The sequence below is a fragment of the Oscillibacter sp. UBA6647 genome (genome assembly GCA_002455655.1).
GTDB lineage: Bacteria > Bacillota > Clostridia > Oscillospirales > Oscillospiraceae > Oscillibacter.
The window spans coordinates 10731-60622 of record DKLF01000018.1 but is presented as its reverse complement, the minus strand read 5'-3'; the positions used below and the strand labels follow the sequence as shown (position 1 = coordinate 60622).

Genomic DNA, 49892 nt, shown 5'->3' with positions numbered 1-49892 from the left:
CCATGTCTTTTACCATCTTGTTGCCTAAGCTGTTAGAATAAGAGGACAATAGGTCTGACGGATGCCTCCAAGGACTTCGCGTCCGTTCGAAAGTCAGTCAGCCATCCTCTTGTTCGCAGCGTTCGATTTGTGCAGGTAGAGCCGCCGTACGGTGCGTTCGTGTCATCAAACAGATAGAATCGGCAATAAGAAAAGGGTGGAACCCTCGCAAGTGAGGGGAGCCAATTGTAAATCTGTGATGGGAGCGTAGGTTATGAACGCAGTCGGAATTGATGTTTCCAAGGGCAAAAGCATGGTTGCCGTTGTCCGTCCATTTGGTGAATTGGTGGTAAAGCCCTATGAGGTACGCCACACCTCCAGCGAACTCAGCGAGTTGGCAAGCACGCTGAAAAGTCTGAAAGGCGAAACGAGAGTGGTGCTGGAGCACACTGGGCGGTACTATGAGCCTGTCGCCCAAATGCTTCACGATGCCGGAATTTTTGTCAGCGCAGTGAATCCGCTGCTCATTAAGGAATATGGGAACAACTCTCTGCGCAAGGTCAAGACCGATAAAGCGGATTCCATGAAAATTGCCCGGTACGGTCTTGACAATTGGTGTGATTTGCGTCAACATACTTCTATGGATACAATTCGTTATCAACTGAAAACCGCAAATCGGCAATACGGTCTGTATACCAAGAACAAAACCGCTTTCAAGAACAACCTCATTGCCTTGCTCGACCAGATCTATCCCGGTGTAAACGCCCTCTTTGACAGCCCCGTCCGTGCGGATGGAAGCCAGAAGTGGGTGGATTTTGCTGCGTCCTTTTGGCATGTGGACTGTGTGCGGAGCATGAGCCATAGCGGCTTTGCCGAGCGTTACCGCAAATGGTGCAAGCGGCATGGGTATAACTTCAGCGCCGCCAAAGCCTTTGAAATTCACAGGGAGGCGAAAGAACTGATCACTATGCTGCCGAAGAATGCGCTCTCAAAGGTGATGGTGCAGGAGGCAATCACGCAGCTCAACACGGTCTCTAAAACAGTCGAGGTGCTTCGCGCAGAAATGAATCACCTTGCTGCGCAGCTGCCGGAATATCCCGTGGTGATGGCTCTGTACGGCGTTGGCAATTCCCTTGGTCCACAGCTCATGGCGGAGATCGGCGATGTGCGGCGTTTCGCTCACAAAGGTTCTTTGACGGCCTTTGCGGGAGTTGACCCCGGTGCCAACCAGTCTGGAACCTATGAAGCCAAAAGCACACGTTCTTCCAAGCGCGGTTCCCCAGAGCTGCGGAAAGCACTCTTTATTCTCATGACGGTGTTGCTTCAAAAAGCGCCGCCGGACGATCCTGTTTTTCAATTTCTGAACAAAAAGCGCTCCGAAGGAAAACCCTACCACGTTTACATGACTGCCGGCTGCAACAAGTTCCTGCGTATTTATTACGGCAAGGTGAAAGAATTCATGAATACGTTGGACATACCGGTCGATATGGATTCAACCGGCCTTTCCCAATAACATTCTGCCCGTTTACTTTTGGCTGGCGCTTCGGCGGCGGCCTTTTTCTGCTACTCATTTTCTGTCGCACCTTTTTCTGAATTTGCTATTGACTTTTTATTTGCAGGCTCTTGAAAACATCCATATGCACTGCCATCTATGGCGGTGGGTTTTTGGCAAACCGCGCCTTGCTTTTCCCGCTCTCCTCTGCTAAGATGAGCAAAACATATCGGAGCGGAAAACTCCGATCCGGAGAACTGCCGCCGGGCGTTCCGGATCGCGTTTGCAGAAAGGGAGCGGTGCCATATGTCTGACATACACGAAAATCAGGACAAGCCCATTTTGATTAACTGGATGCCGGACCGCGCCTCCGGCGTCCCTCTGTACAGTCAGATTGTCAGCTATTTCAGCGGGAAAATTTCACGCGGAGAGTGGGTAAGTGGCCAGAGCATTCCCTCTCAGCGGCGGCTTTCCCAGCTTTTTGGCGTAAACCGCAGCACCATTGTGGAGGCCATGGACGAGCTGGCCGCCATGGGCCTGATCGAGCGGCACTATGGCGGCGGCACCCGGATTGCCAGCGACAGTTGGGCCGCGCTGATGCATGCCAAGTCCCCCAACTGGAAGCGATATATTACGGCGGGGAGCTTTCGCTCCAACATTCCCACTGTCCAGACCATTAACCATCTGGAATTTGAGGAAGGTATCGTCCGCCTGAGCACGGGAGAGCTTTCCCCGGAGCTGGTGCAGATGGATTTGGCGAAAAAGGCGCTGGCCAGCCTGTCGGAGCGCAAGCTCTTTATGAATTACCCGGACCCTTTGGGGATGCCGGGGCTGCGGCTGGCCGTGCAGGCCCATTTGAAGCGCAGCGGCATCAACGTCCCCATCTCCTGCATTTTAATTGTTTCCGGCGCGCTTCAGGCGCTTCAGTTGATTGCCAGCGGGATTGTTCAGCCCCGCTCCGCTGTGTATATGGAGTCTCCCTCTTATCTCAAGTCCCTGAATATTCTCCAGTCTGCCGCGGCCACGCTGACGGGCGTTCCCATGGACAAAGACGGGATTTTACCGTGGATGATACACAATCAGCCCCGGGAGGGGGTGTGCTCTCTCCTGTATACCATTCCCACGTTTCAAAACCCCACGGGAATCGTCATGCCCGAGGAGCGGCGGCTGGAGGTGCTGAAATACTGCGCGGAGCAGCATATGCCCATTATTGAAGACGACGTATTCTGCGATTTGTGGCTGGACGCCCCGCCTCCGCCGCCCCTAAAGGCGCTGGATAAAAGCGGCGGCGTGGTGTATATCGGAAGCCTGTCCAAATGCTTCTCCCCCGGGCTGCGGCTGGGCTGGCTGGTGGGGCCGGAGCCGGTGGTGGACCGGCTGGCGGACATCAAAATGCAGATGGACTATGGCGTCAGCGTTCTCACGCAGCAGGTGACGGAGGAGCTTTTGAACAGCGGCCTTTATTACGAGGGCATCAACGTCACCAGAGCGCAGCTCCGGGAGCGGCGGGACTTTATGCTGCGCCTGCTGGAAGAGTTCTTCGGCGATCTGGCGGAGTGGAACCGGCCCACCGGCGGTTTTTTTGTGTGGGTAAAGCTGAAGCACCAGCTTTCTGCGGAGCGGATTTTTAACCTTGCGCTGAAGGAAAAGCTTCTGGTTCCGCCGGGCAGTATTTACGATCCGCTTTATACCTCTCATCTGCGGCTGACCTACGGATATCTTTCCATGAGCGAGATGGAAAGCGGCATACGCCGCCTGTCGCAGATTGCGCGCGGCCTGCTGTAAACGCCGACCGTGGACGGCTGACCGTAATATTTTTTAGAAACTCTCCGATATTTTGCAGAAAAAATCTCCGGGCCGTGTTTATGGCCCGGAGATTTTGCGCTTTTAGAAGTTTGGTTGCTTTAGTTTATGCCGCTTGGTCGGATACAAGCAGGGAAAGCCCCGATATAATGGGAGCAATTCCGAAACCGTAATATTACACTGCGCTTGGAACGCAGACTTTTTAAGGAGAGATTAACTATGGGAAAGCTGGACAACAGAATTGCCATTGTCACCGGCGCCGCGCAGGGAATTGGCAACGGAAGCGCCAAGGTGCTTGCAAAACACGGCGCTACCGTAATTCTCATGGATTTTGCAGAATCGGTGGAAACAGCCGCAGAGGAGATTCGCAGCATGGGGTATCAGGCCGCGGCAAAGCGCGTGGACGTCAGTAACTTAGAGGACGTGCAGCGGGCGGTGGACGAGGTGGCCGCCGAATACGGCAGAATTGACATTCTTTTTAACAATGCCGGGGTCAACCGCCGCGTCCGGTTTGAGGAACTGGACACGAAGACCCGCGACTTTATTTTCGGCGTAAACATCATCGGCGTTTGGAACATGGCCCGGGCGGTGTATCCCTATATGCTGAAGGCAAAGTACGGCCGCATTATCAACACCTCCTCGGTCACCGGCGTGAAGGTGGTGGACGAGGGCCAGACCACCTATTCCATGACGAAGGGCGCTGTGCTTTCCTTTACCAAGGCGCTGGCTTATGAGGCCGGCCCCTATGGCATCACCGTCAACGCGGTGCTTCCCGGCTGGGTACGCACGCCCAAGGTGGAGCAGGTGGCCGCCGACAGCCGCCCCGAAGACCCGGAGAGCGCGCTGCGGGATATGGCGGGCTTCATTCCTCTCAAGCGGCTGTGCGACATTGAGGAGATCGGCGATCTTGTGGCTTTCCTCGCGTCCGACGAGGCGAAATACATCACCGGCGCGGAAATGGTCATCGACGGCGGCAGCACTCTGCCCGAGACATTTGATATTCTTCACGCCTGAGCCTCGCCGCAAGGTTCAGATACAACGCGGGTATCCCATTCCTTTAAAACGCGGCGATTGGCCGCAGACCGATTAGGAGGCAGACACTATGACGCAGTATCCGTACATCCCCAACAGCAACAACGCTGTGCGCAGGGAGATGCTGGATTTCATCGGCGCAGATTCCGTGGAGGAGCTCTATTCCTTTATTCCGGACGAGGTTCGGATGAAGCAGCCTTTAAACCTGCCGGAGCCGTTTCTTTCCGAAATGGCTCTTAAGAAACATGTAAACGGCATTTTGAACCAAAACAGCTCCTGTGACGAAAATATCAGCTTTTTGGGCGCGGGCTGCTATAACCACCACGTTCCCGCCGTGTGCGACGAGATCAACGGCCGGTCGGAATTTCTCACCGCTTACAGCGGGGATACCTACGCCGACCACGGAAAGCTCCAGACCTTTTTCGAGTTCACCAGCATGATGGGCGAGTTGTTGGACATGGACGTGGTGGGCTTCCCCACCTACGACGGCGGGCAGGCAGCTTCCACCGCCGTCATGATGGCCCGCCGCATCAATGGGCGTGGAACCGCTCTGGTCCCCGCGGTCATGAATCCCAGTTTGTATTCCCAGCTTTCGTGCTACTGCGAGGGGATGACACTGGTGAAAGTGGCTTCCCGCTCCGACGGTCAACTGGATTTGGAGGACCTCAAGAGTAAGCTTCATGACGATGTAGCCTGCGTTTTCATCCAGAACCCGGCCTTTCTGGGCTTCTTTGAAGAGCAGTGCGGGGAAGTCGGTAAGCTTGCCCACTCCGTCGGCGCGGAGTACATTGTCTACGCCGACCCCTCAGCGCTGGGTGTTGCTTCACCCCCGGCGGAATACGGCGCGGATATCGCCTGCGGAGACATCCAGCCCCTTGGCATCCACATGAGCTATGGCGGGGGCTTGGGTGGCTATCTGGCCACCCGACAGGAAGAAAAATACGTCATGAACTATCCCCACCACCTGTACAGCATTTTTCAAAACTCCAAAGGCCAGTTTGGCTATGCCCGCGCCCTGCCGGAGCGCACCAGCTACTACGTCCGGGAAAAAGCCGTGGAATATCTTGGGACGTGCGTGGGACTGTGGGCCGTCACAGCGGCGGTGTATCTGGCGGTGATGGGCCCGGACGGTATGCGGGAGCTAGGAGAAAACATTCTGTGCAAAAGCGATTACGCCCAGAGAACCCTTTTCTCTTTGAAGGGCGTGCGGCTCCCCTATGCCGAAAGCCGCAGCTTTATGGAGCTGGTGGTGAATTTCGACGACTGCGGAAAAACCGTATCTGAAATCAACCGGGCTCTGCTGGGCGCGGGAATTTTCGGCGGCTATGACCTGAGCCGGGAGCTACCGGAGCTGGGGCAGTCCATGCTGGTATGCGTCACGGAGAAAACCGAGCTCTCCGACATTGACGCGCTGGCAGACGCACTCAAAAAAATTCTGTAAGGAGGAACCGACGTGTCTTATTCAAAACTGCGGAATTTCCATGAAGCACAGTGGGATGAGCCCATCATTTTCGAGCAGAGCGTACCCGGCAGCCGGGGCATTCTGTTTCCGGACGTGTCCAAAGAGGCCGGGGTTTCCTCCGGAAAAGAGCTGCTGCCCGCTGGGCTGCGGCGGACGCAAAAGCCCGCCCTGCCGGAAATGGCCCAGCCCCAAGTGCTTCGCCACTATCTGCGCCTATCCCAGGAGACGATTGGTCAGGATATCAACATTGATATCGGCCTTGGCACCTGCACTATGAAATACAGCCCCAAAATCAACGAGCAGTTTGTCCGCTCTCCCAAATTTGCAGAGCTTCATCCCTATCAGGAGGACAGCACCGCTCAGGGCATCTTAAAAATCATCTATGAGTTCGAGCAGATTATGAAAGAGATTTCCGGGCTGGACGCCGTCTCCTTTCAGGCAGGCGGCGGCGGGCAGGGTATTTTCGCCAATGCAGCCATCTTGAAGCAGTATTTTCGTGACCGGGGCGAGGAGACACAGCGCACCCAAATCATCACCACCATCCTCTCCCACCCATTGAACGGCGCCGCACCCGCCACCAAGGGTTTTGAGGTCATCAGCCTTTATCCCGACGACAGCGGCTATCCCAGCCTTGAAAATCTAAAGGCGGTGGTTTCCGAAAAGACGGCGGGTATTTTTATCACGAACCCGGAGGACACAGGCGTATTCAACCCCATTGTCCGCCAGTTTGTGGATGTGGTTCACGAAGCCGGGGGACTGTGCGTGTGCGATATGGCGGATTACAACGGCCTGTTTGGTCTGGTCCGGGCCAAGGAGCTGGGAGCGGATATGTGCCACTTCAACCTCCACAAAGCCTTTTCCTCTCCCCACGGCTGCATGGGACCCGGCTGTGCCGCCCAGTGCGTGAGCGCGGAGCTTGAACAATACCTGCCCCGCCCCCGCGTCCGCTTTGACGGGCAGCGCTATTCTACCGATTACGACGGCCCTGCTTCCATCGGAAAGGTACGCCAGTTTCAAGGCTCTCTTGCGGCCGTGCTGCGAGCCTATTCCTGGGTGATGAGCCTTGGCCGCGACGGACTTAAGGCCGTGGGCGAGGCTGCCATTCTGAATAACAACTACATGATGAAGCGCCTCCTGGGCGAGGTACGGGGCATCACCATGCCTTGGGCGGAGGAGGCCCCCAACCGTCTGGAGCAGGTGCGGTACAGCTTTGAAAAGCTTTTGGAGGAAACCGGTGTGGGCGCCGAGCATGTGAACCGCCACATGCTGGATTTCGGGTTCCAGCGCTTCTTCCCCAGCCACCATCCCCTTGTGGTGCCCGAGCCCTACACGCCGGAGCCCACGGAATCCTATTCCAAGGACGACATCGACGAATATATTTCCGCGCTGAAAAAGATCAGTGACGAAGCGTACGCTACGCCCGAGGTCGTTCTCACCGCCCCACACAACGGCCCTATTTCTCCCTTGGAAAAAGACACCGTGGAATCAGTGGACCAGTTGGCCGTGACGTGGAGAGCATACCAGCGGCAGCATGAATAACGCTAAGGCGCTGGGGCTGATCGTCAATCCCATCGCGGGCATGGGCGGCAAGGTGGCCCTGAAGGGAACCGACGGCGAGCGCGTTCTCGCCGCCGCCCGTGCCAAGGGGGCGGTGCCGGAATCCGGAGAAAAGGCAGAGCGGGCCATGCGGCTTTTGGTACCGTACCGCGAAAACCTGTTAATCCGAACCGCGTCCGGCCCCATGGGCGAGGACCTGTGCCAAAAGTTGAATCTTCCCTGCGAGGTGGTTTACCGGGCGGGAGAGCCCACCTCCCCGGCCGACACAATTGCCGCAGCGGCAGCAATTCGCGCAAAGGGCGCGGCCCTGCTTTTGTTTGCAGGCGGCGACGGAACCGCCCGCAACATCTGTGAAGCCATAGGAAGCGATTTCCCCGTACTGGGCATCCCCGCGGGCGTAAAAATCCAGTCCGCCGTGTTTGCGCTGCACCCGGAATCCGCCGGGGCCATCGCTGCCAAAATCGCGCAGGGCCTTCCCGTGTCCATGCTTTCCCGGGAGGTGGTGGATTTGGATGAGGACGCTTACCGCACAGGCAGCGTACGGGCCGCGCTGTTTGGCTCCATGCTGGTGCCCAACCAGCCGGACGCACTCCAATCCATGAAGCAGGGGGGCTTTTCCTCTGAAGAGGACCAGCTTCGGGGCGCGGCCCTTTACCTCAGGGACCACATGGAACCGGATGCTTTTTACGCCGTGGGTTCCGGCTCCACCGCCAAGTGCATTTCCCGCCTGCTGGGATTGGAGTATGAGCTTTTGGGCGTGGATATGATTCATGGCGGAACGCTGGTGGAAAAAGACTTGACGGAGGAACGCCTTTGGTCTTACGCTCAGACGGGCAGGATGAAAATTATTGTCTCTCCCATCGGCGGGCAGGGCTTCCTCTTCGGGCGGGGAAATCATCAGTTCAGCGCCCGTGTGCTAAGCGCCGTGGGGAGGGAAAACCTGCTGGTCGTTGCGGGGGAGTCCAAGCTGCTTTCCCTTCCACGCCATCGACTTCACGTGGACTGCGACGACCCTGCAATCTGCCGGGAACTGCGGGGGTATTATCAGGTCCTGTGCGGATATGGCAGATTTCATTCGCTCCTTTGTCAAGATTGACTGAAATTTGGATGGGTGAAACCCTGCCGCTTGGTTGTGGTACAATCTACAAAAAAATGCAATAATGTAATCAGCTAAATTGCAACCGTGGATTTTCAGAATTTCTCAGACAAGTGATCACGCTCAACAGCGCAGGCGTGGGCGGCCCGCTTTCGTGTCGCCCGGATGAAGAGGGAGGAGAAGTATGGCCACAGCCTATGTCAACGGAACGATTTACACCATGAGGGCAGAGGACGACCGCTGCGAAGCCTTTGTGGTGGATGACGGAAAATTTTTATACTGCGGCACGGAGGCGGAGGCACGGAGTCTCTCCGGCGAAAACGTGGTGGACTTGGCGGGGGCCACCGTGCTGCCCGGCATGATCGACACCCACCAGCACCTGTTTGCCTACGCAAGAGATCGGCTGAAGCTGAATCTCAAAAAGGCGGAATCCTTTGAGCAGCTTTTGGAGCTGATTCACCAGCGGGCACAGGAAACGCCTGCGGGACAGTGGATTCTGGGCGTGGGCTTTGACCATGAGAAATTTACCGACCGCAAGGCTCTTCCCTCCAAGGAGGAATTGGATCGCGTCTGTCCCAACCATCCCCTGCTGATCACCCGCTACTGTCTCCACGTGAACGTGGCGAACTCCCTTGCGCTGAAGACCGGAGGAATCGGTCCCGGCTTCCGCCCCAAGGTAGAGGGGACTGTGGAGTTTCGACCCGACGGCCAGCCCACCGGCACATTGCTGGATGCGGCGGGTGCAGACCTCGCCGCCCTGATTCCCGACGCGCTATCCACACAAGAGGGCCGCAAGGACGCGGTGGAGGCCGCCTGCCGGGAGCTGAACCGCCACGGCCTGACCGGCGTTCACGCTATTCAGGGCCTTCACTGCAATCTTCCGGAGTTTACCAGCGTCTATCAGGACCTGGCGGACGAAGGCCGCCTGAGTGCGCGGGTCTTTCTGGGCTTTGACCGGCTGCCCGGCTGCTCCATCCGCACGGGGCTTGGGGACAACATGGTGAAATTCGGCTTCTATAAGCTCTATGTGGACGGAAACATGGGCGGACGCACCGCACTGCTGACCCAGCCCTACGAAGACGACCCTTCCACCTGCGGCGTTCTTAACTACACGCAGGAAGAGCTGGACCGCCAGGTAAAGCTGGCTTACGACCAGAACATTCAGGTGGGCGCCCACGTCATCGGGGACAAAGCCGCCGAAATGCTGACTACGGCCATTGAGCACGCCGTGGCAGACCGGCCCGGCAACGACCCCCGGTGCTTCCGCATGATACATATGTCCCTTTTGAATCAGGACGTGGTGGAGCGCATTGCCAAGCTGCCGGTGGTGGTGGACATTCAGCCCATGTTTGTGTCCACCAATGTCCGTTGGTCGGAAACCCGGGTGGGCCGCGAGCGGGCCAGATACCACTATTGCTGGAGAACTCTGCTTGACAGCGGTGTGATTCTGACAGCCGGCTCCGACTCTCCCTGCGAGTCCTTCGCTCCCATGGACGGAATTTATGCGATCACCACCCGCAAGGGAATGGACTGCTGGCCGGCGGACGGCTGGTTTCCCGAGGAGCGGGTCACGGTTTACGAAGCCGTCTCCATGTACACCCGCAACGCAGCTTTTGTCTCCTATGAGGAAGACCGCAAGGGAACCATTGAATCCGGTAAGCTGGCGGACTTCGTGCTGCTGGATGCGGATGTCTTTCGGACAGCCCCTGATAAAATCAAGGATATTGGTATTGTGAAAACCTATCTGGGCGGAAAGCTCGTATACTCCCGTGAATAACCGTGTCTCGGATACGCTTGCATATTTGACAAACATTATGAGTAATGGAATTTGTGAGGAGAATTATGATGAAAAAGGCATTTAGTTTGCTTCTTTCCCTGGCGATGTCCGCCGCTATCCTGTCCGGCTGCGGCGGAACCAACACCTCCGGCGGATCGGGCGCGGGCAGCGGCGCGTCATCTTCCCCTGCCGTTCCCGTGGAGGTAACCACGCAGGTGACTTCCACCGACAAGGTGACCATCCGTGTCGCGTACGATGTGGCCGAATCCCACCCCTCTCATACAGCCACCGTTGAAAAATTCAAGGCGATGGTGGAGCAGGGCTCGGGCGGCAACATCACCGTAGAGCTGTATCCCAACTCCCAACTTGGCTCTCTGTCCGAGAATATGGAATCCATGCGCATCGGCGATTTGGAAATGGCCTATCTGAATGATGGCACCATTTCCGCCTCCGTGCCCGAGTTTAGCGTGGTGGGCCTGCCGTACCTGTGGACCTCTATCGACGCGGCCCACGAGGCGCTGGACGGGGACTTCGGCCAGTATCTGGACCAGAAGCTGCTGGACGGCACCGGTATCATCAACCTGGGCTATGCGGACGTGGGATTCCGCAACATTACGAACAGTAAGCAGGAGATCAAAACTCCCGACGATTTGAAGGGCCTGAAAATCCGCACCATGACCAATCCTCTGCACGTGGAGTATTTCACCGCGCTTGGTGCCATTCCCACGCCCATGTCCTTCAGCGAGTTGTTTACAGCTTTGCAGCAGAAGACCGTGGACGGGCAGGAAAACCCCACCGCTCTGGTTTATAACAACGCGATCTACGAAGTGCAGAAGTACATGACCATTTCCGAGCACGTTTGGACCAGTTGCCCGCTGACCATCGCGGCCAACTTCTTCAACGGCCTGCCCGCCGACTATCAGGCGCTGATTAAAGAAGCAGCAGCAGCCACCATCTCCTATCAGCGGGAGATGATTACAAAGGAAAATGCCGACCTCGCCTCCGAAATCGCCGCAGCGGGTGTGCAGGTCACGACCCTGACCGATGATGAGAAAGCTGCCTTTAAGAAGGTCGCGGAGGACTCCGTTTACAAAACCGCTGCCGCTGATTTTGGTCAGGACCTGATTGAGATGGCCACAGCGCACAACAAATAAAAACCGCCCCAGCAAACAGCGAGGGAGCCATATCGGGGCCGTCGGTCCCGATATGGCCCCAGAGAGAGGAGCGCCAATCTTTCATGAGTGTATTAAGATTCTTAAATACAAAACTGGAGGAAGTTTTCCTGGTAATCCTGATGGCCGCGGCAACCATACTGGTCTTTGCACAGGTTTTTACGCGGTATATTTTGAGAATTCCTCTGCCCTGGAGTGAAGAAATCGCCCGCTACATGTTCCTCTGGCTGACGTGGGTCGGCGCGTCCTTTGCCACAAAGGAGCGCAAGCACGTCAATATCGACGTTGTATATCAGTTGCTTCCTCAGGCAGGAAAGAAAGTCTGCACAGTCCTCTCCACGTTTATCTGGATTGTCTTTGTCTGCATTATGGCCTATCTTTCCATCAAGCTGACCCTCAGCGTGGCAAGCGGTGGGCAGATTGCCATTGGCAGCGGAGTCCCCATGTGGATTCCTTACGCATCTATTCCCACCGGCATGATCCTCATGCTGTTCCGCCTGCTTCAAAACTGCGTTCATGACCTAAGAGGCAGCGCACAAGCAGACCGGGAAGGCGGTGAAAACGCATGATTCTCAAGATTTTGATTCTATTCGGTGTGATGTTTGCCCTGATGATTATCGGCGCGCCGATTGCCGTTTCTCTGGGCATCGCAACGATCACAACGATGATCACCACCACCAATATCGGACTGACGTCCATCGCCACCGCCTGCTTCAGCGGACTGGACTCTTTCCCGCTGATGGCGATTCCCTTCTTCATTCTTGCGGGCAACCTGATGCGATCGGGAGGTATCTCGCGACGAATTTTGGATTTCGCGGACGCACTGGTAGGCTCCATCACGGGCAGCACCGGCATGGTGACGGTGGTTGCGTCCATGTTCTTCGCGGCCCTGTCCGGGTCTTCTCCAGCCACTGTGACCGCCATCGGCGGCATCACGATTCCCGAGATGAAGAAAGAAGGCTATGACCCGGCCTATGCCACCGCACTGGCCGCCGCCGCGGGAACCATCGGCGTAATTATCCCTCCCAGCATTCCCTTTGTTATTTACGGCGTGGCCGCCCAGTGCTCCATTTCCGATTTGTTTTTGGCGGGCATTATTCCCGGAATTATGATCGGCATTGTGCTGATGGGCGTTAATTACTTCACCTCGAAAAAGTACAATTACGGCACCAAGAAAAAATTCCATATAGGAACCCTGATTGCCACCTTGCGCACCTCCATCTGGGCGCTGCTGGTGCCGGTGATTATTCTGGGCGGAATCTACGGCGGCATTTTCACCCCCACCGAATCCGCCGTGGTGGCCATTGTCTACTCCCTGTTCGTGGGCGTGTTTGTGTATAAAGAGCTGGACAAAAAGGCCATTTACGAGGCCCTGCGGGATACCGTTCTGATTAACGGACAAACCACCTTCCTCGTGGGCATTTCCATGGCCTTCGCCCGGTTTTTGACCATGTCGCAGGTCCCCACCAGCATCGCCAGCAGCATTTTGAACATCAGCAACCCCATTTTAATTCTGCTGGTAATTAACGTATTCCTGCTGATTGTGGGCTGCTTCATCGACAATATTTCCTCCTGCGTCATCTTGACGCCCATTCTACTTCCCATTGTCACCGGCATCGGGATGAGTCCCATCCAGTTCGGTATTGTGATGACCGTTAACCTGGCCATCGGATTCATTACTCCGCCATACGGCTGCAACCTGTTTTTTGCCTCGGCCATCTCCGGGGTGCCGGTTACAAAAATTGCCGCCAAAATCTTGCCCATGATTTTAGTAATGATCTGCGTTCTCATGCTGCTGACGTTTGTTCCCGCATTGAGCATTGGCATTTTGGGATGACTCTCCTTTTTCCCGACCATTCTTACAGCAATTCCACAGAGGAATGCGAAAAAAGGAAGCAGCGTAAGATGGTGGGCTGGAAGGAGGAGGACGCCGACGGGCTGACGCCCGTCAAGGACGACAACGCGGCAGACCGCCATTTTACACGCTGAACTTTTTGCAGTTTTTTGTGGAATTGCTGTAAGTGTATACATCCGCGCCGGAGTCTCGTTTTGATGATGTACTCTACGTAAAAGGTCCCGGCGTGTTACAGCACGCCGGGACCTTTCTTTATAAATTCTCATCCTCCGCGCAGATAAACCCATGCAGCGCACGATACAGCGCCTCCGGCTCAATCGGCTTGGCCAGATGGGCGTTCATCCCCGCCGCCAGACTTTTTTCCACGTCGTCCTCAAAGGCGTTGGCGGTCATGGCCAAAATGGGCGTTCGGGCGGCATCCGGCCGGTTCATACCGCGAATCGCACCCGCGGCGGTCAGCCCGTCCATCAGCGGCATGCGAATATCCATCAGCACCGCGTCGTAATATCCCACCGGAGATTTTTTAAACAACTCCAGCGCTCTCAGTCCGTTCACAGCGGTATCCACCTTAAAGCCCACCCGCTCCAGCAGCTTTACGGCAATTTCAATATTCAAAGGATGGTCCTCCGCCAGCAAAATGCGGCGGCCCTCAAAATTGTGGACCTCAGCCGCGGGCAGCGGCTTGGGCTGCGTCTTGCCTGAGGAAGCCCGCGCAAAGGCGGACACCAGCGTGGAGCGAAACAGCGGCTTTTCCAGCAGCACGTCCACACCGGCGGAGCGGGCCTGCTCCTCAATGCTGCCCCAGTCATAGGCAGTCATCAGGAAAATCATCATTTCCCGACCCGCCAAGGCGCGCAGCCGCCGCGCCGTCTCCACCCCGTCCATCTCCGGCATTTTCCAGTCCAGAAAAACGGCGGTAAAGCACTCGCGGCACTCCATCAGTGCCTTTGTCCGGGCGATGGCCCGGGGGCCGCTGTCCACGCCCTCGGCAACAGCGCCCATCTCCCGAAGCATCTGCACCGTGCTTTGACACACAGCGTCGTCGTCGTCCACCACCAGACACCGCATCCCCTTGTATGCAAGGGCCTCCTCCTTTCGAGGGCTCTCTTCCGGGCCTGCGCCCAGCCGCACGTCCACCGTGAACTCAGACCCCACCTCTGGAATGGAGCGGACGGTAATATGTCCGTTCATCATGTCCACAATGTTCTTCGAGATGGCCAGACCCAGCCCAGTACCGCCGTATGCAGTGGTGGAGCCGCCGCTCTCCTGGGCAAACGCATCAAACACTCGGGGCAAAAAGCCCGGATCAATGCCAATTCCGGTGTCCCGGATCACAAAACGAAGCGTGGCGTCGCTCTTCCCGCGGTTCACCTCCTCGGCTGAGAAGGTGACCTTTCCGCCACCCGCGGTAAACTTCACGGCGTTGGTCAGGATATTCACCAGCACCTGCTGGAGCTTCATCTCGTCGCCGGTGTAGCCCTCGTCCAGCCCGGGATACAGAACGCAATCAAATTCCACGCCCTTCTGCCCCGCCTGTGCGCGAATGATATCGGCGGTGTTGCAGATCATGTCCTTGAGAGAAAAGGGTTGATTTTTGAGCAGCAGCTTTCCGCTTTCAATACGGCTCATGTCCAAAATATCGTTGATGAGGGACAGCAAAAATCGGGATGAAACACCGATTTTAGCAAGACAGTCTGAAATCTCCTGCCGGTCATCCACTGCGGAGGCGGCAATGGACGCCATCCCAATAATGGCGTTGAGCGGCGTGCGGATTTCGTGGCTCATGCGGGAGAGAAAGTCGCTCTTGGCAAGATTGGCCTGCTTTGCCGCCTGAAGGGCAGTAAGCAGCGCCTCCTGCTGGCGCTGTTCACTTTCAATGATATCGGTGATATCCACTCTGTTGAGGCAGACATGGCCGGTGATTTTATCGATGTATGAAAGGCTGTATTTTTTATACCGCAGCCCTCTGTTCGTCTGGCTTGGCACCGTGAAGGAATAGGAGGGACTCGTCTCCAGCCGGGCACGGATGTTGTCAAAATCCAACTGCCTGAAATATTCCGCCCGGGACGCCTCCGGAATCGCGGCGGCGGAACCCCTGCGGAACTCCACATGAAATTCTCCCTTGTCGGGCAGGTTCATCACGCCCGCCTCGCCCCGGGCCGCAACGTGATAGCGGTTGTTTTCAATGTCCACGTCCATCAGAAAATCATAATCCATGATGGACGCCTGCTCCAGAAGCCTGCGGGAAAGCCACTCCTCCGTAATGTCAAAGCTGTAAATAAACAACGTCAGGTGGCTGGTTTCCGGGGTGAGATAGGTGCGGCCCACCGTCCGGCACCAAATCATCTTCCCATCCGCGCGGCGGCGGCGGTACTCCACACTGTGGTCCGTCTCTCCAGAGGCATAGGCTTCCATCAGGCGGTCACGGGAAAATCGCTCCAGAAAACGGGCCGCATCCTCTCCGGATGCGGCACTGTCGCCTATGTAGCGCATGGCCTCGTCCACGGTGGCAGCGGCAAAATACGCAGCCGTGGCGGCGCCGCCCACTCCGGAATAGGACTCGAACGCGTCCTCCGTCAAATCCGCCAGGGCCTTTGCAATCAGATTCGGAGCCGCCAGCTCTGTGGCATGGTCTGATTCCCGCTGAAACCGCCTGCGGACCCGTGCCCGTTCCTCCACCTGCTCGGTCACGTCGGTCAGCATACAGAAGAGCACAGGCTCGCCGCCGTCGGTTGCAACCGTGATATGTCCCCGCAAGGCAATCCAGATGGACTCGCCGTTTCGCCGGTTCAGGCGGCACTCGGTGTACACGCTTCCGGCTCCCGCAGCAAGCTGCGCGTGAAAGGCCGGGAGAATCTTTTCCGCGTCCTCCGGCTCCAGCAGGGCTGTCAGGCGGTTCCCCGCCAGAGCCAGCTCCTCCGGTCCATACCCGGTGATGCCGTACAGTACGTCGCTGGTGTCCAGCACCTCCAGACCTTCGGCATAGCGGCAGCGCAGCACCGCGCCGGGAATGGTATTGAGCAGTTGGCGCCGGTCCTCCTGCGCGATGCGCAAGGCCGTGATATCCACGCACACGGAAATAATTGCGGGCTTCCCATTTTCCGCCGTGACGCTGCGGCCAATATCGTGCACCCAGATGTACTCGCCTGTTTTTTTCCTCATCCGGTACTCCACTGTGTATTCGCCGCTTTCGGCAATCTGCCCGGCGATCCGGTGCGCCACCTCGGCCCGCTCCTCCGGATGAATGCCGTTTGATATCAGCCCCGCAATATCCGTCACGAACTCTTGCTCGCTGCCATAGCCCAGATAGTCCAGCATCCGCTGGTTCACAAAGTAGAACGGAAAGCCCGGCTCCTGATAGCCGCCGATCATACCGCCGGGAATGGCCTCGTTTAAAAGGTCGCTGCGCTGGCGGTTCAAGCTTTCCATCACCAGCGTGTGGGGATAGTGCTCTCCACCGCGCTGATTGCCTGTGGCTTCGGAAATGTGGATATGGCAAACGCGCCAAAGTCCCTTTTCCGTACGAAGCAGGAAGGAAAACCGCAGCCGCCAGCTATATTCTTTATTTTGCAGGAGTACCTCCAGCTTCACGCAGGCGCAGCCCTGTGCCACCTGCTGCTCCCATGGGTGGAGAAATACGATGTGAAACTGGCCCGGCTCCTCCCGGCAGTCCTGTGTGAGATAGTCCTTCATGGCGGCGGCGCCCAAAACGTCTTCTCCGCCGCCGGGGCCTATAAAGCCGATCTCGTCAGACAAATACCGGGACGCGGTTTCTGCATCCCGGCGGCAAAACCAAACCCGCAAAAATTCCTGCACCTGCCCCATGGCTCCGGCACACTCTTTCATTGGCAGCACCCCTTTTCCAACAGCAGTTTTCGCCTTCATGACCCCGCCTCTGTCTCAGGCAAAGCACACACCTTTTTGATTGCGCTTTGCCCGGTAAAGCGCCTGATCTGCCCGTGCGAAGGCCGCATCAAAAGATTCTCCCTCCCCCATCAGGGCCATGCCCGCGGAGCAGGAGGGGCAAAAGCCGTCGGGCAGATGGGGACTGCTGTCCCGAAAGGCCTGACAGATCTCCTGCCCTTTTTTCATGGCGGCCTCTGCCGAGCGCATCCGGGGCATCACGGCCACAAACTCGTCCCCGCCAATGCGGGAGAGAATGTCCCCGCCCCGGGTATGAGAGCGAAGCACACTGCTGAACCGCCTGAGCATCTCATCGCCCCCCGCGTGGCCCTTGGAGTCGTTGCAGTCCTTCAGATTGTCCATGTCGAACACAAAGACCGACACGCTGGTCTGTGACTGGTCCAGCCGCGCCATGGCGTCGTCCAGCCCCCGGCGGTTTAAAAGGCCGGTCAGATAGTCCTGATAGGCGGCCATCTCCAAAATATGGGTCTTTTCCAAAATATCCGCATTTTTCAGGGAATTTTCCTCCTGCGAATCATCCACATCCTCGAGAAACTGCTCAAACTCCTTCCGGGGAAGCGGAGGCGCATAATAATATCCCTGGGCATAGTTGCACCCCATGCTCCGCAGCTTTTCCACCTGCTCGGCGGATTCCACGCCCTCGGCAGTGACCTGAAGGTCCAGCCATCGGGCAAGGCTCACCACGAAGCTGAGAATTCCGCGGCGCTTGCTCCGCTCCTGATCTTCCTTCAAAAACTTCATATCCAGCTTCAGAATATCAATCGGCAACTCATTGAGCATATTCAGCGAGGAGTAGCCGCTGCCAAAATCGTCCATTTCAATGGTAAACCCAGCGTTGCGAAGCTTTGTCACCTCGTCGCAAAGCTGACGGCGGTCCTCTGTATAGGCCGTCTCCGTAATCTCCAGATGAAGGAGGGACGGCTTGATGCCGTACCGCTGTCGAATTCTCAGCAGCACAGACTCCAGATTGACGTTATAGATGTCGGCCCTTGAGACGTTGACGGAGACGGGCACCAGCGGCATTCCCCGCAGCTCCCACTCCCGCAGGGCAGAGGCGGCCTCCTCCCAGATATACTGATCCAGACGGGTAATAAAGCCGTTGCGCTCAAAAAGCGGCATAAAGCTTTCGGGCAGCAAAAACCCCAAAGTGGGGTGATTCCAGCGCACAAGCGCCTCCGCGCCGCAGATGCGGCCGCTGCGCAGGCTGAATTTAGGCTGATAAAAAATCTCAAACTGACGGGCGGCCAGAGCGGCTTCCATTCCGTCCTCCAGCGTTTTTTCCCACAGCCGGGTCTGGCGCAGCTCGTCGTTGTAAAAGGCCAACAGTCGGCCGTATTCCCCCCGGATGGAGTTGCAGGCCAAAAGCGCCCGGTCGCACATCTGCTCCACGGGAATGTGCAGATCCGTGATGGAATAGACCCCCCACTTCATGGAAAAGCTCTTCACGCCGGACTCTCCCCGGATGTGCTCCGTGGCCCGGCTTAATGCGGCCTCCAAATCTATGGAGTCACGCCGGACCATACACGCGAAAATGTCCGCCTGCAGCCGTCCGCAAAAGTGCTCGCCCGGCAGCCCGTCCCGCAGTTCCCGGGCAATCAGGCGCAAAATCTGATCTCCCACCGCAAGACCGAACACCTCGTTGATAAACTTAAAATTCTTCACGTTGGAGCACAGCAGGTCATAGGGCTCGTCCGGATTCCGGCGCAACGCTTGACGCACCTGCTGATAGAAAAACGCCTGGCTGTGCAGTCCGGTCAGCCGGTCGTGCTCCATTTGATTCACCAGCGCCGCCGTCTCTCGCAGGGAGATGATGTTGGCGGCTCGGTGCAGCACCACGCCGGGCTTGTACGGCTTTGTAATAAAATCCATGGCCCCGTGGGTCAGCGCCTCCACCTCGTCCTCCTCCCCGCCGCTTTGGGTTACAACAATCACGGGGATGGCGGATAGAAGCTTGTCCGTCTGCACGCTTTTCAAAAACGCGTAGCCGTCCATCACAGGCATCCTGATATCCAGAAAGATCAGAGAAATTCTCAGCGACTCCCGGTTTAGAATCTCCAGCGCCATCTGCCCGTCGGAGGCCTCCAGCGTTTCATATTCCCGGGAGAGAATTTTACAGAGCGTCAGGCGGTTGGCAACACTGTCGTCCACCACCAGAATCTTGCGCCGCGTATTCATCCCGCTTTTTCCCCCGTTCTTTCCCAGCGTGCGCGTCCGCCCTTGCCGAGTCCGCCGCAAACAGTGACGCTAGAGGCGGCGGGGCTTTGGCGCACGGTGAATGAAATAATAATAGGTTATTGTATTATATAATTATAATATTAAAATTACAACGCTTCATCTTATTTTCAGCCCGTTTTTTTTTAAATTTAAAATAAATAACACAAAAACCGCCGCATTTTCCGCTTTTCTAGAAAATGCGGCAGTTTTCGCGCCTGCCTCCGGAATTACACGGGGTGTTCCCTCAAATATTCCAGCCACTTTTTGCACCCTGCGGTGTTGAGATGCACCCCATCGGTGGTCAGTTCCGTGGGGAGGGTTCCGTTTTCATCCATCACGGCTGAGGCCACGTCCAAAAATGTGCAGCCCTCCGCCGCTGCCAGATCTTCAAGAAGCCCGTTAAACAGAACGATGCGCTCGTTTTTTACATAGCTTCGTTTGGCGTCCTGCTTTGCGCTGACAGGCGGCAGGGACTCAATTACAATTGTCGTCCCGGGGTGGTCCTCCCGAATGCGGGCAATCACCTTTGCATACTGCTCCGTAAACTCCTCCGTGCGGTACCAGCCCAGCTCGTTGATGCCCAGCATCACATAAATTTTTCCGTAGCTTCCCCGGGAGAGCGCGTTTAAAATTGTCTCAGCCCCCGAAGGTCCCTCCTGCGTCGCCTTATCCATGACCGTCTGGACGGTGGCACCCACCGCACAAAAATATGTACCTTCCGTCAGGCCGCTGTATAGCTGAAAGCCCTCGGTCCGGGAGTCTCCAACGAAGGCCGCGTCTGCAAAATAGCTTTCTTCCACAGGAATGCTTTCCCCACCTGCTTCAGGTTCCGGCAGAGCGTCCGTTTTTTCGCCCTCTTCGGCGGGTGCTTCCTCGCCGGGAGCGGCAGGGCCGGTGGGGCCGTCCAAAAAATCCGCCCAAGCCTTGGGCGGCTTCTGCGCCTCCGTCTGTGGAACAGCCGGGGTGGCCGCCGCCGCCACGGAGGCCAGTGAGGCGTCCAGCGTGGGCGTCAGCGGCGTGGTCACTGTAAGACCCACCGTCAAAAGCAGCACCAACAAAACACCCTTACGTATTCTTTTCTTTTTCCGCTCTTTTCGTCTTCCCGCCACGCTGCTCGCTCCTTTAACCGGTTTATGTATTCCATTGTATACAAAAAGGACGCGCCAAAGAAGAAAAAAGTGAAGACAATCCAGTTAAAAATAATGACAAATTTCGTCGAAAGAGTTACAGTGCCGCCCCGTAGGTAGCTCTTTACGCTCGGGCGACTTTGTTTTGACGAACGATGAGAAGGTTCTTTTAAAGCCACAGTCAGCATTTTTTTATTTTTGCTGCTTGAATTTTTGAAAAGCTGTTGACAAACTTGTCGTTTTCGTGTATTATTCATTCGTTCGCTTCGGACGATTAGCTCAGCTGGCTAGAGCACCTGCTTGACGTGCAGGGGGTCACAGGTTCGAGTCCTGTATCGTCCACCACAAAATCCTTTAGAGCCTTACGGCTCTAAAGGATTTTTTTTTTGCTTCTCGGAGTGTGTATTGAAAGTCGGTTCACCATAAGCAAAAACGAAAGATGCGTTGCCGCCATCTTCAATTTGCAAAGGACCATAAACACGGGAAATCCGTCTAGGTATCGAGCTATCCGTCAAATAAACTTATAGGTAATTTCAATTATTGGTAATGAAAATTGGTATCTGAATGAAATGCTTGTCAAGCGGCACGGGATTAACTGGCAATTCTATAAAAATCGTGTCAGATGTAAGAAAGATACCGCAATAAGCACGGGGATGCTCTAAGGGTATTTTGCGAGTTTACTCATAACGACACAAAGAAAAGGGAGACGGTTCCCACATTTAAATATGACTCAAAGGTGAGGTCCTCGGTCCGAATCTGGGCAGCAACTCCAACCCCCGCCGTTTTTATAAAAACGGCGGGGGGTTTTCTTGAAAAGTTCTGACCCACACGCAAAAATGACCGAAGACGAATAAAGACCACCGGTAACGGGTTATGGAAAAAGGTAAGACTGCAAAGCCGTTAATAAAAGACCTTTGGCATCCAAAGTGTACCTTCATAATAACTGGCGAGCATATTGAAAAGGACTTGCGTATGCGGGTTGCTGTTTTCTTTCTTATAGATCGCGTAATAACGCCGTGGCCGATAAAGCGGATCGACTCCGCGTGTAACGATGTTTTCATAACGCGAGGTATCCACAAAGGATGGAATAAAACCAACCCCGCGCGCTGCATTGATCAGCATAAGTTTTGCCTCAAAGGAATTAACATAGTCGATCGAACAGAATGGAACCATGCCGCGAAATGCGCTGCGTACTGTGCTGATGCTGCCTTCGTGCATAGTAATAACGTTTTCATTTTCCAACGCCGCAAGATTAATCACATCGTTCGCAGCAAGCTTGTTATCTTTGTTCAATGCTAATACCCAAGGCCGGTCATGCAGCAAGGCAAGAACCAATTTGTCGCGCGGAACTGTGGCGATAAATTGGTCGCTTGAAACAATGATATCAATATGATCGCGCATTAGTTCGTCAAGCAATTCTTTATACTTGTATTGCAAGCAGTTGATTCGCGGCACAGGATACTTCCGAAGGAATTGCTGAATGACGGGCTGAAGCAATACGTGCTCATATACGCCAAAGCCAACCTGAATGGTATCCCGTACACCTTTTTGCACATTCTGCGCTTGGACGACGGAGTTTTGATATTCCTGCAGCATACGAACCGTTTTGTTATAGAATTCCCGGCCAGCATTCGTTAACTCTACCTTGTGGTGGTTGCGCAGAAACAGTGAAACCTGAAGCTCGTTCTCAACGCTGGCAATCTTTCGACTGATTGCTGTCTGGGAAATATTTGCCCGTTCTGCAGCTTTGGTAAAACTTAATTCCTGCGCCAAAGTGACAAAGCATTCAAGATTATCAATTGTCATTGTTCCCTTCTAACCTTTCCGCAGTATTACTTACGTATTCCTTAACATACTTCGATAAAAATGTAAAGAAAAAATATTGAATGCATTATTGACATAATAGAATACGGCATTATATTAAAAAACAAGCTAAAAATATGGGATGGAATATTTGATATGAAAAAAACGCATAACAAAACTCAAATTGCACTGTGTTAAAGCGATAAATATTATAGTATGCTACATACACAGAAAATACAGTCTGCAAGTATTGGTTTTTGTGCCAGTATGTGATATTGCAGCAGTTAAAATTGGGAGGAATCTTAGTATGGAATACTACATCCGCAAGCTCTCCGGCAAGAAGTATCTTGAACGTCTCAAGCAGAATCCAACCGTAATCATTCCGACCGGCGCTTGCGAAGTGTATGGCCCGCAGCTTCCGATGGGGACAGACCTGCTTGCCGCCCAGAAAGTCGCAGAGCAGATTGCTGAGCGCACGGGCGCCTTGATCGCACCGACAATTGAAGCGGGGGAGTCGAGCGCATTGGGCTCGTTCCCGTGTACTTTTGTGATGCCGCGCAAGATCCTGGAGGACTATTTAGACTGGCTTGTGGACAAGCTGATCACAGACGGCGCGAAGAATTTCATTTTTATTACCGGACATGCCGGTAATGTGGATACGGTCGGCTACATTATTAAGAAAAACCTTGACAGAGGCATCAAGGCATTTCAGATCGACTGGTGGCGTTTCACCCAGTCTCATTGTGAAGGCATCTTCGATAACCAAGGCGCCATGGCCCATGGCCATGCGAGCGAATGCGGCACCAGCGTTATGATGTATCTCCATCCTGAGCTTGTTGATCATGCAGAGATTACCTGTACGCAGGCTAAGTCCAACAAGTTCCCGGATATCCTCACCTACTCTAAGTTTATTGACAAGACGGATAACGGCAGCATCGGCGATTCCACAACTGCAACACCGGAAAAGGGCAAGGAGATGGTAGCCCGCTGCGTGGAGCGCATTATGGAGTATATTGCCGAACGGTTCTAAAAAAAGGCCGTATCATAAGGAGGAGACCTATATGAGAAGCGATAAAAAGCCAATCGACTTTGCACTCCCGCTGCGACATTTTGTTGGGATCGTTTTCTTTTTTGTGATTGCGGTGACGTGCGTTCAGGTCATTTCGCGCTACGTGTTTCACTATTCACTGATCTGGAGCGAGGAGTCTGTTCGCTTCATGGTCGTTTGGCTGTGCATGGTCGGATCGGCTGTTTCAAACTTTGATGACGACCACATGATGATTAACATCATTGTTGAAAAATTTCCTCGGCCCATGCAGTTTGCTGTGTATACCCTGCGCCAGCTGCTAATTATTGCGTTCTGCGCCGGGTGTGCCTATGCAAGCATTCCGCTGCTCAAGGCTGCGGGAAGCGATATTCTCGGCGCTATCCCTGTCCCTGCCTACACCTGGCGTCTGGCTGCTACGGTCGGTCTTGCCCTTCAGGCTATTATGACGTTGCTTCGCTGGTGCCGTGATTTGGGCCGTTTCCGCCGCGGAAAATTCTGCCTCAAGGATGCGGATACGGAAACAGCTGAGAGCGTCAATGAGATAGAGATACCAGAACATAAGAACAAAGGAGGCGAAGAGGTATGACATCCGGTGCTATGATCGCACTGTTTTTTGTGGCGCTTTTGGTCTTAATGCTGTCAGGTATGCCGATTGCTTATTCCCTCGGGATCGCGTCCGCCGGATACATGGTCGTGTCCGGAACCTCGCTTGCGATGGTTGCACAGCGCATGGTCAACGGAGCAAATTCGTTTACCATGCTTGCCATTCCGTTTTTCTTTATGGCAGGTGAGCTGATGAATATCAGTGGCGTCACGGATAAGATCATCAATATGGCAAAGGCGTTGGTCGGGCACTTTAAGGGAGGCCTTGCCCAGGTCAACATTGTTGCGAGTGTGTTTTTTGCCGGTGTTTCAGGCTCCGCCACAGCGGATACCGCTGCTCTCGGGTCCACGCTGATTCCGAAAATGGTGGATGAGGGCTATGACATTGATTTTTCCGCGGCGATTACCGTTGCGTCGTCCTGCGTCGGCCCGATCATTCCTCCGAGCATTACGCTGGTCCTTTATGGAATTCTCTCCGGAACAGATGTCGGCAAGCTTCTGATTGCCGGTATTGTTCCGGGCGTTGTGATCGCATTGCTTCAGATGGTCTATACGCACTTCTATGCGGTCAAGATGAACTATCCCAGCTATCCCAAGGCGACGCCCAGGGAAGTCGGGAAAGCTGCCAGAGGCGGATTCAGCGCCTTGATAATGCCCATCATCATCATCGGCGGAACGCTTTCCGGCATATTTACTCCGACGGAATCCGCTGCGATTGCGGTGCTCTACGGCAGTTTAATCGGCTTTTTTGTCTATCGGAATATCAAAGTCCCTCAGTTTTATGAATCACTTAAACGCGTGGGCGTTCAGAGCATGAATAATTTGTTTATTCTTGCAGCTGCTGCGTGTTTCAGCTGGGTACTCACGATCACCAAGGCGGCAGATGTACTTGTCAATCTGATGCTCGGAATCAGCACAAACAAATATGTGGTGCTGCTGATGATTCTTGCGCTTTTGATATTCATTGGATTTTTCATGCAGGCCTCACAGGCGCTTGTCGTACTTACGCCGATGCTGATGCCGGTGGTTGAGGCCATTGGTGTGAATCCGATTCATTTCGGACTGATTATGGTCGTGACATTGACCTTCAGCGGCTGCACACCGCCTGTCGGCAGTATGCTGTTCGTTGTTAACAGCATTACAAAGATTGGCTTTGCCAGACTCAGCAAAGCAATGTTGCCTTTGTACTTGCCGCTGGTTGGCGCGATCTTGCTCATCACATTTTTTCCACAGCTAAGCTTGTTTCTACCCAGCCTGATGGGGTGAAATTGGTTTGAAAGGCGTTGCATCCTTTGAAATAACTTAAAATAAGGAAGGAAGACTCCCATGAAAATGAAGCGTATTTTTTCTCTTGCTATGTCCCTTGTTATGATTGCATCTGTGCTGGCGGGCTGCTCAAATGGCAATGGCGATGCTGCCTCGGCCTCTGCCGCCTCCGGCGGCAGTAAAAGTTCTGCACAGCCGACCAAGGCCAGCATCCAAATCAAGTATTCGACCTGGGCCAGTGACGGCGAGGCTGCCTATGAGGGCATGAAGATGTTTAAGCAGTACGTCGAAGAAGGCTCCAACGGTGACATTGAAGTTCTGCTGTATCCTGCTAATCAGGCTGGCAGTACCAATGAACAGGTTGAGCAGGTCAGTATGAACCAATTACAGATGATGTCGAGCGGCGATCCCGGTATCAAGGAACTCGAGTATCTGTGTCTGCTGTATCTTTTCGATAGCCTCGACAAGTACATGGAATTCATGGAAAGCGAAATCGGCCAAACATACATTCAGAAGGGCATTGATTCCCGCAACACCCGTACCCTCGACATTCTGCCCCGTTCCCCGCGAATCATCTCAAGTAATGTTGCCATCAACTCCCTTGCCGACATGAAGAACCTCAAGCTGCGCGTTCCGGAAAAGGATTACTATGTTGACACGTTTAAGGCGTTCGGCACCAATCCTACACCGATGGACATGGGAGAAGTCTACTCCGCCATGCAGACCGGCGTTGTGGAAGGTCAGGAAAACCCGATCGAGACCATCGTCTCTTACGGTTTCCAGAATGTCAACAAGTACTTGGTCATGTCCGACCACATTATCAAGCCTGCGTTTGTTATGATCAACAACGATTTCTTCACTGGCCTTTCTCAGGAATATCAGGATTTGATTGTTGAATCTTGTCAGCGTGCACGCGAGTTTGCCAACGAGTATATGGAAGAGGCCATGCAGCGTGATCTGCAAACCTGCATTGATGCCGGTATGACCGTTTGCAAACCTGACCTTGCCGAATGGAAGTCCGCCACGCAGGAAGTCCGCGATAACCTTGGCGTCAAGGTTTGGGGCGAGGGCGATTATGCTGCCGTTAAGCAGATCGCTGAGGGCTGAATTAATTCCGCGAATACCAAAAGGGTGGTCTGAACAGGCCACCCTTTTTTAAAGGAGTATGTTATGAACGTTCAGGAAATCGTCAATCAATCTGCTGAATATGGCATCAATCTGCGCAGAGAGCTCCACCGGCATCCGGAGCTAAGCCTTAAGGAGTACAGGACCTCGGAACTGATTCGTACAGAACTCAAGAAGATGCGTGTGGAGCCGCTTGAATTTGGCCTTGAGACCGGCGTCATTGCCGATATTCACGGAAAGAAACCCGGCACGGGGAAGACGGTTGCCATTCGGGCCGATATTGATGCGCTGCCGGTGCAGGAAGATACCGGAGAGGCTTTCGCCTCGGAAAATAAAGGTGTCAGTCACGCCTGCGGACATGATATGCATACAGCGGCGCTGCTGCTTGCAGCCCGTGTGCTGAAAGAGCATGAGAGTGAGTTCAGTGGAACGGTACGACTGATGTTCCAGCCTGCAGAAGAAAATGGGTGCGGAGCGCGCATCCTTTTGGAGCACGGCGTACTGCGGGATCCGCATCCGGATTTTGTGCTTGGCTTCCATACATGGCCGGACACTCAGGCGGGAAAGGTGGGCGTCCGCTTTGGCGCATCCCATGCTTCGTCGGACACGGTCAAGATTAAGGTTAAGGGCAAGGGAGGCCACGGCGCGCATCCTTACCGGTGCGTAGACCCGATCGTCGCCGCGTGCTATCTTGTCACGCAGATGCAGTCGATCATTTCCAGGGAATTGTCCATCAATGACGGCGCCGTTCTCACATTCGGCGTGATTCGCGGCGGAACAGCGCCCAATGTGATTCCTGGGGAAGTGGAGCTGGAGGGCACGCTGCGGGCGCTTGATCCGCAAAAGCGGCTGCAGGTCCTCGACTCTATCCACCGCGTGGCAAAGCATGGCTGCGAGACGATGCGGGCCGAGGCCGAAGTCACTATAGAAGAGGGTATGCCGCCGCTTGTCAATGATCTTAAAGAACTGCTTTGACGAACGCGGTATTCCGACGGCTGCCGCGGTGCTCGTTCAGTTCGTCCTCGACGAGCTGATGTGACCAAACTAATTTCCAGTCGATTCGGTATATTGCGCATCTATTTAAACATCATCTGCATCCGTTCCAGCTTGTATAAATCATTTATAATAGCGTCTGATTTTATCACAGGCTGTGTTTTACTGCATTTTTTGTAAAATGCCGCCTTAAAGTTCCAAATCTAACCATACAAAAAAATTTAGGCAAATTTTACATTATCCAGGATACGGAAGACTTATAAAATATTAAAAACGTCAAAAATAAAAAAGTAGGATTGACAAACCATCTGCAATCCTGTACAGTGACGCTCAATAGCAAAACGAACAGATACGATGACAGGGAAAAAATCTCCCCAGGACGCTTCAGAGAGTTGCCGGACGCTGCGAGGCAATGCAGAGCGGAGAGATGTTACTGGCCCTTGAGTACTTCTGCTGAAACGGCTCAGGCCGTTTAGGCGGGAACGGGTTTCCTCACCGTTACCAGAGAGGCGGGATTCGCTCAAGATAACTGAGCCGATACCGAAAGCGGGCATTTTATGCCAATCGGAGTGGTACCGCGGAAGTTTAGGCTTTCGTCTCTATAATTATAGAGACGAAAGCCTTTTTTTGTCGTCTGTTCGGATATAGAAAGAACGATTCAAACCAGATCAGGAGGATGACGCATGAGATACATTAAAATTTTTGATACGACTTTGAGAGATGGTGAGCAGTCTCCCGGCTGCAGCATGAACCTAAGTGAAAAGATCGAGATGGCCAAACAGCTTGAAAAACTGGGGGTAAACATTATTGAGGCTGGATTCGCCATTGCTTCCCCGATGGACTTCAAGAGTGTTCAGGCGATTGCCGCAGCGGTGAACGCCTGCACAGTAGCCAGTTTGGCCCGCTGTACCAAAGGTGACATTGACGCCGCCTGGGATGCCGTCAAAGAGGCAAATCATCCCCGAATCCATGTTTTTTTGGCTACCAGCGATATCCACATGGAGTATAAGCTGCGGATGACGCGGGAAGAGGTACTGGCCTCCATCAGCGAGATGGTAGGCTATGCAAAATCCAAGTGTCCGGACATCGAATTTTCGGCCGAGGATGCGTCACGCTCCGACCCGGCATTTCTTGCAAAGTGCTATACCGCTGCAGTGGCCGCCGGCGCCACAACACTGAATGTCCCGGATACCGTTGGGTATTCCACACCGCAGGAGATGGCTGATCTGATTACTTATCTCCGCGCCAACGTGATCGATATCGACCAGGTGGATATCTCCGTCCACTGTCACGATGATTTGGGCCTGGCGGTAGCCAATTCGCTGGCTTGTATCCAGGCAGGAGCGGTGCAGGTGGAGTGCACCGTCAACGGAATTGGCGAGCGTGCCGGAAACGCCAGCTTGGAAGAAGTTGTTATGGCGTTAAAGACCCGCGGAGACTTTTATGGTGCGCAAACGCAGATCAATACCCGCCAGATATATAAAAGCAGCAAGTTGCTCAGCAATATCACCGGCGCTCTCATTTCGCCCAGTAAGGCCATCGTGGGAGCCAATGCCTTTGCTCATGAATCCGGAATCCATCAGCATGGCGTGATCGCCAACGCCCAGACTTATGAAATTATAAAATCCACGGATGTGGGAATCCCGCAGAACACCATGGTTTTGGGCAAACACTCCGGCAAGCATGCCCTACGGGAGAAGCTGGTTTCCATGGGTTATGAACTGGTCGATGGAGAGCTGGATGATGTATTTGCCCGGTTTAAGGCGTTGGCGGATAAGAAAAAGACAATCACCGGCTCTGACATCGAGGCTTTGATTTTAAACCGCCGCCACACCGGAATTGATTCCTGCCAACTGATCAGTCATGTAATTAACGCCGGTGACGGCATGCCGAACACCTCCTGCGTCAAAATCAAGCGGGATAATAAGATATTGCAGGAAGTGGCAATCGGCTCCGGCCCACTGGACGCTTCCTTTAAGGCGATCAATCAAATGCTGGGAATCCGCGTGAGTCTTGACAGCTTCAGCCTCAATGCTGTTACGGACGGGGAAGACGCCATCGGCGAGGCAGTCGTCAAAATCTCCGATGGTACAGGCAATAGCTATACCGGGACCGGATTATCCACGGACATTATAGAATCTTCTATCCGCGCTTATGTCAACGGTATCAATAAAATGATCGAAGCAACCGCATAAAAAGGAGAACGCACAATGGGAATGACGATGACACAAAAGATTCTGGCCTGTCACGCAGGACTTCCGGAAGTTCATGCAGGGCAATTGATTCAGGCAAAACTGGATCTGGTTCTGGGAAACGATATCACTTCGCCTGTGGCGATCAATGAATTCGAGGCCAACGGCTTTACGAAGATTTTTGACAAAAGCCGCATTGCCATGGTGATGGATCATTTTACTCCCAACAAGGATATTAAGGCGGCTACCCAGTGCCAGCAGTGTCGAACCTTTGCCCGCCGGTTTGATATCGACCATTATTACGACGTAGGCGAGATGGGGATTGAGCACGCCCTGCTGCCGGAAAAGGGACTGGTTGGTCCCGGCGAAGCCGTGATCGGCGCCGATTCCCACACCTGTACCTATGGTGCGCTTGGCGCTTTTTCCACCGGCGTTGGCTCCACGGATATGGGAGCAGCTATGGCCGTTGGCGAGACCTGGTTCAAGGTACCCTCCGCCATCCGGGTTAATCTCACCGGTGAGCTGCGGCCTTATGTTTCGGGCAAAGACGTGATCCTGACGCTGATTGGGATGATCGGGGTGGATGGCGCTCGGTATCAATCCCTGGAGTTTTCCGGTGACGGCGTCAAGAATCTGACGATTTATGACCGGCTGACCATTGCCAATATGGCCATTGAAGCCGGTGCGAAAAACGGTATTTTCCCAGTGGACGAAGTGACCCGGGCCTATGTGGACGGCCGGGTGGACCGTCCGTGGACAGCCTATGAAGCAGATCCCGACGCGGAATATGAACGGACCATTGACCTGAATCTTGGAGCCATCGACTGCGTGGTGGCGTGGCCCCATCTGCCGGAGAACGCCCACAGTGCACGGGAGGGGGCGAATATTGCCATCGATCAGGTGGTGATCGGTTCCTGCACCAACGGCCAGCTGCCGGATTTGGCAGCGGCAGCGGAAATTTTGAAAGGCCGCCATCTTGCGTATGGTGTTCGGGGAATCGTGATCCCCGCCACGCAGGCGATTTACCGGGAGTGCATTCGCTGCGGTTATACAGAGATCTTTCTTGATGCCGGGTGCATTGTCTCCACGCCTACCTGCGGGCCCTGCCTGGGCGGTCACATGGGTTGCCTGGCTCCAGGAGAGCGTGCCGTCTCCACCACCAACCGTAATTTTGTAGGCCGCATGGGTCACGTTACCAGCGAGGTCTATCTGGCTTCTCCGGCGGTTGCCGCCGCATCCGGCATTGCCGGGCATCTCTGCCATCCTGAGGAGGTTATGAAAAAGTGAATGCACACGGAATAGCACATAAATACGGCGATCACATTGATACTGACGTCATTATTCCAGCTCGCTATTTGGCAACGCAAAATCCCAACGAGTTGGCGGTCCACTGCATGGAGGATATCGACAAATCTTTCCGGCAGAAGAGCCAATCAGGGGATATTCTGGTGGCTGGCTTGAATTTCGGCTGTGGTTCTTCCCGGGAGCACGCCCCCATTGCCATTAAAGCCAGCGGCATTTCCTGCGTCATTGCCAAGAACTTTGCCCGGATTTTTTACCGCAACTCCATCAATATTGGCCTGCCCATTCTGGAGTGTCCGGCCGCCAGCGAGGGAATTGACGACGGCGATGAGGTGACGGTGGACTATAATACCGGCGTCATCACCGATGTAACCAAGGGCGAAACCTATCAGGCAGAGCCTTTTCCGCCCTTTATTAAGGATATCATTTCCAAAGGTGGCCTGATGGCATCCTTTCGGGCGAAAGGAGCTGCGAAATGAACAAGACGATTGCTGTGATTCGTGGCGATGGCATTGGCCCGGAGATTGTAGGGGAGGCGATCGGCATTTTGGATGCCGTCGCCTGTAAGTTCGGCCATACCTTTACCTATCGAGACGCGCCCATGGGCGGCAGCACCATCGATGCCTTCGGCATACCACTGCCGGATTCCAGTCTGGATACCTGCCTTTCCTCCGACAGTGTACTGTTGGGTGCGGTGGGTGGTCCCAAGTGGGACGCCGTCCCGTCGGAGAAGCGGCCGGAGCGCGGCCTTTTGAAGCTGCGAAGCGCCATGGGGCTTTATACCAATATCCGACCCGCCCGCATGTTTGCCGATCTCTCCGCCGCCTGTCCGCTTCGAGCGGATATTGCGGCGGCGGGCATTGACTTTGTAGTGGTCCGGGAACTGATTGGCGGAGTTTATTTTGGAAAACACACCACCGAGGAACGAAACGGTGAGCAGGTAGCAACGGATATCATGGCTTACAGCGAGCATGAGATCCGGCGCATCGCCCATGTGGCGTTCCAGATGGCGCAAAAACGCCGGAAGCAAGTGACCTCTGTTGACAAAGCCAACGTACTGGATACCTCCCGGCTCTGGCGCAAGACGGTCTGCGCAGTGGCGAAGGAGTATCCAAACGTGGAGCTGCGGCATATGTACGTGGATAACGCCGCCATGCAGATTGTCCGCGATCCCAGCCAGTTTGATGTCATTGTTACCGAAAACCTCTTTGGTGATATTCTCTCCGATGAAGCCAGCCAGATTACCGGTTCCATCGGAATGATCCCATCCTCCAGTATGGGAGACGGTAGCCGTGGTTTGTATGAGCCTATTCATGGCTCGGCCCCGGATATTGCCGGTCAGGACAAAGCAAATCCCATCGGTACGATCTTGTCCGCCGCCATGATGCTGCGGTACAGCTTTGGCATGGCGGAAGAGGCAGACGCCCTGGAGGCAGCGGTAGAGACGGTACTGCACACTGGTTATCGCTGCGGCGACATTATGGATCAGGGTGGAACTTTAGTGGGCTGCCGGGAAATGGGCCAACGGATTCGGGAGCTTATTTAGGACTTACTAGATGACCTTAATTTCAAGACTACATGGGAAAATGTTGACAACTGTAACGCTTATTCACTGCTTGTAAAGCTGGTCTACTCCGGCTTTGGCAGCGCCCTGCTATTCGGTATTCTCTTCGCAGCTCAGGGAGAAATCCGTCTGCCCGGAACATGGCGTGCGAGTCTTGTGATGCTGCTTGTCTCCGGTATAGGCAATCTGGGGGCATTCTATTTCATAACCGCCGGCATCAGGCGAATCGGCGCGTCCGCCGCCTCCTTTGTCAATATGCTGGAGCCGATTACCAGTGTGGTGGTCAGCACCGTCATCTACCAAGACCATCAGGGTTTCAAGACAATCTGCGGGATGGCACTGATCCTCTCCTCTGTTCTGCTGGTGGCGATGGACGGGCGCAAGGGGATTTCCGGGAAATCGGACATATCCGGGGAATCGCGCATATGCTGAATCCGACCGCAGTTTCCCGGGATGGCCTTCCCCTGTGTAAAAACTCGGATGTTTTTTCTGCTGGGTGAAACGGGGGAAGAGACCGACCGATATGTACGAATGGCATCAGCGCCCCTTTCCAAACGGCAGAAAAGCCGAACGGGAAAGGGCGCTTTTGCATCTGCGATTCCGGCCACAAACCCGAAACCGCAAGTTTTTGTTTTTGACCCAGCGTGTTCCGGCCTGTATCACACAGATGGATTATCAGGTCGGTACCGGAGCCAAAGGGCACGCTTGGCGTGGCGTCCAACTGCACACAGCCGATGATGGTGAGGGCGTTGAAGTCCACGGCGGAGGCTCTAATGAGGTTGTTGGTCTTGGCCGTCTCGCCGGTAATCAAGGCGCCGGGTCGTATTCCTTGAGAATTTTCCGCATTTCATTCAGTTGCTTGAATACCGCTTGAAATACGCTGCCGTTTTTGGAGTTTGAGATTTCGCAGGATTTGAATAATGCGGCCAATTAAAGGCGGGAGATGATTATGATATGGCTTCTGAGAAGTTCCGAAAGCCAAGACCAAACACCTGATTTGTTTCTGTGACCATGACAAAGGCGTTTTCATCGGCCGCTTCAATAATCTTTTTCAAATCGGAAAATTCCGACTTTCGCACCGTACAAATCACCACGTTTGTATCATCTCCCGAGTAGGCGCCTTTGCCGGAGATAATCGTGGCGCTGCGCTCTATATTCCGGATAATTTGTGTGCAGATTTGCTGTGGATGCTGTGTGACGATCAGCACCTTGCAGCTTGCGCTGCTGAGGTAAAGAATCATGTCGATGACCTTTGTTTCCGCATACAGGCAGATCAGGCCCAAAAGGGCGGCATCAATATCGTGGAACACCAGCACGGAGCTGCTTAAAATGATGCCGTCAATCATCATCAGGAAGCGCCCAATGGAAATGTGCGGCCATTTTTTGCGCAGGAGATACCCGGCAATATCGCTGCCGCCCGTGGTAGAGCCCGCGAGGAAAATCAGCGCCATACCTACCCCGATTACAATCCCGCCGTACAGGCTGGAAATCAGACGGTCACCGCCGTACATTGGGAAATAGGGCGCAACAATCAGGTCGATAAATGAGGAACAGATTATACAGGTGATTCCCGTGCGAATCGCAAAGCGGTGGCTCAGGAAAAACCACGCCAGAATCAGCAGCGGAATATTCACCATTAACGTCAGCCCACCCACCGGAAGGTTGGTCAGATAGCTAAACATCAGCGCGATGCCAGCGGCGCCGCCCGGAGCGATGTTGGCGGGAGAAATGAGGCACTGTGTGCCGATGCTGTATATGATTGCCCCTGCGATCAATGTGGCAGTGCTTTTAATACAACCGGACAGGCGTTGCTTATCCATAAAAAACTCCTTTTGATACGGACAGCCCGGAAAAAGACAGACAAGCCCATTCAATCCAGCAGCAGACAGGAATCCAGACCATAATGCTTTACTTTGCGCTGCAAGGTCTGTCTGGGAATGTCCAATCGTTTGGCAGCTTTGGTCAGATTTCCGCCCGACTGGCTGAGCGCGCCGGCAATGATCCTGCGTTCGTAAGTTTCCATTGCCGTGCGCAGAGGCACTTCCATTGGATCGGGCGAACTGAGGACGGCTTCCTGCGGGAGCAGCTTTTCAAATTTTGCTTCAATATCGGAATATTCCAAAACATGTTGGTCTGCCCCCGCAAGGCTCATGCCGTAAACAATCATCTGCTCCAGCTCACGAATGTTTCCGGGCCAGGAATAACGCTGCAGCTTGTCAATCAGCTCACTGGAAACGAATTCAATCTTCTTGCGGAACGTCGAATTATGCTTTTGAATGTACAGTTTCACAAATGCGGGGATATCCTCCAGGCGTTCCCGTAAGGGCGGAATTGCAATGGACATCATGCTAAGCCGGTAATAGATGTCGCTGCGCAGCCGCTTGTTCGCAATGGCCTCCATCGGGTCTTCGTTTAAGGCAGTGATAAAGCGAAGATCCACCGAAATTTCAGCACGGGACCCCAGCCGACAAAAACGGTTTTCCTGAACAACGCGAAGCAGTTTGGATTGCAGCCCGATTGGCATGGAGTTGATTTCATCCAGAAACAGCGTGCCGCCGTCGGCCATTTCGAAAAGGCCGGGATTGTCAACGGCCCCCGTATAGGCGCCTCTGATAGTGCCGAATAACATGCTTTCAAGCAGCGTTTCCGGAATTGCGGCGCAGTTCTGAGCAAGAAAAGGGCGGTCCTTTCGGCTGCTTGCGTTATGAATTGCCTGTGCAAACACTTCTTTGCCGGTTCCGGTTTCTCCGTATAACATGACGGGCAGGGTGCAGGCGGCCACAACATCAATGTAATCACGCGCCGCCACCATGGCCTTATTCACAGCAATAATGCTGTCCTTTGTAAACTGAAGGCTATCCCTCCACCCTGCGCACTTGAGCGGTGGTAGAGCCGTGTCCATGGCAATTTCCAGGGCGCTGGACAAAAGTCCCTCCGGCTGCACCTCGCTGGACAGGTCAATGGCCCCCACAATACGGTTCCCACTTTTGATCGGGATGGACAGGGAGGTAATGCGAATTCCCTTGTGCCCGACAGGTTTAAGGTATTGATTTTTGACGTAGGCAGGCACGCCCTCCTGCATGGCTTTATAGGTAGTGCTGTTATTTGAAGACAAGTTCTCGTACACGTCGTAGAAATTTTTTCCCACAGGCGCCTCACCGGAGCCCCGAATAGATAGCTTGTCGTTCAGTTTGGCGGAAAATAAAATTTCCCCCTGCAAATTGATAATGGTGATGCCGTCAATATAACCTTTGCCGCTGAAAAGCTTTTGCAGCGCGTTCAAAACGTCCATTATGCCGCCTCCCCTGTAGTTCACAAAGCTACTATACTATGAAGCTTGGCAAATGGAAAGATTTGAATAGGCAAAATCAGCGGGAAAGCGACCGGTCGGCTTGGTCTTCTCCTTCGGCGGGCCGGTCCAGCGGCAGCTTCAGCCACCACCAGCGGCAGATCAGGTTGAGTACGATGCAGGCAACAGTCACCAGCGTGTACAGCCCCACAAAGGCCCAGTGCTGTCCTCCCAGCAGCATGGCAGGGCCCATGCCCCATGCAAACATTTCGATGGGTGTGGTCAGCGGCCCGGCCAGGGCGGTGTCGTTGAGGGTCTTAGAGCGATTTTCCGGATCTACGATCCGCAGCAGGATAAAGCCGATGGCAAAAACCCCCGTGGAATATCCAAAGACAAAGATGGAGCGTTCAAACCAACTGCCGCGATTCATCGCAGGCCCAAAGAACATTAAGGTGGCAAACACGATGGCCATTCCAAACAGCAGAAGCATTGCCAGCGGGACCGCATACTTCACGATTACTTCAATTTTAATGGAGGCAATTCCAAAAAACACAAGGTAATCCGTTGCAGAGCCGGAGATGCGGCTGATGGTGTCCGGATCAATATAATTGTTGACTCCGGTGGCCTTAAAGATCAGGAACATCACAAAGGCTGTAAGAAATGCAAGCAGATAGGTGGGCAAGTCCAATGCATGGTTGCTGGCCTCATAAATATAGCGATAGAGCAGGACGCCAATGCCGGAGCAGACAAGCAGAATGGCCAGATGCCATGCAATCGGGTCAAGAACAATGGAGGAAACAGTTTCGGTTCCGATCGGCTTGCGGTTTTCTTTGGCGACAAGCCCCGTTTTTAAATCGCCGGAAATATAATTGAAGTCCTTGATATACTTGGTCCAACCGCGCTTTGTACCAACCTTGATAAAGGCAAGTCCACCGAAAATGCCGGAAAGGATGCCCACGGTGGCGCAGGTCATTCCGATATCCTTCGCGTCGGCAAAGCCCAGATTTGCCATGGCGGAGCCAACAGCGGCTGCGGTGCCGTGACCGCCGGTGAAGCCGGAGGCAAGCAGCAGGCCAAATCCATAATTGATATTCGGAAAAAGGTTGGAAATGACGACGATGGAGAAAAGAACAGGCAGGCTGAACTGGATGGCCTGCGCCAGCACCTTATAGGAAAAGTAAGAACCGATGCGTCCAATCTCCGCTTTGATGTTCTTTTTGTCGACGGAAAAGCCCCCGATTCCAACGGCGGAGAAGATCAGAATAATCAAAAGGCCCGGATAGGAGCTGATGGAGTCAGAAAAGAACAATACGTTGAAGCCCTGAGTCCCCAAGATCAACGCGAGAAACCCGGCCAGCATGCTGGCGGGAATAAAAAAATTCTGGACAAACTTTACCTTGGCACGGATGAACTGCCCGACCATAATAAATGCGGAGGCCAAAGCGAAATCAAGCAAAAAATCGGTAGCAGACATAGGGAACCGCCTTTCTCTCAATACTGAATTTTCCGGTTTTGTAGACTTCGGATTACCGCAGGGGAATTGATGTGCCAAAACATACGAAGAGAAGGTGGGGGACGCGGATCAACTTATTGGAACTCCTCATAGTAGTCATTGGAACGGGTGGCGGTTGCAGGAGGGGCCATGTCCAACGGGCAGTCTTTGATCTTCAAAATGGTTTCCGGGCGAACCCATTTGCGCTTTTGAATCCCGCTGGTCTCCTCGTGGGTGAGATAGCCCTTGTAAGCAGTCAGGCTGCGGCGAAGAAAGCCGTCCTTCACACAGGCGTTCTCAACGCCCTGGTTCATGATGCTGCGGAAGTGGGGCAGAACGGAGGCGGCGTATGCAATGGAGGTGGACTGGGCAATGGCGCCCGGAATGTTGCTCACACAGTAGTGCACCACGCCTTCTTCTATGTAGCGGGGATTTTCATGGGTCGTCTCATGGAAGGTTTCAATTGCGCCGTAATCATTGCTGATGTCCACAATAACCGATCCTTTTTCCATGGAGCGGACCATTTCCCGGTCAATCATGAACTCGGTGGCGTTTTTGGGCCACTTGACGCAATTATAAACCACGTCAACGCTTGGCAGCAGTTTGGCAATATTATACCGGTTTGAAATCTGAGTAAATACGCGCTGCTGGAATTGCACGGCGGTGGAGCGCAGGGTACCGATGTTGATGTCCATCACAGTCACTCTGGCGCCCAGACTGCACAGCACCGAGGTAACGGCCTGTCCGACGGTGCCGCCGCCCAGAACCAGGGCATGGACACCGGGAGCGCCGCCGAGGCCGTTGACAAACTTTCCTTTTCCCCCGTGAATCGACTGCAATGATTCCAGCCCCATCAGCGCCCCCTGCTTTCCGGCTGCCTCGCAGTTTGGAGAGCCGTATCGGTGAGAGTCCTCTGCGGTAAAAGCAATGCACTTGCTGTCCAGAAGCGCCTGCACTTCCTCCGGATGCGCCGCCGGATGGATACAGGTGAATACAATTTGATTTTCACGCAGCAGTCCGTATTCACAGGATTCAAATTCCTTAACTTTGGCAACAAAATCACATTGGGAATAAATCTCCTGCATGGTGTCAACCAGTGTGGCGCCCTCTGCGGAATATGCCTCATCTGAAAATCCGGCGTTGGCGCCGGCGCCCCTTTGCACAAATGCTTCATGCCCATCGTTTGTCAGCGAGCTGATTTCGGCCGGTGTGGCAATCACGCGGTACTCTCCGTCCTTGATGTCCTTTAAAATACCGAATTTCATAAAATTACTCCTTTGACAGTTTTATTCAGGTAGTTTGCCTGCGTAAATCAGGGAAAGCAAAGTACATGCCAAAGCAAACATGAACGATAATTTTTGTATAAATCCCCACATTATTTTGGGTAACTTTTGTATATTTTTTACCAATTTCTTATTGATGAAATTCAAATACATCCGCGTTAAAAAAGAAGACTGCCCATAAATAATAAAAAACGACCATTTTCGAGCATGGGCAAAAATGATGCGCACAGAAACCCGTTTCGAGGAAAAGCGGACACAACAGGATCTATCGGTTCACGCTGTCAGGAGATAAAAGCACAGAACCCATGCCGGGGCTCTGGACAGACTAAGGCGCTCAAGCTATACAGCTTGAGCGCCTTTTACGCAAAATACAAGCTCCTTGCGGGGGGTTATCAAACCGCACAAGAGACCCCATTTTTCTTTGGAACGTCAGGCACGCCTTTTTATACACTCATCCTGCGCCGCCGTTTTCGACACTGCGGAAAGAACGCTTTGCGCCTCAGTCCTTGCGAACCTTGACTACGCACTTGCGAACCGTCTCCGGCGCGCCCACCGCCACGCAGGGGGCATGGGTGTCCTGAGGCCACAGAACCAAAACCCGGCTGCCGCTCAGCGTCAGCCGCTCCGTGGGGCCGCGGTAAAACCAGATATCCCGTGCCTCGTCGCCGGAAAGCTCCTCCTGCATGGCGGAGAGAGGGGCCACGCCCACCAGCTCTTTTCCGTGCAGAAGATACTGCACATCAATGTATTTCCGATGGGCCTCCGGCGTGTCGTTGATAAGGCGTGTTTCATAGGTGCTCAGGTCGGCAAACACGTCTGTCCCGTCCAGCTCGATGCGGCCGTCGGGGAGGGAGGAAAAATCCGTCTCCGCAAGAAAGCGAAAGGCCCGCTCCAACCGGGGGGACAGGGAGGAATATTCCAGAAGATGCTCTGTTGTGTCGTAAAGCATAGGAAATCGTCTCCTTCAGCCGCCGCAGGCGGCGTTATATACCGGGCAAAAACACGCCCTTTTCTCTAAAATTGTACACGAGGAGTCGCGCTTTGTAAATGATTGGATGGAGCGCATCGCCGGGGGAAAAGACTTTTTATACAAAAAACGAAAAAATTGTTCACCATTCCGAAACGCAGGTTTAAATTTAGTGCGACGTAAACGTATAACCATAAAAAAATCACAGTTTTTTTTAAATCGCTTGCGAATTTTTTCTGGTTTTAATATAATAATATCACAATAAAGAAAGGCGTTCTGTAATGATGAACAATAAAGAAGAGATTGGTATGAACTGGGCACAGGACCCCAAAGTCAAATCTCTGGCAAAGGCGCTGCGGATTTTGGAATGTTTTTCTGTGGATACGCCTGAGTTGGGCGTAACCGAGCTGGCGGAAATGAACCACATCACCAAAAGCAACGCGCACAATATCCTGACAACCTTTCAGCAAGGCGGCTATGTTGTAAAACAGCCCAACGGAAAATATGCGCTGGGGCTTCAGTTGCTGGAATTTTCCTACATTATTAACCAACATCTGGGATATCCCCGGGCGGTGTATGACCTGCTGACAGACTTGGCAAATAAAACCGGCGAAATTGTCTATTTCGGTCTTCCTCACGGAACAGACGTCCTTTATCTCTATGTGGCCCACCCCATAGCGCGGATGCAGGAGCTGCCCTACCGCGATATGCTGGGAGAACACGCACCGCTCTATTGCACGGGAATCGGCAAGGCCATTCTTTCCGCCATGCCGGAGGAGGAGTGGGAAGAGCACATTACCCCGGTCCGCACACCCTTTACCGACGCCACGGTGACCGACCATGATCAGATCATCGAAGAGCTGTGGCGCACCAGACGGCGAGGCTATGCCATCGACAACTGCGGGCGGGAAGTCAATGTCCGCTGCGTCGGCGCACCGGTATTCAGCGGAACGGGACGGCTGGTGGCCGGCATCAGCACTTCTGGTCCGGCCAGCGCCATGACGGACGAAAAGCTGCTGCACTGCTCCAAGCTGGTGGTTGACACTGCCCGACGTATGCGCGAGCGCATCTATCACTAAATCTGTGGTCCAACGCCGGGAGGCGTGAAAATTGTTAAACCGCACAAATTTTAATTTAGGAGGATATTTTGATGAAAAATTGGAAAAGAGCTCTTGCGATGATGTCCGTTTCCGTGATGGCGGCAGGTATGCTGGCCGGCTGCGGCGGCGGCTCCACCCCGGCTGCATCCGGTTCTGCGGGTGGTTCCGGCTCCGGTTCCGCCGCCGCAAGCGGCGCAGGGGACCCTGTGAACCTGATTTTCTCTATCGCCGCCGTCCCCACTGACGCTCATGGCGCTGCACAAAAGGTCTTTAAGGATAAGCTGGAGGAGATCTCTGGCGGCAACATGACTGTGGAGTGCTACGATTCCGGCACATTGTACGGTCAGGACACGGAGACAGACGCCCTGAAGAATGGAGATGTGGACATGATTTACAGCTCCGCCTCCTGGCTGACCGATGGTTCTCCCTGGGTTTCCATGTTTACCGCAGGCTATGTGTTCCAGAGCTATGATCACATGACCAAGGTTCTCAACGGCGACATCGGCAAAGAGGTTTTCGAGAAGGTCGCCAGTGAGCAGGGCATTCTTCCTTTGGGCGCGTTTTATCTGGGCACCCGCCAGATCAGCCTTTCCGAAGACCGCGCCATCAAGACCCCCGATGATCTCAAGGGCGTGAACCTGCGGATGCCCAACTCCGAAGCGTGGGTCTTTTTGGGCAAGGCCATGGGCGCAAACCCCACCGCCATCGCGTTCAACGACTTGTATCTGGCGCTGCAGACCGGCACTGTGGACGGTCAGGATAACCCCCTGCCCACCGTGCAGTCCGCCAAGTTCTATGAGGTGCAGAAGTCTATTTCTCTGACCAACCATCTGGTGGATTCCGTGTGGCCCACCATGAACCTGAAGAAGTGGAACTCTCTCACCACCACCCAGCAGGATTGGGTGATGCAGGCTGTGGAAGCCGCCCGGCAGTCCTGCGATGAGCAGAACCTGAAGACGGAGTCCGAGGTTCAGGATTTCCTGAAGGAAAAGGGCCTGAAAATTTATGAGGCCGACGTAGCCACCTTTGCCGACCATGTGCTGTCCGTCTATCTGAATGATCCCATCTCCGATAGCTGGGACAAGGATCTGCTGAGCGAGATTCAGGCGATGGCCTGATCTGAACCGCTACATCCCGACCGGGGGGCTGGCAAACCGGCCCCCCGGCTTTTTTAAATTCTTTGGGGCGCTTACGCCGTGCCTCCTGTTCCTATCAGCAAGGTTCGCTTTCAGAGAGGAGAGATGTTTTTGGACGGTCTGAAAAAAATAGGGCGGTTTATCCGCAACTGCGTGGAATTGTATATTCCCATCGTGGCCTTTGTGGCGCTGTTTTTAATTTTCTGTTTTCAGGTTTTTATGCGCTATATCGCCAACAACCCCCAGTCCTGGACGCTGGAGGTAGAGCAGATGTGCTTTTTATGGCTGGTGCTTCTGGGCGCCTGCTTTGCCCAGCGGGAAAAGGCGCACGTATCCTTCACCCTGCTGTATGACATGCTGGGCGTGAAGGGAAAGGCGCTTACCGCCATGCTGGGTAATCTTGTGATTGCCGTGACCTTTGCAGTGGCGTTTATTCCCTCCCTTCGGTATATCTGGGGACTGATGAGCCGGGCGCAGGTCACCAGCATTCTGAAAATCCCCAAGACATTGGTGTTTTTCCCCTATGTGATTTTCCTTGGATTCATTCTGGTGTACTCACTTTTGGATATTTACGAGGAAATCCGGGTTCTTCAGGGGGATCAACGGTATATTAACAAGATGCTGAACGAAGGCAAATCCGAGGCGGAGCAAGCCGTTGAGGATGCCATCCAGCAGGAAAACGGCGAAGCCGAAAGGGAGGGCCAATAACATGGAATATTTGCCTTTGATTGGCTTTCTTGTGGTGTTTGTCTTAATTTTTCTGCTGCGGATGCCTATTCCCACAGGCATGATCGCCGCGTGTATGACCTATTTTATTCTCGGTGCAGTCCAGTCCGGTCAGCCCATTGGCGCGGCGCTGGTGGGTGAGACGGGCAGCCTGCATCTGGTGGCACAGAAGACCATTGAACAGGTGTTTACCAACGGCACGCTGATTGCCGTCCCCCTGTTTATCTTCGCAGCCAACATCATGAACGCGGGCAAAATTACGGAGTATGTATTCGGCGTGTGCAAAGGCATCGTGGGCCGGTTCCACGGCGGATTGGCGCACGTAAATGTGCTGGCCTCGCTGGTGTTTTCCGGGATGACCGGTTCCGCTGTGGCAGACGCTTCCGGCCTTGGTAAAATGGAGATCGATGCCATGCGGCAGGAGGGCTATGACGACGGGTTTAGCTGCGCCATCACCGCCGCCAGCGCCACCATCGGGCCCATTTTCCCGCCCTCCATCCCCATGGTCATCTACGCCATGCTGACAAATGCCTCTGTGGGCGCTCTGTTCATGGCGGGCATGGTTCCCGGCGTTTTGCTGGCGCTGGCCCTCGGAATATATGTGTTCCTGATTGCCAGAGTGCGCAAGTATCCCCGCAGCGAACCGCCCAAGCTGCGCGCTTATCTCCAATACTGCCTGAAGGCCTTTTGGGCCATGCTGACCCCGGTCATTCTGCTGGTGGGCATTTATACCGGCGTGATGACGCCCACCGAGGCAGGCGCCATTGCGGGACTGTATGCTCTGATCGTGGCAATTTTCGGCTATCGCGTTTTGAGCTGGGACGGTTTCAAGCAGGTTCTGATCGACACGGTGCGTTCCACCGGCTCCGTTTCCATTATGGTGGGCGCGGCCTCCGCCATCTCCTTCATCTTCGCCAAAGAGCAGATCGGCGTTATGATCGGAAACTGGCTGCTGGGCATTACGGACAACAAATATTTGTTTTTGCTGATTGTAAATTTTGTCATCCTGATTTTGGGCATGTTTGTGGACACCTCGGTCATTCAACTGGTGATGATTCCCATTCTGTGGCCCGTGGCCAACGCTTTGGGCGTGAATATCATTCACTTCGGACTGATCATCGTTTTTAACATGATGGTGGGCCTTTCCACCCCGCCCTTCGGCATGTGCCTGTTCATTACCTCCGGGATTTCCGGCACGCCGCTCAAGGACGTGGTGAAAGAAATCAAGTGGCCCATCGTGGTGATGCTGATTGTGTTAGCCATTATCACCTATATTCCCGAGGTGGTGCTGTTCCTGCCCCGGATGTTCCATATGATGTAAACGCAGACCAAGGGAATGCCTATCATTTTTAAGGAGAAGAATCATGGCTTTTTCTATCGCTTCCGGCGTCTGGCCGGTGATGATTACCCCATATCACGACGATAAGACAATTGACTACAAGGCGATTGCGCGCCTGTGCGACTGGTATGTTGAAAAAGGCTGCGCCGGAGTTTTCGCCGTGTGTCAGTCCAGCGAGATGCTTTATCTCACCCCTCAGGAAAAGCTGGATATTGCCAAGGCCACCGTGGACGCGGTGGGCGGACGCATCCAAATTGTGGTTTCCGGCCACACTGCCGACGACAAGCCCTCCCAGTTCCGGGAGCTGGAGGATATGATGCGGATTCCCGGCATCGGCGCGTATGTTCTGGTAAGCAACCGGCTGGACCAGGATCACGAAGGCGAGGCCGCCTTTGAGTCCAACGCCCGGGAGATTTTTGACCGGTATCCGGAGATAGACTTCGGAATCTACGAGTGTCCCGCTCCATGGAAGCGTTTGGTTTCCACGGAGTTTCTCCGCAAGGCCGGCAAGGAGGGACGGATGGTGTTCCTGAAGGACACCTGCTGCGACTATGAGCTGGTTCGGGAACGTCTGAAAGCCGTGGAGGGTACGTCGCTGAAGATTTTCAACGCCAACGCCCAGTCTTGGTACGACAGCGTGCTTCACGGCGCGCAGGGCTACTGCGGCGTGATGGCAAACTTCCACCCCGAGCTTTACAAGTGGGTTTATGACCACAAGGACTCCGACCCTGAACGGGCGCAGATGGCGGCCCACTTCCTGACCATGGCGGGGATGATCGAGATGCGTATTTACCCCTGCAACTGCAAATACCATCAGAAGCTGGAGGACGTGCCCATGAGTGTATACTCCCGCAGCGCCGACATGGCCAAGCTGGACAAAAACGCCCGGGGCGAGGTGGAATCGCTGATTGCCATGGAGAAGTACGTTCGCAGGCAGTTGGGTATTTAACAAACGAGTGCTGCACCGTTTTTCAAAGGACCGTCCACAGACGGAAATTTACGCGGGTTTTCCCTTGCATTTGGCGGTGACCCGGCCCTTGATGAAAGCGGTCAAAAATCAGCGGTGACCCCGCGCAAAGCAGAAAGAGAGGAGCAATTCTATGCTGAAAAGACCAAAAATTTTGGTGGTCGGCAGCTTTATGATGGATTTGATCGCGTCCGCGCCCAAAGTCCCCGCCTCCGGTGAGACCGTCATCGGCACCGATTTCCGCACCGCGCCCGGCGGCAAGGGCGCAAATCAGGCCGTTCAGTGTGCCCGGCTGGGCGCGGAGGTTGTGATGGCGGGACAGGTGGGCGACGACGCCTTCGGAAAAGAGATGCTGGAGACTGCGGCGCGGGCAGGCGTGGACGTAAGCCATGTTCAAAAGGACCCCGACAAATCCTCCGGTGTGGGGCACATTCTTTTGGAGGTCACGGAGCGGGGAACGCAAAACCGCATCACCGTGGTACCAGGCGCCAACTATTCCACCACCGTGGAGCAGGTGGCATGGCTGAAAGATGAAATCGGGCGTTTTGACATGGTTATGCTCCAACTGGAGATTCCCATGGAGGTTAACGTGGCCGTGGCGAAGTATGCCAAGGCGGCAGGGGTTCCCGTGATGCTGAACCCCGCTCCGGCGGCCGCGCTGCCGGAGGAATTGTTACGCTGCGTCACTTATCTCTCTCCCAACGAGCATGAGGCTGCGGCCATCGCGGGGCTTCCCCTGCGGGCGGACGAGAGCGGCGTCAGCAAGGACGACGTGGAGGCCGTGTCGGCGGCTCTGCGGAGCCGGGGCGTGGAAAACGTGATTATTACGCTGGGGGAGAACGGTTCCTCGGCGGCAGGTCCCGGTGGCATTGACTACACCCCCTGTGTGAGAATGCCGCAGGTGAAAGACCCCACCGCTGCGGGGGACTCTTTTGTTGCGTCGTTCTGCACGGCCCATGCCGCCGGACTTCCGCGGGCGCAGGCGCTGGCCTTTGCCGGCCATGCCGCCGCCATCACCGTTTCACGAATGGGAGCCATGCCGTCCCTCCCCACCATGGAGGAAGTGCAGGCCCTGCTGCGGGAGCGGGAGTACCACGAAGTTGATCTGGCGGAGTTGGACGCGCTGCGATAAGCGATACAAACAAAAGCTTTCGTCAGCAGCCGGGCTGCTGACGAATATGCTTTCCATGCAGAAAGGAAACAGCTATGAAACATGAGAGCAAGCAAGCGGCGGCGGCGTTTTTGTCTTCCGTCCGGGAGGAGCTTCCCGCATTTGTGGAGAAGCTGGACGGCGAGACTTACGAACAGGCGGCGGATCTGATTCTCGCGTCCCGGGCCGGGGGCGGCAGACTGCACGTCACCGGCATCGGGAAACCGGGACACGTTGCAGCGTATATGGCGTCCCTGTTTTCCTCCACCGGAACCCCGTGCTATTTTCTCCACGGAACCGAAGCGGTCCACGGCTCCTGCGGCCAACTGGCGGCGGGGGATGTGGTGATTTCCATTTCCAATTCCGGCGAAACGGCAGAGCTGAAAAGCACCGTTCTGGCCATTAAAAACAACGGCTGCAAAGTCATCGGCGTATCCGGGAATCCGGAGAGCTGGCTGGCTGGCCAGTCCGATGCGTTTCTCTATGCCGGCGTGGGCGCGGAGGGCGGCCCCATGAATCGCGCGCCCCGGAACTCGATTCTGGCGGAGCTGGTGACGCTGCAAGCTTTGAGCGCGGCGCTTCAGGCAGAGCAGAACTGGAGCGTGCAGGAGTACGTCCGCTGCCATCCCGGCGGAAAGCTGGGCCAGCTCCGAGACGGCGAGAAGTGAGAGGAGGCGGTCTTATGCTGACCGGAAAGCTGATTCACCCTGAGCTTTTATACGCCCTGTCCCGCTGCGGACACGGAGATAAGGTGCTGATTGCCGACGGAAACTATCCGCTGGCGGCCAAAACCGGGGATGCGGAGAAGGTCTTTTTAGGTCTTGCGCCCGGCCTTCCCACCGTCACACAAGTGTTGGAGGCCCTTTTGTCCGTATGCAGCTTTGAAAAGATGGAAGTGATGCAGCCGGAGGACGGCTCCACGCCGGAGATCTTCGGCGAATTTGAACGGCTCTTACCTGCCGCCGCCATGGAAAAGCTGGACCGCTGGGTATTTTACAGCGCCTGCGGTGAAAAATGCCTGCGTGTGGCAGTCTCCACCGGAGAGGGAAGAACCTTTGCCAATGTGCTTTTGACGGTGGGCTGTGCGTAAAACGCAGGGCGCAGAGCCGATGAGAGGAGATATGCCGGATGCAAACCCTGAATAGCCCCTTTCCAGATGCGTCGCTGGACGTTTATCCCGCAGAGGGGGCGGAGGCCGCAGTGGTGATCTGCCCCGGCGGCGGATACGCATTCCTTTCAAAGTGGGAGGATTCGTTTGTGGCCCGGGCCTTTAACGAAGCCGGATACCACGCCGTTGTGCTGCATTACGGAGTGGAGCGCCCCCCGCTGGGGTGGCGTCCGCTGTGCCAGTTGGCCCGGGCGGTGGCGGCGGTGCGCGGGGGAGCGCTTCCCGGGCTGCCCGCCATTCAAAAAGTAGCGGTCTGCGGCTTTTCCGCCGGAGGGCATCTTGTTGCCAGTCTTGGCGTGCAATGGCACAACCCAGCCCTGTTTTCACCGGGAACGGACTTGCTTTCCCACAGGCCGGACGCGCTGATTTTGGGATATCCAGTGATTTCGGGCGGAAACTATGCCCACCCGGGCAGCTTCACCCAACTGGCGGGCGAGGACCGCTCCGCATGGGCGGAGTTTTCTTTGGAGCATCTGGTAGATGAAAAGAGTGTACCCGCCTTTTTGTGGCACGCCGTGCCGGATGAAAGCGTATCGGTGCAAAACAGTTTGTTGTTTTTTCAGGCGCTTTTGCGCAGCCGCGTTCCGGCGGAGCTGCACCTCTACCCTTTTGGCACCCACGGGATGTCGCTGGCGATCCCGGAGGTTGCCCGTCCGGCAGAAAATCGTCTGGCGGACGCTCATGTGGCCACTTGGCTGCCCTTGGCGGAGCGTTGGCTGGCGGATATCTTTTCCGGCCGGGCGGAAGGCTGACGCGGGCCTTTCTATGGAAAGCGGCGGGTTTTCCGAACAATCCGCACAGCCTGTCATTCAAAAAACGCTCCCTGCCTTCCTCGGCAGGGAGCGTTTTCGGCCTGTTCGTCAAGGGCCGCCGCAAACGGCGGATGGCGCTGTGGATTGCAACCGCAGCCCGGGTCGGAGAAAAAAAGGAAGCCGGACTGTCAGTCCGGCTTCCTTTTGATAATGCGGTATAGTCCCCGCGCAATCAGACAGTTTTAAATTCCGACACCATGTCGTCCAGCATCTGCATCTGCCCCAGCAGCTCTTCGCTGGTGGCGGCGCTTTCCTCCGCCGTGGCGGAGTTTGCCTGCGTCGCATTGGAAATCAGCCGAACCCCCTCGCTCAGCTCGGACACGCTTTGGGACTGGCTGCCCAAGGATTTCGTGACCTCGTCCACCAGCGCGCCCACGCTGCTGGTCTGCTCCACAATTCTCTGGAACGCCAGCGCCGCGCCCTCGGCGGTCTGCTTGCCGGTTTCCACGGAAGCCAGTGTGCTGTCAATCAGCTCGGCAGAGTTTTTCGCGGCCTCCGCACTTTTGGACGCCAACTGACGCACCTCGTCCGCAACCACGGAAAAGCCCTTTCCGGATTCGCCCGCGCGGGCGGCCTCCACCGCGGCGTTCAGCGCCAGAATATTTGTCTGGGCGGCAATGTCGTCTATGTAATGGATGATGGCTTGTATCTTTGTGGTAAAATCGTCAATGCTCTGCATGGCGTCCAGCATCTTCTGCATCTTTTCGCGGCCTGTCTGGGTTTCCTGCAAGGCGGTCTGGGTCATATTCTGCATAGATTCGGAATGGTGCGCCGTCTCCTGAATTTGCTTGGAGACGAACTCCAGCGAATTTTCAACCCGCTCCGCCGCGGACGCCTGCTCGGAGGAGTTTCCGCAAGGTTCTGTCCGCCCAGAGCCACCTGCTCCGCGCCGGAGCGAACCTGCGCTGTGGACTGGGAAATCTGCTCCAAGGTGCCGTTTAAGGACTGCACGATTTTCTCAAGCGCGGACTGGATGGATACAAAGTCGCCTGAATACTCCACGCTGCTGGTCACCGTCAAATCCTTTTCCGCAACACTGTGGAGAATGCTGGAAATATCTCCGATGTACGTCTGAAGGCCGTGGATGGTATTTTGTATGGCGGTCATCAGGCGGGCGCCCTCATCCTTGCCCTTCACCGGCTCCACCTCGGTTTGAAGGTCGCCCTGCTCCAGCAACTCCAGCCGCCGGGTGGCAAGAACAATGGGTCGCGTAATCATCTGTGAAAAGATACGGGTAAAGATAATAGAGATGAGAAGCAGGACAAGGCCTGTACCCACACAAAAGGCCAGGGTAATTTTCGCGTTTTGCTCCACCTGCGTCAACGGTCTTGTTACGGCAATGGACCAGCCTTCCGGCCCGTCAAGGGGTGTAAAGCCGACCATGCGGCGCACGCCGTTGTAATAGCTGTATCCAATTCCCGTTTCCCCGGAAATCATACGCTTAAACATGGCGGCGGTAGGTGCGTAGCTGGGGTCCTTTTCGGCCAGTTCAAAATAGTTCACCGGATCTGCAATGTTGGTTACGTCGGGGTGCAGCACTGTGAATCCGTCGGCATTGATGCCGAACGCATATCCGTTTTCGCCAATTTTGATCTGATCCAGCACGTCGCTGAAAACCGTATAGGGAAATTCCCCATACAAAAGCCCGTTGCTGCCGGGAATGGAAGCCGCTACATAAAGCACCAGCTCCTGCGCGCTGTTGAGAGCGGGGCTGGAGATATAGGTCTGACCGGATTTTGCCTGCTGGAAAAACGTTTGATCCGCCAATGCGACCCCGTGGGTGTTGCTTCCCTGTGCGTCGGCGATAGCCAGATAATTAAACCCGTTCTGCTTGGCCTCCTCCGTCAGGTATTGCTGGAGCGCCTGCGTGGAAACCTCGGGATCTGTCAGTTCACTCCGCGCCGCTTCATCCTGAATGGCACTGCGGTAAGATTCCATCACAATATTAAGGCCCTGACTATATGCGGACACCAGCGAGGAAGAGGTGGCCTCCTCCTGCGCCATGGAGCTTTTGTAGTAAAGCATAGAAGAAATCGCGGTCAGAGAAAGTATAGTGAAAGCCAAGAGCAAAGAGATG

40 protein-coding genes, 1 tRNA gene and 1 pseudogene are annotated in these 49892 nt (G+C 54.7%); 31 read left to right on the top strand and 11 right to left on the bottom strand.

Annotation, left to right across the window (positions count from 1 at the left end):
• The first annotated feature begins 253 nt into the window (after positions 1-253).
• From B2W96_RS01670 to B2W96_RS01625, 10 genes are all read left to right on the top strand, one after another.
• Positions 254-1492: an IS110 family transposase gene (locus B2W96_RS01670; protein ID WP_293007910.1), complete on the top strand. Its 1239-nt coding sequence runs from the start codon at positions 254-256 to the stop codon at positions 1490-1492.
• Positions 1493-1777: 285 nt separating this feature from the next.
• Positions 1778-3256: a PLP-dependent aminotransferase family protein gene (locus B2W96_RS01665; RefSeq protein ID WP_293007908.1), complete on the top strand. Its 1479-nt coding sequence runs from the start codon at positions 1778-1780 to the stop codon at positions 3254-3256.
• 237 nt (positions 3257-3493) lie between these two features.
• A complete protein-coding gene (locus B2W96_RS01660) occupies positions 3494-4288 on the top strand; it encodes a glucose 1-dehydrogenase (RefSeq protein ID WP_293007906.1) in 795 nt (264 codons plus the stop codon).
• An 88-nt stretch (positions 4289-4376) separates the two neighbouring features.
• Entirely contained in the window at positions 4377-5747 is a 1371-nt protein-coding gene (gene gcvPA, locus B2W96_RS01655) for an aminomethyl-transferring glycine dehydrogenase subunit GcvPA (protein ID WP_293007904.1), read from the top strand.
• Positions 5748-5759: 12 nt separating this feature from the next.
• Positions 5760-7307, top strand: coding sequence for an aminomethyl-transferring glycine dehydrogenase subunit GcvPB (gcvPB, locus tag B2W96_RS01650; protein ID WP_293007903.1), 1548 nt, complete (start codon positions 5760-5762; stop codon positions 7305-7307).
• Entirely contained in the window at positions 7300-8421 is a 1122-nt protein-coding gene (locus tag B2W96_RS01645; protein WP_293007901.1) for an ATP-NAD kinase family protein, read from the top strand. Before gcvPB ends, B2W96_RS01645 begins: the two co-directional genes overlap by 8 nt.
• A 184-nt stretch (positions 8422-8605) precedes the next feature.
• On the top strand, positions 8606-10198 hold the full coding sequence (locus B2W96_RS01640) for an amidohydrolase (protein ID WP_293007899.1): 1593 nt from the start codon (positions 8606-8608) through the stop codon (positions 10196-10198).
• A 68-nt stretch (positions 10199-10266) separates the two neighbouring features.
• The gene (locus B2W96_RS01635; RefSeq protein WP_293007897.1) at positions 10267-11352 is read left to right on the top strand and encodes a TRAP transporter substrate-binding protein; all 1086 of its coding nucleotides are present in this window, start codon (positions 10267-10269) and stop codon (positions 11350-11352) included.
• An 83-nt stretch (positions 11353-11435) separates the two neighbouring features.
• Positions 11436-11939: a TRAP transporter small permease gene (locus tag B2W96_RS01630; protein WP_293007895.1), complete on the top strand. Its 504-nt coding sequence runs from the start codon at positions 11436-11438 to the stop codon at positions 11937-11939.
• Positions 11936-13207, top strand: coding sequence for a TRAP transporter large permease (locus B2W96_RS01625; protein WP_293007893.1), 1272 nt, complete (start codon positions 11936-11938; stop codon positions 13205-13207). Before B2W96_RS01630 ends, B2W96_RS01625 begins: the two co-directional genes overlap by 4 nt.
• 270 nt (positions 13208-13477) lie before the next feature.
• Here B2W96_RS01625 and B2W96_RS01620 read toward each other — a convergent pair whose 3' ends face one another.
• The 3 genes from B2W96_RS01620 to B2W96_RS01610 form a co-directional block, all read right to left on the bottom strand.
• Positions 13478-17071 carry a response regulator gene (locus B2W96_RS01620; protein ID WP_293007891.1) on the bottom strand — a complete coding sequence of 1198 codons (3594 nt, stop codon included), beginning with the start codon at positions 17069-17071 and terminating at the stop codon, positions 13478-13480.
• 54 nt (positions 17072-17125) lie between these two features.
• A complete protein-coding gene (locus B2W96_RS01615; protein ID WP_293007889.1) occupies positions 17126-19324 on the bottom strand; it encodes a bifunctional diguanylate cyclase/phosphodiesterase in 2199 nt (732 codons plus the stop codon).
• 266 nt (positions 19325-19590) lie between these two features.
• A complete protein-coding gene (locus B2W96_RS01610) occupies positions 19591-20472 on the bottom strand; it encodes a GDSL-type esterase/lipase family protein (RefSeq protein ID WP_293007887.1) in 882 nt (293 codons plus the stop codon).
• Positions 20473-20758: 286 nt separating this feature from the next.
• On the opposite strand from B2W96_RS01610, the gene B2W96_RS01605 reads away from it, so the two are divergent.
• A tRNA-Val gene (locus B2W96_RS01605) sits at positions 20759-20835 on the top strand.
• A gap of 555 nt (positions 20836-21390) precedes the next feature.
• On the opposite strand, the gene B2W96_RS01600 is transcribed toward B2W96_RS01605, so the two are convergent.
• Entirely contained in the window at positions 21391-22296 is a 906-nt protein-coding gene (locus B2W96_RS01600) for a LysR family transcriptional regulator (protein WP_293007885.1), read from the bottom strand.
• A 304-nt stretch (positions 22297-22600) separates the two neighbouring features.
• Here B2W96_RS01600 and B2W96_RS01595 point away from each other — a divergent pair, with 304 nt between their 5' ends.
• The 11 genes from B2W96_RS01595 (at position 22601) to B2W96_RS01545 (ending at position 33260) form a co-directional block, all read left to right on the top strand.
• Positions 22601-23323 carry a creatininase family protein gene (locus B2W96_RS01595; RefSeq protein WP_293007883.1) on the top strand — a complete coding sequence of 241 codons (723 nt, stop codon included), beginning with the start codon at positions 22601-22603 and terminating at the stop codon, positions 23321-23323.
• Positions 23324-23354: 31 nt separating this feature from the next.
• The gene (locus tag B2W96_RS01590; protein WP_293007881.1) at positions 23355-23927 is read left to right on the top strand and encodes a TRAP transporter small permease; all 573 of its coding nucleotides are present in this window, start codon (positions 23355-23357) and stop codon (positions 23925-23927) included.
• Positions 23924-25210 carry a TRAP transporter large permease gene (locus tag B2W96_RS01585; RefSeq protein ID WP_293007879.1) on the top strand — a complete coding sequence of 429 codons (1287 nt, stop codon included), beginning with the start codon at positions 23924-23926 and terminating at the stop codon, positions 25208-25210. Before B2W96_RS01590 ends, B2W96_RS01585 begins: the two co-directional genes overlap by 4 nt.
• Positions 25211-25270: 60 nt before the next feature.
• Positions 25271-26317, top strand: coding sequence for a TRAP transporter substrate-binding protein (locus tag B2W96_RS01580; RefSeq protein ID WP_293007877.1), 1047 nt, complete (start codon positions 25271-25273; stop codon positions 26315-26317).
• Between the two features lie 63 nt (positions 26318-26380).
• Positions 26381-27310 (top strand): M20 metallopeptidase family protein, encoded by a 930-nt coding sequence (locus tag B2W96_RS01575; protein ID WP_293007875.1) that lies wholly within the window; start codon positions 26381-26383, stop codon positions 27308-27310.
• Between the two features lie 701 nt (positions 27311-28011).
• Positions 28012-29523: a 2-isopropylmalate synthase gene (locus B2W96_RS01570; RefSeq protein ID WP_293007873.1), complete on the top strand. Its 1512-nt coding sequence runs from the start codon at positions 28012-28014 to the stop codon at positions 29521-29523.
• Positions 29524-29538: 15 nt separating this feature from the next.
• Positions 29539-30807, top strand: coding sequence for a 3-isopropylmalate dehydratase large subunit (leuC, locus tag B2W96_RS01565; protein ID WP_293007871.1), 1269 nt, complete (start codon positions 29539-29541; stop codon positions 30805-30807).
• On the top strand, positions 30804-31301 hold the full coding sequence (leuD, locus tag B2W96_RS01560; RefSeq protein WP_293007869.1) for a 3-isopropylmalate dehydratase small subunit: 498 nt from the start codon (positions 30804-30806) through the stop codon (positions 31299-31301). The genes leuC and leuD overlap by 4 nt, the downstream gene beginning before the upstream one ends.
• Positions 31298-32368 (top strand): 3-isopropylmalate dehydrogenase, encoded by a 1071-nt coding sequence (gene leuB, locus B2W96_RS01555; protein WP_293007867.1) that lies wholly within the window; start codon positions 31298-31300, stop codon positions 32366-32368. The genes leuD and leuB overlap by 4 nt, the downstream gene beginning before the upstream one ends.
• A gap of 66 nt (positions 32369-32434) precedes the next feature.
• The gene (locus tag B2W96_RS01550) at positions 32435-32818 is read left to right on the top strand and encodes a DMT family transporter (protein WP_312159023.1); all 384 of its coding nucleotides are present in this window, start codon (positions 32435-32437) and stop codon (positions 32816-32818) included.
• 91 nt (positions 32819-32909) lie between these two features.
• Complete coding sequence (locus B2W96_RS01545) at positions 32910-33260, top strand: hypothetical protein (protein ID WP_293007865.1); 351 nt, start codon at positions 32910-32912, stop codon at positions 33258-33260.
• Positions 33261-33333: 73 nt separating this feature from the next.
• Here the strand turns inward: B2W96_RS01545 and B2W96_RS01540 are convergent, their stop codons facing one another.
• The 5 genes from B2W96_RS01540 to B2W96_RS01520 form a co-directional block, all read right to left on the bottom strand.
• On the bottom strand, positions 33334-34206 hold the full coding sequence (locus B2W96_RS01540) for a YitT family protein (RefSeq protein WP_293007863.1): 873 nt from the start codon (positions 34204-34206) through the stop codon (positions 33334-33336).
• Positions 34207-34256: 50 nt separating this feature from the next.
• The gene (locus B2W96_RS01535; RefSeq protein WP_293007861.1) at positions 34257-35210 is read right to left on the bottom strand and encodes a sigma-54 interaction domain-containing protein; all 954 of its coding nucleotides are present in this window, start codon (positions 35208-35210) and stop codon (positions 34257-34259) included.
• A 544-nt stretch (positions 35211-35754) separates the two neighbouring features.
• On the bottom strand, positions 35755-37149 hold the full coding sequence (locus B2W96_RS01530) for a sodium/glutamate symporter (RefSeq protein ID WP_293007859.1): 1395 nt from the start codon (positions 37147-37149) through the stop codon (positions 35755-35757).
• Positions 37150-37262: 113 nt separating this feature from the next.
• Positions 37263-38432, bottom strand: coding sequence for an alanine dehydrogenase (locus tag B2W96_RS01525; RefSeq protein WP_293007857.1), 1170 nt, complete (start codon positions 38430-38432; stop codon positions 37263-37265).
• Between the two features lie 517 nt (positions 38433-38949).
• A complete protein-coding gene (locus tag B2W96_RS01520) occupies positions 38950-39399 on the bottom strand; it encodes a YhcH/YjgK/YiaL family protein (RefSeq protein ID WP_293007855.1) in 450 nt (149 codons plus the stop codon).
• 299 nt (positions 39400-39698) lie between these two features.
• Here B2W96_RS01520 and B2W96_RS01515 point away from each other — a divergent pair, with 299 nt between their 5' ends.
• From B2W96_RS01515 to B2W96_RS01475, 9 genes are all read left to right on the top strand, one after another.
• Positions 39699-40496 (top strand): IclR family transcriptional regulator, encoded by a 798-nt coding sequence (locus B2W96_RS01515; RefSeq protein WP_293007853.1) that lies wholly within the window; start codon positions 39699-39701, stop codon positions 40494-40496.
• Positions 40497-40567: 71 nt separating this feature from the next.
• A complete protein-coding gene (locus B2W96_RS01510) occupies positions 40568-41635 on the top strand; it encodes a sialic acid TRAP transporter substrate-binding protein SiaP (RefSeq protein ID WP_293007851.1) in 1068 nt (355 codons plus the stop codon).
• 129 nt (positions 41636-41764) lie between these two features.
• Positions 41765-42361, top strand: coding sequence for a TRAP transporter small permease (locus B2W96_RS01505; RefSeq protein WP_293007849.1), 597 nt, complete (start codon positions 41765-41767; stop codon positions 42359-42361).
• Between the two features lies 1 nt (position 42362).
• Positions 42363-43700: a TRAP transporter large permease gene (locus B2W96_RS01500; protein ID WP_293007847.1), complete on the top strand. Its 1338-nt coding sequence runs from the start codon at positions 42363-42365 to the stop codon at positions 43698-43700.
• A gap of 43 nt (positions 43701-43743) precedes the next feature.
• On the top strand, positions 43744-44667 hold the full coding sequence (locus B2W96_RS01495) for a dihydrodipicolinate synthase family protein (protein ID WP_293007845.1): 924 nt from the start codon (positions 43744-43746) through the stop codon (positions 44665-44667).
• Positions 44668-44818: 151 nt separating this feature from the next.
• Entirely contained in the window at positions 44819-45817 is a 999-nt protein-coding gene (locus B2W96_RS01490; protein WP_293007843.1) for a ribokinase, read from the top strand.
• A gap of 74 nt (positions 45818-45891) precedes the next feature.
• Positions 45892-46503, top strand: a complete 612-nt coding sequence (locus B2W96_RS01485) for a KpsF/GutQ family sugar-phosphate isomerase (RefSeq protein WP_293007841.1) — start codon at positions 45892-45894, stop codon at positions 46501-46503.
• 14 nt (positions 46504-46517) lie between these two features.
• The gene (locus B2W96_RS01480) at positions 46518-46925 is read left to right on the top strand and encodes an RbsD/FucU family protein (protein WP_293007839.1); all 408 of its coding nucleotides are present in this window, start codon (positions 46518-46520) and stop codon (positions 46923-46925) included.
• 38 nt (positions 46926-46963) lie between these two features.
• Complete coding sequence (locus tag B2W96_RS01475) at positions 46964-47755, top strand: alpha/beta hydrolase (protein WP_293007837.1); 792 nt, start codon at positions 46964-46966, stop codon at positions 47753-47755.
• A 232-nt stretch (positions 47756-47987) separates the two neighbouring features.
• Here the strand turns inward: B2W96_RS01475 and B2W96_RS01470 are convergent, their stop codons facing one another.
• Both B2W96_RS01470 and B2W96_RS01465 read right to left on the bottom strand, forming a co-directional pair.
• Positions 47988-48569, bottom strand: coding sequence for a methyl-accepting chemotaxis protein (locus B2W96_RS01470; RefSeq protein ID WP_293007835.1), 582 nt, complete (start codon positions 48567-48569; stop codon positions 47988-47990).
• Positions 48557-49892 (bottom strand): annotated as a pseudogene (locus B2W96_RS01465) (methyl-accepting chemotaxis protein); the annotation flags it as partial. The gene B2W96_RS01470 and the pseudogene B2W96_RS01465, both read right to left, overlap by 13 nt.

Bases quoted from the DNA above. Each gene is read 5' to 3' on its own strand.
- leuC (WP_293007871.1), top strand. From the start codon at position 29,539: ATGGGAATGACGATGACACAAAAGATTCTGGCCTGTCACGCAGGACTT.
- B2W96_RS01630 (WP_293007895.1), top strand. From the start codon at position 11,436: ATGAGTGTATTAAGATTCTTAAATACAAAACTGGAGGAAGTTTTCCTG.
- B2W96_RS01485 (WP_293007841.1), top strand. From the start codon at position 45,892: ATGAAACATGAGAGCAAGCAAGCGGCGGCGGCGTTTTTGTCTTCCGTC.
- B2W96_RS01545 (WP_293007865.1), top strand. From the start codon at position 32,910: ATGTACGAATGGCATCAGCGCCCCTTTCCAAACGGCAGAAAAGCCGAA.
- B2W96_RS01500 (WP_293007847.1), top strand. From the start codon at position 42,363: ATGGAATATTTGCCTTTGATTGGCTTTCTTGTGGTGTTTGTCTTAATT.
- B2W96_RS01575 (WP_293007875.1), top strand. From the start codon at position 26,381: ATGAACGTTCAGGAAATCGTCAATCAATCTGCTGAATATGGCATCAAT.
- B2W96_RS01620 (WP_293007891.1), bottom strand. From the start codon at position 17,071: ATGAAAGAGTGTGCCGGAGCCATGGGGCAGGTGCAGGAATTTTTGCGG.
- B2W96_RS01525 (WP_293007857.1), bottom strand. From the start codon at position 38,432: ATGAAATTCGGTATTTTAAAGGACATCAAGGACGGAGAGTACCGCGTG.
- B2W96_RS01670 (WP_293007910.1), top strand. From the start codon at position 254: ATGAACGCAGTCGGAATTGATGTTTCCAAGGGCAAAAGCATGGTTGCC.
- B2W96_RS01585 (WP_293007879.1), top strand. From the start codon at position 23,924: ATGACATCCGGTGCTATGATCGCACTGTTTTTTGTGGCGCTTTTGGTC.
- B2W96_RS01635 (WP_293007897.1), top strand. From the start codon at position 10,267: ATGAAAAAGGCATTTAGTTTGCTTCTTTCCCTGGCGATGTCCGCCGCT.
- B2W96_RS01515 (WP_293007853.1), top strand. From the start codon at position 39,699: ATGATGAACAATAAAGAAGAGATTGGTATGAACTGGGCACAGGACCCC.
- B2W96_RS01660 (WP_293007906.1), top strand. From the start codon at position 3,494: ATGGGAAAGCTGGACAACAGAATTGCCATTGTCACCGGCGCCGCGCAG.
- B2W96_RS01495 (WP_293007845.1), top strand. From the start codon at position 43,744: ATGGCTTTTTCTATCGCTTCCGGCGTCTGGCCGGTGATGATTACCCCA.
- B2W96_RS01520 (WP_293007855.1), bottom strand. From the start codon at position 39,399: ATGCTTTACGACACAACAGAGCATCTTCTGGAATATTCCTCCCTGTCC.
- B2W96_RS01570 (WP_293007873.1), top strand. From the start codon at position 28,012: ATGAGATACATTAAAATTTTTGATACGACTTTGAGAGATGGTGAGCAG.
- B2W96_RS01530 (WP_293007859.1), bottom strand. From the start codon at position 37,149: ATGTCTGCTACCGATTTTTTGCTTGATTTCGCTTTGGCCTCCGCATTT.
- B2W96_RS01600 (WP_293007885.1), bottom strand. From the start codon at position 22,296: ATGACAATTGATAATCTTGAATGCTTTGTCACTTTGGCGCAGGAATTA.
- B2W96_RS01580 (WP_293007877.1), top strand. From the start codon at position 25,271: ATGAAAATGAAGCGTATTTTTTCTCTTGCTATGTCCCTTGTTATGATT.
- B2W96_RS01540 (WP_293007863.1), bottom strand. From the start codon at position 34,206: ATGGATAAGCAACGCCTGTCCGGTTGTATTAAAAGCACTGCCACATTG.
- B2W96_RS01595 (WP_293007883.1), top strand. From the start codon at position 22,601: ATGGAATACTACATCCGCAAGCTCTCCGGCAAGAAGTATCTTGAACGT.
- B2W96_RS01665 (WP_293007908.1), top strand. From the start codon at position 1,778: ATGTCTGACATACACGAAAATCAGGACAAGCCCATTTTGATTAACTGG.
- gcvPA (WP_293007904.1), top strand. From the start codon at position 4,377: ATGACGCAGTATCCGTACATCCCCAACAGCAACAACGCTGTGCGCAGG.
- B2W96_RS01475 (WP_293007837.1), top strand. From the start codon at position 46,964: ATGCAAACCCTGAATAGCCCCTTTCCAGATGCGTCGCTGGACGTTTAT.
- B2W96_RS01625 (WP_293007893.1), top strand. From the start codon at position 11,936: ATGATTCTCAAGATTTTGATTCTATTCGGTGTGATGTTTGCCCTGATG.
- B2W96_RS01590 (WP_293007881.1), top strand. From the start codon at position 23,355: ATGAGAAGCGATAAAAAGCCAATCGACTTTGCACTCCCGCTGCGACAT.
- B2W96_RS01480 (WP_293007839.1), top strand. From the start codon at position 46,518: ATGCTGACCGGAAAGCTGATTCACCCTGAGCTTTTATACGCCCTGTCC.
- B2W96_RS01615 (WP_293007889.1), bottom strand. From the start codon at position 19,324: ATGAATACGCGGCGCAAGATTCTGGTGGTGGACGACAGTGTTGCCAAC.
- B2W96_RS01490 (WP_293007843.1), top strand. From the start codon at position 44,819: ATGCTGAAAAGACCAAAAATTTTGGTGGTCGGCAGCTTTATGATGGAT.
- B2W96_RS01470 (WP_293007835.1), bottom strand. From the start codon at position 48,569: ATGCAGAATATGACCCAGACCGCCTTGCAGGAAACCCAGACAGGCCGC.
- B2W96_RS01645 (WP_293007901.1), top strand. From the start codon at position 7,300: ATGAATAACGCTAAGGCGCTGGGGCTGATCGTCAATCCCATCGCGGGC.
- B2W96_RS01510 (WP_293007851.1), top strand. From the start codon at position 40,568: ATGAAAAATTGGAAAAGAGCTCTTGCGATGATGTCCGTTTCCGTGATG.
- B2W96_RS01640 (WP_293007899.1), top strand. From the start codon at position 8,606: ATGGCCACAGCCTATGTCAACGGAACGATTTACACCATGAGGGCAGAG.
- leuB (WP_293007867.1), top strand. From the start codon at position 31,298: ATGAACAAGACGATTGCTGTGATTCGTGGCGATGGCATTGGCCCGGAG.